Annotated in this window: 35 protein-coding genes and 3 CRISPR repeat arrays; of the genes, 7 read left to right on the forward strand and 28 right to left on the reverse strand. The window is 68.2% G+C overall.

The window, feature by feature from the left end:
* Positions 1–125 precede the first annotated feature (125 nt).
* A CRISPR array of direct repeats spans positions 126–4,154; the repeat unit is 36 nt; unit sequence GCTTCAATGAGGCCGGGGCTTTTGGGCCCCGGGGAG.
* Between the two features lie 233 nt (positions 4,155–4,387).
* The 6 genes from cas2 (BLR95_RS13940) to cas3g are packed head-to-tail and all read right to left on the reverse strand — an operon-like array spanning position 4,388 to position 13,796.
* The gene (gene cas2, locus BLR95_RS13940) at positions 4,388–4,684 is read right to left on the reverse strand and encodes a CRISPR-associated endonuclease Cas2 (protein ID WP_092621467.1); all 297 of its coding nucleotides are present in this window, start codon (positions 4,682–4,684) and stop codon (positions 4,388–4,390) included.
* Positions 4,685–4,692: 8 nt separating this feature from the next.
* Positions 4,693–6,429, reverse strand: a complete 1,737-nt coding sequence (locus BLR95_RS13945; RefSeq protein ID WP_092621470.1) for a CRISPR-associated endonuclease Cas4/Cas1 — start codon at positions 6,427–6,429, stop codon at positions 4,693–4,695.
* On the reverse strand, positions 6,426–8,024 hold the full coding sequence (gene csb2, locus BLR95_RS13950) for a type I-G CRISPR-associated protein Csb2 (protein ID WP_092621473.1): 1,599 nt from the start codon (positions 8,022–8,024) through the stop codon (positions 6,426–6,428). Before csb2 ends, BLR95_RS13945 begins: the two co-directional genes overlap by 4 nt.
* Positions 8,025–8,028: 4 nt before the next feature.
* Positions 8,029–8,991, reverse strand: coding sequence for a type I-G CRISPR-associated RAMP protein Csb1/Cas7g (gene cas7g / locus BLR95_RS13955; protein ID WP_092621476.1), 963 nt, complete (start codon positions 8,989–8,991; stop codon positions 8,029–8,031).
* Positions 8,981–11,401, reverse strand: coding sequence for a type I-G CRISPR-associated protein Cas8g1/Csx17 (gene cas8g1, locus BLR95_RS13960; protein WP_092621479.1), 2,421 nt, complete (start codon positions 11,399–11,401; stop codon positions 8,981–8,983). Before cas8g1 ends, cas7g begins: the two co-directional genes overlap by 11 nt.
* Positions 11,394–13,796 carry a type I-G CRISPR-associated helicase/endonuclease Cas3g gene (gene cas3g / locus BLR95_RS13965; protein ID WP_092621482.1) on the reverse strand — a complete coding sequence of 801 codons (2,403 nt, stop codon included), beginning with the start codon at positions 13,794–13,796 and terminating at the stop codon, positions 11,394–11,396. The genes cas8g1 and cas3g overlap by 8 nt, the downstream gene beginning before the upstream one ends.
* A 1,108-nt stretch (positions 13,797–14,904) precedes the next feature.
* Between cas3g and BLR95_RS13970 the strand changes: the two genes are divergently transcribed.
* Positions 14,905–15,630 carry a helix-turn-helix transcriptional regulator gene (locus BLR95_RS13970; RefSeq protein ID WP_176787887.1) on the forward strand — a complete coding sequence of 242 codons (726 nt, stop codon included), beginning with the start codon at positions 14,905–14,907 and terminating at the stop codon, positions 15,628–15,630.
* Positions 15,631–15,649: 19 nt separating this feature from the next.
* Here BLR95_RS13970 and BLR95_RS13975 read toward each other — a convergent pair whose 3' ends face one another.
* The 5 genes from BLR95_RS13975 to BLR95_RS13995 all read right to left on the reverse strand — a co-directional run bounded on the left by BLR95_RS13975 (position 15,650) and on the right by BLR95_RS13995 (position 20,334).
* Entirely contained in the window at positions 15,650–16,234 is a 585-nt protein-coding gene (locus BLR95_RS13975; protein ID WP_092621488.1) for a DUF4402 domain-containing protein, read from the reverse strand.
* Positions 16,231–16,827, reverse strand: coding sequence for a DUF4402 domain-containing protein (locus BLR95_RS13980; protein WP_092621491.1), 597 nt, complete (start codon positions 16,825–16,827; stop codon positions 16,231–16,233). Before BLR95_RS13980 ends, BLR95_RS13975 begins: the two co-directional genes overlap by 4 nt.
* Positions 16,817–17,911, reverse strand: coding sequence for a helix-turn-helix transcriptional regulator (locus BLR95_RS13985; protein WP_143131019.1), 1,095 nt, complete (start codon positions 17,909–17,911; stop codon positions 16,817–16,819). Before BLR95_RS13985 ends, BLR95_RS13980 begins: the two co-directional genes overlap by 11 nt.
* A gap of 168 nt (positions 17,912–18,079) precedes the next feature.
* Positions 18,080–19,276: an HD domain-containing phosphohydrolase gene (locus BLR95_RS13990; protein ID WP_092621497.1), complete on the reverse strand. Its 1,197-nt coding sequence runs from the start codon at positions 19,274–19,276 to the stop codon at positions 18,080–18,082.
* Positions 19,273–20,334 (reverse strand): ANTAR domain-containing protein, encoded by a 1,062-nt coding sequence (locus tag BLR95_RS13995; protein ID WP_143131020.1) that lies wholly within the window; start codon positions 20,332–20,334, stop codon positions 19,273–19,275. The genes BLR95_RS13990 and BLR95_RS13995 overlap by 4 nt, the downstream gene beginning before the upstream one ends.
* 372 nt (positions 20,335–20,706) lie before the next feature.
* On the opposite strand from BLR95_RS13995, the gene BLR95_RS15610 reads away from it, so the two are divergent.
* Positions 20,707–21,036 carry a hypothetical protein gene (locus BLR95_RS15610; RefSeq protein ID WP_143131021.1) on the forward strand — a complete coding sequence of 110 codons (330 nt, stop codon included), beginning with the start codon at positions 20,707–20,709 and terminating at the stop codon, positions 21,034–21,036.
* 211 nt (positions 21,037–21,247) lie between these two features.
* Entirely contained in the window at positions 21,248–21,457 is a 210-nt protein-coding gene (locus BLR95_RS15855; RefSeq protein ID WP_176787888.1) for a helix-turn-helix domain-containing protein, read from the forward strand.
* A gap of 150 nt (positions 21,458–21,607) precedes the next feature.
* Here the strand turns inward: BLR95_RS15855 and BLR95_RS14005 are convergent, their stop codons facing one another.
* The 14 genes from BLR95_RS14005 to BLR95_RS14070 form a co-directional block, all read right to left on the reverse strand.
* Entirely contained in the window at positions 21,608–22,090 is a 483-nt protein-coding gene (locus BLR95_RS14005) for a helix-turn-helix transcriptional regulator (RefSeq protein ID WP_176787890.1), read from the reverse strand.
* 173 nt (positions 22,091–22,263) lie between these two features.
* Positions 22,264–24,969, reverse strand: coding sequence for a carboxypeptidase-like regulatory domain-containing protein (locus tag BLR95_RS14010; protein ID WP_143131022.1), 2,706 nt, complete (start codon positions 24,967–24,969; stop codon positions 22,264–22,266).
* Between the two features lie 43 nt (positions 24,970–25,012).
* On the reverse strand, positions 25,013–25,972 hold the full coding sequence (locus tag BLR95_RS14015; protein WP_092621512.1) for a fimbrial biogenesis chaperone: 960 nt from the start codon (positions 25,970–25,972) through the stop codon (positions 25,013–25,015).
* A gap of 203 nt (positions 25,973–26,175) precedes the next feature.
* Positions 26,176–26,619, reverse strand: coding sequence for a DUF4402 domain-containing protein (locus BLR95_RS14020; protein ID WP_092621515.1), 444 nt, complete (start codon positions 26,617–26,619; stop codon positions 26,176–26,178).
* Between the two features lie 77 nt (positions 26,620–26,696).
* Entirely contained in the window at positions 26,697–27,257 is a 561-nt protein-coding gene (locus BLR95_RS14025; protein ID WP_092621518.1) for a DUF4402 domain-containing protein, read from the reverse strand.
* A 754-nt stretch (positions 27,258–28,011) separates the two neighbouring features.
* The gene (locus BLR95_RS14030) at positions 28,012–28,677 is read right to left on the reverse strand and encodes a helix-turn-helix transcriptional regulator (RefSeq protein ID WP_245689552.1); all 666 of its coding nucleotides are present in this window, start codon (positions 28,675–28,677) and stop codon (positions 28,012–28,014) included.
* Positions 28,613–29,191, reverse strand: coding sequence for a DUF6127 family protein (locus BLR95_RS16155; RefSeq protein ID WP_245689550.1), 579 nt, complete (start codon positions 29,189–29,191; stop codon positions 28,613–28,615). The genes BLR95_RS14030 and BLR95_RS16155 overlap by 65 nt, the downstream gene beginning before the upstream one ends.
* Positions 29,192–29,364: 173 nt before the next feature.
* Positions 29,365–30,285 (reverse strand): hypothetical protein, encoded by a 921-nt coding sequence (locus BLR95_RS15615; protein WP_143131023.1) that lies wholly within the window; start codon positions 30,283–30,285, stop codon positions 29,365–29,367.
* An 89-nt stretch (positions 30,286–30,374) separates the two neighbouring features.
* Positions 30,375–33,530 carry a hypothetical protein gene (locus BLR95_RS14045; RefSeq protein ID WP_092621527.1) on the reverse strand — a complete coding sequence of 1,052 codons (3,156 nt, stop codon included), beginning with the start codon at positions 33,528–33,530 and terminating at the stop codon, positions 30,375–30,377.
* Between the two features lie 39 nt (positions 33,531–33,569).
* The gene (locus BLR95_RS14050) at positions 33,570–34,034 is read right to left on the reverse strand and encodes a hypothetical protein (RefSeq protein WP_092621530.1); all 465 of its coding nucleotides are present in this window, start codon (positions 34,032–34,034) and stop codon (positions 33,570–33,572) included.
* A gap of 267 nt (positions 34,035–34,301) precedes the next feature.
* The gene (locus tag BLR95_RS14055) at positions 34,302–36,077 is read right to left on the reverse strand and encodes an RAMP superfamily CRISPR-associated protein (RefSeq protein WP_092621533.1); all 1,776 of its coding nucleotides are present in this window, start codon (positions 36,075–36,077) and stop codon (positions 34,302–34,304) included.
* Positions 36,077–37,747 (reverse strand): RAMP superfamily CRISPR-associated protein, encoded by a 1,671-nt coding sequence (locus BLR95_RS14060; protein ID WP_092621536.1) that lies wholly within the window; start codon positions 37,745–37,747, stop codon positions 36,077–36,079. Before BLR95_RS14060 ends, BLR95_RS14055 begins: the two co-directional genes overlap by 1 nt.
* On the reverse strand, positions 37,747–39,660 hold the full coding sequence (locus BLR95_RS14065) for an RAMP superfamily CRISPR-associated protein (RefSeq protein ID WP_092621539.1): 1,914 nt from the start codon (positions 39,658–39,660) through the stop codon (positions 37,747–37,749). Before BLR95_RS14065 ends, BLR95_RS14060 begins: the two co-directional genes overlap by 1 nt.
* Complete coding sequence (locus BLR95_RS14070) at positions 39,657–41,357, reverse strand: hypothetical protein (RefSeq protein WP_092621542.1); 1,701 nt, start codon at positions 41,355–41,357, stop codon at positions 39,657–39,659. Before BLR95_RS14070 ends, BLR95_RS14065 begins: the two co-directional genes overlap by 4 nt.
* A gap of 245 nt (positions 41,358–41,602) precedes the next feature.
* On the opposite strand from BLR95_RS14070, the gene cas6 reads away from it, so the two are divergent.
* The 4 genes from cas6 (at position 41,603) to BLR95_RS14090 (ending at position 48,907) form a co-directional block, all read left to right on the forward strand.
* The gene (gene cas6 / locus BLR95_RS14075; protein WP_092621545.1) at positions 41,603–42,517 is read left to right on the forward strand and encodes a CRISPR system precrRNA processing endoribonuclease RAMP protein Cas6; all 915 of its coding nucleotides are present in this window, start codon (positions 41,603–41,605) and stop codon (positions 42,515–42,517) included.
* Between the two features lie 83 nt (positions 42,518–42,600).
* Positions 42,601–43,355: a CRISPR direct-repeat array (repeat unit 37 nt; unit sequence GTCTCAGTCCGCTCGAGAGCGCGGATGAGTGCTGATC).
* A 214-nt stretch (positions 43,356–43,569) separates the two neighbouring features.
* Positions 43,570–45,504 (forward strand): CRISPR-associated endonuclease Cas1, encoded by a 1,935-nt coding sequence (gene cas1 / locus BLR95_RS14080; RefSeq protein WP_092621548.1) that lies wholly within the window; start codon positions 43,570–43,572, stop codon positions 45,502–45,504.
* A 98-nt stretch (positions 45,505–45,602) separates the two neighbouring features.
* Positions 45,603–45,890 (forward strand): CRISPR-associated endonuclease Cas2, encoded by a 288-nt coding sequence (gene cas2 / locus BLR95_RS14085; RefSeq protein WP_092621551.1) that lies wholly within the window; start codon positions 45,603–45,605, stop codon positions 45,888–45,890.
* 150 nt (positions 45,891–46,040) lie between these two features.
* Positions 46,041–46,590: a CRISPR direct-repeat array (repeat unit 37 nt; unit sequence GTTTCAGTCCGCTCGAGAGCGCGGAATGGCGGCCATC).
* Positions 46,591–47,089: 499 nt separating this feature from the next.
* On the forward strand, positions 47,090–48,907 hold the full coding sequence (locus BLR95_RS14090) for a type IV secretory system conjugative DNA transfer family protein (RefSeq protein WP_092621554.1): 1,818 nt from the start codon (positions 47,090–47,092) through the stop codon (positions 48,905–48,907).
* Positions 48,908–48,979: 72 nt separating this feature from the next.
* Here the strand turns inward: BLR95_RS14090 and BLR95_RS14095 are convergent, their stop codons facing one another.
* From BLR95_RS14095 to BLR95_RS14105, 3 genes are all read right to left on the reverse strand, one after another.
* A complete protein-coding gene (locus BLR95_RS14095) occupies positions 48,980–50,479 on the reverse strand; it encodes a hypothetical protein (RefSeq protein ID WP_143131024.1) in 1,500 nt (499 codons plus the stop codon).
* A 112-nt stretch (positions 50,480–50,591) separates the two neighbouring features.
* Positions 50,592–50,852, reverse strand: coding sequence for a helix-turn-helix domain-containing protein (locus tag BLR95_RS14100; RefSeq protein WP_092621560.1), 261 nt, complete (start codon positions 50,850–50,852; stop codon positions 50,592–50,594).
* 138 nt (positions 50,853–50,990) lie between these two features.
* A complete protein-coding gene (locus BLR95_RS14105; RefSeq protein ID WP_143131025.1) occupies positions 50,991–51,839 on the reverse strand; it encodes a PDDEXK family nuclease in 849 nt (282 codons plus the stop codon).
* Positions 51,840–51,976: the final 137 nt, after the last annotated feature.

A 51,976-nucleotide genomic window follows, 5' to 3' on the forward strand; every position in this document is an offset into this window, starting at 1 on the left:
CCACCCGCTTCGAAAAGTCGGCACAGAACTTCTTGGCCGCTGTCATGTTGGCTTCAACACGACTCTGGATGCGGGATTATGAGTCCAGAACCTAGGCTGAGCACGGCAAGCACCGTTAGCAGCGCGCTTCAATGAGGCCGGGGCTTTTGGGCCCCGGGGAGCCTCGCCCTGCTGTCCGAGGCCGCGCCTCGGCCAGGGGCTTCAATGAGGCCGGGGCTTTTGGGCCCCGGGGAGGCCGATCCGCTCCTCACGCCAGCGCATCGATCACCCTCCGCTTCAATGAGGCCGGGGCTTTTGGGCCCCGGGGAGGCCTTCAATCGGGGGGCAGAACTTCACTATGACATTTAGCTTCAATGAGGCCGGGGCTTTTGGGCCCCGGGGAGGTGGGAGTGGGTGCGAGAGCACCAAATGTGGCACATGCTTCAATGAGGCCGGGGCTTTTGGGCCCCGGGGAGAACCCCGGCCCGAAGCGCCGTAACCACGGCCCGAAGGGCGGGCTTCAATGAGGCCGGGGCTTTTGGGCCCCGGGGAGATTTGCCCCCGAGGCCCACCACCGAGCCGATCAACCCGCTTCAATGAGGCCGGGGCTTTTGGGCCCCGGGGAGTCCCTGGACACGACCGGCTGGACGGCCGATACGACGGCTTCAATGAGGCCGGGGCTTTTGGGCCCCGGGGAGCGGCACGTATCTGGTCAAGTGCGTCGACGCGGGAGGCGTCGCTTCAATGAGGCCGGGGCTTTTGGGCCCCGGGGAGGTCCAGCAGACCACCCGGGAGATGCGCCAGAGCCTGAAGCTTCAATGAGGCCGGGGCTTTTGGGCCCCGGGGAGTCGACCAGCATGACGTCCAGGCCGGCCAGCCAGGCCCGCTTCAATGAGGCCGGGGCTTTTGGGCCCCGGGGAGCCGCGTCGGCCCCGCGACTGGCCGACGCCCCCCGATCCGCTTCAATGAGGCCGGGGCTTTTGGGCCCCGGGGAGGGCCGGCCATCTCGGCGCCGAAGGCGGCCACCTCGAAGCTTCAATGAGGCCGGGGCTTTTGGGCCCCGGGGAGCTGACGGACCCGAACACCCCGCGGCCCGACCGGGTGGACGCTTCAATGAGGCCGGGGCTTTTGGGCCCCGGGGAGCGGTGGTCCCGCGCGTCGGCCCACAGCAGCGCCAGCCCGCTTCAATGAGGCCGGGGCTTTTGGGCCCCGGGGAGGTCCGAAAAGAGCGCGTTCAGTCACAAGACTAATCAGTGCTTCAATGAGGCCGGGGCTTTTGGGCCCCGGGGAGGCCGGAACCTCCGGCGCGCCTTCCGGGCGCAGCGCCAGGGGCTTCAATGAGGCCGGGGCTTTTGGGCCCCGGGGAGGCCTGTGGCAGACCCGGCTCGGCGGGAAACCGAGCCAAAGTCCTTCAATCAGGCCGGGGCTTTTGGGCCCCGGGGAGGCTGCGCGCCCCGCGTGTCATCCTCGCCGGCATGCGCGCGCCTTCAATGAGGCCGGGGCTTTTGGGCCCCGGGGAGGCCTCTCCCAGGAGGCGCTGGCCGAGCGGGTCGGCACCTCGCTTCAATGAGGCCGGGGCTTTTGGGCCCCGGGGAGACCTCGGACTCCCGGCCGAGAGCAGCAAACTTACGGGCGCTTCAATGAGGCCGGGGCTTTTGGGCCCCGGGGAGCTCGGCGGCGGCGACGTTCACCGCAGCCGAGCTACTGGGGCTTCAATGAGGCCGGGGCTTTTGGGCCCCGGGGAGCCTCCTCCCAGGAAACAGCCCCGTCACCGACAAAGCTGAGCTTCAATGAGGCCGGGGCTTTTGGGCCCCGGGGAGCTTCTCGCGCACGGGCGATCTCCTCTCTCAGATTCCGCTTCAATGAGGCCGGGGCTTTTGGGCCCCGGGGAGCAGCCGACCCCACGCCAGCTCGGCGGCGCCAATCCCGGCTTCAATGAGGCCGGGGCTTTTGGGCCCCGGGGAGACCGTGCCCACCGCCACCCAGCCGCGCGTGTAGCCGCCGCTTCAATGAGGCCGGGGCTTTTGGGCCCCGGGGAGCGCGCCGCCCCATGTGGATGCCCACCAAGCCTCCGGGGCTTCAATGAGGCCGGGGCTTTTGGGCCCCGGGGAGGTGATACAAATCGGGTATCCTGCCAACCAACAACCCACGCTTCAATGAGGCCGGGGCTTTTGGGCCCCGGGGAGGTCAACCCGGGCGATCTGGAAAATCTGGATTGCCCACGCTTCAATGAGGCCGGGGCTTTTGGGCCCCGGGGAGCCGCCGCCCCCGCCTCGCCATGGCGCTGCTGCTGTGGGAGCTTCAATGAGGCCGGGGCTTTTGGGCCCCGGGGAGCTCGTATCAGGTCTGGAGAAGCCACGGCGGCTGAACTGCTTCAATGAGGCCGGGGCTTTTGGGCCCCGGGGAGACTGGAGCCAGCCGGCGATATCGATCCCGAACAGCCAGTGCTTCAATGAGGCCGGGGCTTTTGGGCCCCGGGGAGATACCCGGTGGCGGCGCGCAGCGATTCCAGCCGCGCACCGCTTCAATGAGGCCGGGGCTTTTGGGCCCCGGGGAGACCTGCGCCTCGCTGAGTTGGAGCGCAACGACTTGGGGCTTCAATGAGGCCGGGGCTTTTGGGCCCCGGGGAGATCTTCGGAGCATCTACCCATGCACCATTGAGGAAGTGAGGTCGCTTCAATGAGGCCGGGGCTTTTGGGCCCCGGGGAGGAGGTGAGCACCACCAACGACGACCCCGGGGGCTCGCGCTTCAATGAGGCCGGGGCTTTTGGGCCCCGGGGAGGAAGAACTGGATGATGAGGATGACTGGGAACTGTACATGCTTCAATGAGGCCGGGGCTTTTGGGCCCCGGGGAGATTGACACCGGCGACGTTATCCGCTGGCGAGGTGTGGCTTCAATGAGGCCGGGGCTTTTGGGCCCCGGGGAGGTCCGCGCTCTCGCCAAACGCAATGTCCACACCACCGGAGCTTCAATGAGGCCGGGGCTTTTGGGCCCCGGGGAGGCCGCAGGCCAGCGAGGGCGCGCGCCGGCGCGCCGCCGCTTCAATGAGGCCGGGGCTTTTGGGCCCCGGGGAGAACCGCGAGCATGAAAGGGGAGTCCCAGAGCGATGGACGCTTCAATGAGGCCGGGGCTTTTGGGCCCCGGGGAGATTTGCCGTGAGCGACTACCTGACGGCCGCGTTGACGATGCTTCAATGAGGCCGGGGCTTTTGGGCCCCGGGGAGTGCTGTTGTGCCTGAGTGGTCAAATCATCCATCTGAAGCTTCAATGAGGCCGGGGCTTTTGGGCCCCGGGGAGCCAAGCGCACCGGCAAACTGGCCCGGGCGATCGACAAGCTTCAATGAGGCCGGGGCTTTTGGGCCCCGGGGAGCCAGCACCCGGTCCCCGCGCCACGGCGGGATGATCCCGCTTCAATGAGGCCGGGGCTTTTGGGCCCCGGGGAGCGCCGATTCCTCGGTCGAGTAGACCTCCGCCGGGCGGTCGCTTCAATGAGGCCGGGGCTTTTGGGCCCCGGGGAGATGAGCGGGGTCCATCATGTCGTGTCCGTGAGTGGGGGGCTTCAATGAGGCCGGGGCTTTTGGGCCCCGGGGAGGCCTGGGCCGGGTTGATGCCGAATTCCCGGTAGATGGCTTCAATGAGGCCGGGGCTTTTGGGCCCCGGGGAGCGGCCTACACGGACGCACGGGAGACTCACGACGTCGCGCTTCAATGAGGCCGGGGCTTTTGGGCCCCGGGGAGAAGACTTACACCGATGCACGGGAAACGCACGACGTCACGCTTCAATGAGGCCGGGGCTTTTGGGCCCCGGGGAGGCGTGTCGAGCTTTTTTGCGCACGACAAAACTCCCGGGGCTTCAATGAGGCCGGGGCTTTTGGGCCCCGGGGAGCGTCGATGGGGGGAAGACGGTCACGGGGTGTACTCGCTTCAATGAGGCCGGGGCTTTTGGGCCCCGGGGAGACGTCGATGGCGGCGACCAGCGGCGCGGCGTACACCTGGCTTCAATGAGGCCGGGGCTTTTGGGCCCCGGGGAGCCACGTCGGTGTGGATGCGGCGTTCCTGGATGCGGTGCTTCAATGAGGCCGGGGCTTTTGGGCCCCGGGGAGAGCGGGGGGCGTGGCAAGGGTGGCATCTCCGCCTTGGCTTCAATGAGGCCGGGGCTTTTGGGCCCCGGGGAGAGCCCCTGTGGCAGGGGCTTGATAAGCAAGCAAATTTCCCACCATTTTCGAGCCCTGACAAGACAGGCTCGTAACGAGAGCCTCCAGGCCCCCGAACGGCGTCGTTTCTCAAGCCACAACCCTTTGATTCACTGTGTTAAAAAGCATTCGCGAGCGCTCCCCGAGTCGGCCGCGTCTCCACAGCGCTCGCGGCGGGTCGGCGGGCCGGCCCGACACCCACGGATCATTGCAGCCTATATGATGATCGGTTTGCGCTCCACCACCTCGATGGTCTTGCCCAGGCTTTCCAGGCGGGGGCGGACCCCGTCGGCCGGCCCCAGGTCGACGATCAGCACGTGGTCGGCGCCCTCCAGGATCGCCTCGTTCAGGGCGCCGCGCATCTGGACCAGTCGCTTGCGCGACAGCCGGCACTGGAACAGCGACAACTGAAGCCACTCGCCGTAGCCGTTCATCACCTTGAACACCCGGCGCCAGCGCTTCGGGTCGGCGATGTCGTAGGCGACGATGAACAGGCGTTCGTCCGTGGCCATGGCGCCACCTACCGGGGGGTGATCCAGGGGAAGGGGTCGACCTCGCCCATCAGGTGGCGGCACAGCAGCCGGGCCTGCACTTCCAGCAGGCGGCGATAGCTGACCTGATAACCGAACACCGGGTGGGTGATTTCCTGCTCCAGCCGGCGTTCGAAGGCGCCGATCAGGGCCTTGCGGGCGGGCGGAGCCATGGCGCATCCGCCGGCCGCATGGACGAAATCCGCCGGTGTCACCTCGCCGTTGTTGATGACCGTCAGCACGGCGCTGTCGGCGATCAGGGGGCGGTCGGGCTCCATCATGTCCAGGGCCAGGGCCGGGCGGCCGTGGCGGATGGTGTGATAGAACCCCCGATAGGGATCGAGGCCGACCGCCGACAAGGCGATGTGCCAGGTGCGCACCAACAGGGCATAGGCAAACGAGAGCAGGGCGTTGACCGGGTCGGCCGGGGGACGGCGGTTGCGTCGGGTGAAGTCGAAGCGGCCCGGGCCGTCGTCCTTCAGCATCCGGGGAAAGGCCCGGAAGTAGGTGGCGGCGGCGGCCCCCTCGATGCCCAGCAGGGTGGCGGTGTCGGGGGCGGAGTCGGCCTCGGTGGCCAGCCGCTTGAGGGCGCGCAGGGGCTCGGCGACGGCCTCGGCGGGGTGGCTGTCGCGGCGGTTGCGCCGCAGCAGGGTGCGGGCGTTGCGCGCCTTGGCGGCGACCAGCCGGCGGGCGAAGGCCAGCGACCAGGCGTCGTCGAAGGCGCGGCGGTACTGGGCTTCGCGCACCGAGACCGAGCGCTGGCCCAGCCCCACCGTGTGGCCCAGGAACCAGCCGCCGTGACTGTGCCAGGAAACCGGGATTTCGCGGCGCATCAGCTCGTGCAGGGCCGGCGCGCTGAGCGAGACGTTGCCGAACAGGACCAGTTGGGACACCTCTCCCAGGCGGGCCTTGACAGGCGCCTCGTCATCAACGGCGATGGTCAGCCGGTCGCCGCTCTTGCCGACCTTGCCGTGACCGGCCTGGACCAGCAGGGGCAGGGCCTCGGGCCGGCCGGCGGCCAGCGGACGGGGAGCCGGGGTGGTGCCGGCCAGTTGGCCCACCTCGTCGGGCAGGCAGATGCCGACCAGGGCGCAGCGCGGGCACTTGGGGCTGTCGATCAGCGGCGGTGGCGGGCGCTTCTGGGCGGCCGCCAGACGCAGTCCGCGCACCGCCTCCAGGGCCTGGGCGCGCAAGGCCTCGTCGAAGGGAATGCGCACCCGCTCGCGGCTGGCCCGGTAGTAGAGGAAGCCCTCCTGGCAGGTATAGCCATGCTCTTCCAGCAGCAGGCCTTGCAGGCAGACCTGGACGCGCTCCGGATCATAGGCCCCGGCGGCGACGTGGGGACGCTTGCCGCGCTTGGTGTCGACCGGGCTGACGGCGCGCCCCTCGCCGTCTACCAGATCGATCACCGCCGTGACACCCAGGGTTTCCGAGGACAGGGCGACCGAGCGGGCGTGGATGGGCGCGGTTTCCGCCTCGGGCTCTTCCCCCTCGCCGGCCTCGGGCAGGTGCCCGCCACCGGCATCCACCCGGCGGTGGACCTGCCGCCCCTCCTCGGTATCGGCGCTGTCGGCCCAGGCGCCGTCGACCCACATCAGCCAGGCCAGCCGGGGGCAGTAGACGTACTCGTTGACCATGCGCACCGGAACCAGCCCCACCCCGGCCACCGCGTCGGAGGCCTGGCCCGGTGGCGGCAGCGGTAACTCGGGCTCGGCGTCGCGGCTCATGGGGGGTGGCCGTCGGTCAGCGGCGCGAACAGGCCCAGGCCGAAGTGGCTGGCATAGCCGAGGGCCAGGGGACCGCTCAAGGGGACGGGCAAGGTGAGGTCGAGAAAGGCGCCCCGGGTGTCGGGCTGGCGTTCGCCGTGGCGTGATCGGAAGCGGTGGAAGTGGATGGGCCGCAGGTTCTTGCCGCCGTCCAGGGTGAGGGCGGGGCGCTCGGCGATCTCGACCGCCGCCGCCTGCTCGGCGGTCAGCATCCCCCGGCGGACCAGCAGGCGGCGCACCTCGGCCGGGTAGCCGCCCTTTTTCAGGTGTCCGGCGGCGAGGAAGGGGGTCAGGCCGGTGAACCGGCGGGCGGTTCCGAACAGCCGGCTGGCCGGGATGAAGTCGGCCGGGGCACCGAAGCCCTCCAGGGCGAGAGGCCACTCCCGCCCCTGGTCCAGCCACAGCTTGCGCAGGCGGCTCAGGGAGACTTGAAGCTCCGCGTTGATGCCGCCGGGCAGCCACAGGGTGACGTGGTCGATCCAGCCGTCGTTGTCGGCGTCCTCGGGCAGCCAGAAGGCGTGGGCGTGCTCGGGGGTGCGCAGGGCCGTGCGGTCGGCGTCGTGGCCGCTGAGGGCGGCCGGGGCGTTCGGGATCTTGCGCCCGGAGTCCGGGTCGATCCGCCAGCCGAAGCGGCTCATGGCGGCCAGCCGAATCACCTCGGCGATGCGGACAGTGTCCTCGACGCGGGGCCGGGGGCGGCCGGTGAGCACCCAGCGGGCGACGGTGGGGGAGCCCGCATCGTCGCGCGGGCGGGCCGACCGGGAGGGCCGCCGGCGGGCGGTGGGCGACAGGGGCGGGCGGTTGTAGACCACCTCGCGGGAGGCCGGGGGCCGGGTCCAGCCGACCTTCTGCAGGTCGCCGGTGTCCAGCGACAGGGCGTCGAGCAGGTCTTCGGGCAGGGTGCCGGCCAGTTCCTTGTCGCGCTTCTTCTCCAGGGCCCCGGGGGTGGCGGGCTTCTTGCCGGCGGCCTGTTCGGCGGCCCGCAGGCGGTCGCGTTCCTCGGCGTAGCCCGCCGCTGGCAGGGGGACCAGAAGGCGCACCGGATCGCCGCCCCGGGGTGGTGCGGAGTCGTCCAGGGGATGGCAGTTGGCCCGCTCCACCGGCCAGTCGGTCAGCACCTCGGCCTCGACCCAGCTTTCCGCGCGGCCCAGATAGCCCAGGCCATCGGCCAGGTCGCGGGCCAGGGCGAGCAACTCCCCGTCCAGGCTGACCCCGGGCCAGGCGGCGACGATCACCCCGTCCCGGGGGAGATGGGCGAAGGCGTCGAAGATCAGCGTGGTCTTCACCGGGGCCGGCATGTAGTGGCGGGTGTGGCTGTGCACCGCGTCCTCGGGGAGTTGGAACACGGGCGGGGTCTCGGCCAGGGCCTCGATCAGGCGGGCCAGGGTGTCGCGCGGCCAGCGCTCGGGGTCGCCCTTGCGCCACCAGGTGGCGATCAGGGCGCGCAGCAGGCGCCACGGCTCCGGGGGCCAGGCGACGGCGGCCTCGTTGACGTTCCGCCCCCAGGGCGTGGCGTGATAGCGCCCGGCCGGGAAGCGCAGCATGAGCGCGAACATGGGGCTACTTCTTCCGATAGGTGACGGTGAGCACCCGATCGGCCCCGAACAGGCCCTTGGCGCCGACCGCCTCGATCAGGCCGGGGAGGGCGGCTTCCAGATCGTTGAGGGACGGCAGAACATAGCCCTGCGGGCGGCTGACCTTGGGCTCGCCGGCCGGCTCCAGGTCGCAGGCGGTGCGCAGGCGCAGACCCTCGGCCAGGAAGCGGCGGACCTTGAACAGGGCCAGGGCGATCAGCAGGTCGCCGACCTCCCGGCCCAGCCCGAAGGCCCGGATCTGGCGCAGGTCCAGGTTGAAGAAGGCGGTGATGGCGGGCGAGGTGTATTCGTCCCGGGCGAAGGGCACGTTGCCGAAACCCCGATTGGCATCGCCGCTGGGGTTGACGGCGTCGTTCTTCACCCCGCCGCTGGCCGCCACCTTGGCGTCGCCGGCCTCGATGAAGGCGGACAGGGCGCGGGGCAGGCGCAGGCGGCCGCCGGCGAGGTCCTTCTTGGCCAGGAAGACCCCGTGGAGCAGGGCGTTGGCATCGAATTCCAGCAGCACCCGGGCCAACTCGCGCAGGTCGACCCGCCCCTCCTCCATCGAGGCTAGGCGCTCCTTGAGCATGTCCAGGACCGTGGTGTCCTTGCCTTCGAGGATGTAGGGGGAATTGAGCCTGTGCGCCTCCAGCAGGGAGTTGGTCAGCGGCTTGCCGTCCTTGTCCAGCACCTTGACCACGGGCAGGCCCTTCAGGGGGGGCACCCAGTCGTCGGCGGGCTCGTCCCAGCAGACGGCCTCCAGGCGGTTGGCCATGCTCTGGGCGCTTTCCACCAGGACCACCTGGCCGTCGCCGTCGGGGTGGCTGTAGACCGCCGCCCCCAGGTTGGGAAAACCGGTGGGCTGGAAGCGGGTCCCCTGGATGGGCCGCAAGGGCACCTCGACGAGCAGGCGGGGGGTGGTTTCCAGGGCAGAGAAATCAAGCGGCATGGTCGGTCTCCTGGTCGGGGTCCGGGTCGGTGGGATCGAGGTTGTCGTCCTCGTCTTCGTCCTCGTCGGGGTTGCGGGGGTCGGCGTAGGCGGCCGAGATCAGGTAGGGGAAATCCTTGGGGTCCAGCGGAATGAGCAGCGCGGCGGCCAGCCGCTCGCCCGACAGGCCGGCCCCGAAGCAGCTTGCCGCCCGGCCCAGGCGGGTCGGGTCAAACGGCGAGACCAGCCCCGACGCCCGGGCCCGGGTCAGCGCGGCGTGCACCGCCGGGTCGGTCTGGCCGGCGCGCAGGCGGGCGAGAAGGCCGGGGGGGACCGGCAGGCGGGCACCCTCGGCGAGGATTTTCCTCTCGTGGAGGGTGCCGTCGGGGGTGAACAGGGGCTTGAGCGCCGCATAGGCGAAGGGGACGACGGGCGGCGGGTCGACGCGCCGTCCGTCGAGGCCGGCCGGATGGGCCCAGACCAGCCCGCCGAGCAGCGCCGCGCAGCGGGCGTCGTCGAAGCCGGGATCGCTGAGGAAGCTCCGTATGTCGCCCTTGTCGGCCGGTGCGGCGGCGCTCAAGGGTTTTTCGTCCAGGCCCCGCCTGGCCTGCTCGATCAGGCGCCGCTCGAGAACCGCCACCATGTTGCGCGCCAGCCCCCCGGCCCCCCACACCACCAGGGGCTCGGCGTTGGGCTCGCCGTCCGGGCGATTGTCGTTCCAGCGCCGCCAGGGCTTGTCGGCGTGGCTCAGGTCGAGGGGCGCGAAATGGGCCGCCATGGGCAGCGGACGGGGTGGGTGGGTCTTGGGGTCTGGGGGCGGCTTGGCGGCGTGGTCCGGGTGGGGCCACCCCAGGCTGGCCAGGGCGGCGGCGATGCGGAACTCGGGGCTGCGGTCCTCGGCCGCCTTGACCCAGCGCCAGGAAAGGCGGGGCGGGGGCGAGAGCTTTTCCCGTGCCTCCTTGCTGGAAACCATCCAGGCGGCGACCTCGCCGAGCGCCGTCAGGGCGGCCTGGGTGGCCGATTGGCGCCGGTCCGGGGTGGTCATCAGGAACAGCGCGTCCTCCAGCCGGCGCAGGGCCGCGGTGGCCCGGGCCGGCGCCTTGTCCCCCCGGGCCAGCCGCCTGAGGTGACCGAGCCAGTCGCCGCGATCGAGGTCGGTGATCAGATCGGCGGCAGGCGTGGTCGGGACAGCGAAGCGCGCCAGCGGCGTGGCCTGATAGGGCATCTTGGCGTCCGGCTGGACCAGGGAATATCGCTCGAAGGCGGCGATTCCCCGCGAGACTCCCAGCGCGGCGACCGCGCGCGCCGCATCCAGGCCGGTGTGCGCGGGTTTCTGGCCGAGGGTGAGTCGCCCCTCCGAAAACACGACCTCGATTTCCGATTGCAGGGCCGGCTTCCCCCAGACCGGCAGCCAAAGCTCGGCGCGCGGTCGGTTCTTGTCTTGTGCGGACAAGGCGCCGCTACCCGACAGCAGGGGCTCGAAACTGAAGGGGAACGATGCCGCGCCCTGGGTGGCGATCCCCAGGCGGCGGGTCACCGCTCCCGGCAGGGTCAGGATGCCTTCCAGGGCCAGGACCAGGTCCCAGTGGTTCAGAGGGTTCTCCCCCGACCACCCTTGGGTGGTGGCATTGGGGCCGCCTTGCCCCGGCCCGAAGTGTCCCATTGTACCCCGGTCTTCCAGGCGTCCGGGGTCGGCGAAGAGGGCGGGGGAAAGATCCTGTCCTGCCTGTTCGGTTGCCAGACCCGTATCCACCGAGAACAGCGTGGACAAGGCGGCGGCAAAGTTCACACCGAAATCCCGACTGCCATCAACGCCCCCGGAAATGAGGACAGGGGCCACAATGGCCTCACGTCCGATTGCATAGGTTGAGTCCACATAGGAGACGTGGGCATCGTCCGTGGCAGCGCGAAGGCCGGGCAGGATGTCTGCCTTCAGCGCCTTGATTTCCTTGTCTATCTGTTTCTTCTCTTCACCTCTTGCCTTCTTGTGGGCGGCGCGGAGGGTGTTCAGGCGTTGCAGCAAGGGATCACGGCGCATCGCCTGGATGGTCCGGCGCAGGCCCTTGAAACGGTCGGCCTCGCTGTCCTCGAACGCGCGGGCCAGCAGGGCCCCGGTCCTTTGCGAATCCTCCCCGTCTTCACCTTCCAGGAACCCCGCGCGGCCATTCCACGGCGCCACGATGGGCGAGGGGGCGTAGGCCTCCAGGAAAAAGCGCTCCAGGGCGGCGCGGTCGAGGCGGGTTTCCAGGTGGAAGGCCTCGTCCCGCCAGAAGCCCCGGGCCTCGGGGTCGGCGGCCCCGCCCGTCACGTTGTTCTCGGGCGTGGAGATCAGACGCAGCACCCCCAGGGCCTTCAGGTAGCCGACCAGTGGGGTGGGCGTGCAGCCGCCCAGGCGGTGGGTGAACGGGCCTTGTTCGGCGGACTCAGGCATCGGGGGTCCCCCTCTGTTCGGCGTCCGAGGCTCGCCAGTCGGCCAGTCGGACCAGGGTTTCCAGCCAGGCCAGCCGGAACGGGCCGTAATGGCCCAGAAGGGCGCGGGTGCGCTCGCTCCAGCTGGCGCCGGTGGTGTCGTCGCGCCCCAGCTCCATCACCGAGAGGGTGAGCGCGCCCCCTGGCCAGCCTTCCCCGGTCCCATCGACCGCCGGCAGATGGTCGCCCTCGCGCACCCCCCGGGCGAAACGCAAACCGCCCGGGGCCGGCGGTTCCTTGGGCAGGGCGCGCAGCGACAGCCTGACCTTGCCGTGGTGGGCGGCGATCAGATAGGCCGCCAGATCGGCCTCGCGCGACCAGTCGTGATGGGCCAGGAAGGCCAGCGCCGAGGCCAGTTCGTGGCGGAAATAGGGGCGGCCGGCGGTGGGCTCGAAGTGGTCGGACTTGGCCAGCGGCGGGGCCCCCGGGGCGCCGTTGCCCAGGCGCTGCTGGAAGCTGTCGTGCGCCTTGCCCACGTCGTGCCAGCGGGCGGCGGTGACCACCGCTTGGCGCTCGGCGCCCGAGACCCCCAGCCGGTCGCACAGGGCCTTGGCCTCGGCCGCCACGTGGTCGAGATGGTCGCCGAGCGCCACCGCCCTGTCGCGCCGGGTGTCGGGATCGGCGTCGGCGCTTTCGCTATCCCCGTAAAGGGGCGCGGGAAGGGGCGTCACCGCGGCCTTGCTGCCCGGATCGAAGCCCCGCCCCGCGACGTACCCGCCGACCCCGGCATCGACCATCAGCACCAGGCCGGGCCAGGGGGCGCCGTCGAGGCGCCGCCACCGAAGGGCGCCACGGTCCTTGCCGTCGCCCCGGGCCTGGGGGTCGGCATGCCACGCCGTCTTGCCCTTCAGCCACTTGCGGGCCTGCCCGATGGGGATGGCGCACAGCTCGTCGCGGCTTGGCGAGGGCTGGGCTTCCAGGGTGCTTTCGGCGTTGGTCCGCCAGAACACCCGGACATCGGTATCCTCGGCGTCGCGGACATAGGGCGAGATGTCCACGTCAAAGCCGGTCAGGTCGGGGTCGGTGTCGAACAGCTCGATCAGGTCCTTGCGGCGCAGCACGCGGCGCACCGGGGTCGGATCGCCGGGCCCGCCCAGGTTCCCCGGAGCGGCGTCCGCGAGTACCACCAGCCGGCTGCGGGCCTGCGCCAGATCGTCCGGCGCATAGGGGGCGGCAAGGTCCCGGTTTTCACTTTCACCCAGCAGGTCGACCCAGAACACGGGGGCGCCCTCGGCGCTGTATTCGCCGCGCCGGTTGAGCCGCCCGAAGCGTTGGACCAGCGAGGCCCAGGGGGCCAACTCGGTGACCATCACCGCCGCCGAGAGGTCCACGCCGGCCTCGATCGCCTGGGTGGCGACGATGATCACATCGCGGGGGGTTCCGGGTCTGGGCAGGCGGGCCACCAGCCCGGCCCGGTCGGCCGGTCGGAAGCGGGAGTGGATGAGCAGCACTTCCGGCCCTTCGTCCCGGGAGAGGGCGCCGGCGACGGCCTGGGCCCGGGCCACCGTGTTGACGATGACCAGGGTGGGATGGCCGGACCGGTGCCGGGCCAGCGCCGCCTCGGCCAGGGCGGCCGGATAGCCCTTGGTGTCTTCGCCCGGGCTGATGTCCAGGCGATGGACCGGCTTGGCGGCGCTCAGGATGGCCCGGCTGCGCGGGGTGTCGGCATCGCCGGGGAAATCGTCCGGCACCCGCCAGGCCCGGGGCTCTTGCCGGACATCCACCGTGTCCAGCCATCTCGGGTCGAGAGTGGCCGAGACCCACAGGCTGCGGGTCGGGCGCGGGGTTCCCAGGGCGCGCCGGAAGGCCTCAAGCTGGGTCGAGGTGGGTCGGGCCGCGCCCATCGCCTGGACCTCGTCGAACACCCACAGGGCGTCGGCGTGGAGCAGGGCGAAGTCGACCGGCCAGCGGAAACGGCTCATGGCATAGCCGCGCATCAGCGCCCGGCTGAGCAACATGTCCTGGGTACCGATCAGGACCGCCGGCCGGTCCGGGTGTTCGAACCAGCGAGGTTCATCGACACCCCCCATCAGGACGTGGATGTCCTCGCCTCGTGGCAGACCGGGAAACTCGGCCAGGGCCGCCATCCAGCGCCGTGTCGAGTCCGCTGTTTGCTCGACCAGGGTGCGCATCGGCAGGCAATAGACCAGCCGGCGCGGGGCGGTCGGATCTCCTTGTGCCTGTCGCCACGCCCAGGCCAGCACCACGCCGGCGGTCTTGCCCAGCCCGGTCGGTGCGATCAGTGCTTGGGGCCAATCCACGCAGTCGGTCATGGCCAGTTCGGTCTGCCATTGGGCCGGCGTGACCCCCGAGGCGGATCCGTAAGCGGTTCCGAAAAACCCATCGTAGGTCATCATGTCCGAGCCTGTTGAAGCGGGAAGACCATGGTCTGCCGACCCTCAGCCCGCGAGCGCTTGCCTTGCGTCGGGGCACCATTGGTTGTGGCAGAGGTCGGGGGCATGGGAGGGTCCTTTGGCGAAACCGCGGAGCTCAGAGGAGTCCGAGGACAGAATGCCACCCGGGTCGGCCAGAATCGGTCACGTGTAGTCGCCTGAGTGGCTGTTGGCCGGGGCCCTGGCCCCGCGGCAGTCCCGCCGGCACGGCGCCAGTGGCATGGCAAGCCAAGCTGTTCGGCGGAGTGCAAAACGATCCCGTCCGAGGATTTCGAGTGTCAATCAAAGACAGTACTATAAAAAGAATGGCAATTCTAAGGGGATCTGGCGCAATGCCGCTCCCCGGATGACAATTCTCTGGATTGCGACTTTTCGGGTCACGACCTGGGGAGACCCGCCAGCCTCGACCTTGGCCGGGATTCGCTTTAAATCATTGATATTTATGGGTTGATTGCGGGGGCCGGGGCCGGACGGTCCCTGGCGCCAGTGTTGGCGCGGAACCCTCCGTTGCGCGTGGCGGTCGCGGCGGATGATGTTCCCGGGGGCCCCGTGGTCGGCGTGGGCCAGCTTCGCCCGCCCTCGCTGATCTCGGGCCCACCAACATCATCAGAAACATCCATGTTTTTTAGGAAAGCTGTCATCGCTGGCGGTCTCCTTCGGGCACATGGGTGTCCAAGAAAACCGGGGCCAGATCAGCTTCAATGGGACGGCGATGGAGTTTCCGGGCGCTCTCGCTCCCGAGCATCGATCAGATCAACGGCATCGCAAACCAGAGTGACCTTCCTCCTGAAGCCGATCTGCTCAGAGGGTGAGCGTCTCGGTTGATAACATGCCCTGGCCGTCGCGTGAAATTCGTCGGCGTGCCATGGTCCAGGGCGCTACGTTCGGTAACGGCGAATGGCTCTATGGGAAAAGGCGGATACCTGAGCCCCATGACAAGCAAAATGGGGCCTTGTATGCGGAAATCCGAAGGCGATACACTCCGAAGGCGATATGCTAGGAATTGCAGGTCGGGGTGGCCCACCGGGGACCCCGGTCATTCGTAGGTCACCGGATGGGCTGGGCAGGGGGTATGGACAAGCGAATCACCGACTTCATGACCCGCCTCAGGCAGACGTCGGATTTTGACCAAGCGCTGACGGTGGCCACCCAGGGGCTGGAAAACCTGGGGGCAAGCACGGTCGTCTGGTGGTTCGGCGATCCGGACAACAACAATATCTGGTCCACCTGCCCACCCTCCTGGTTTCCCTATTACTTCGACCAGGGATACTGGCTGTACGATCCGCTGGTTCGGCACTGCCAAAGCGGAGTGCGGCCCCTGGTTTACGGAACCGAACCGGCTTTCACTGGGCAACTCCATCCTCGGGCCCGCCAGGCGTTTCACGAGACCACCGAGTTCGGCATGCACTCAGGGATCCAAGTGCCGGTGCGTCTGGGGAGCGGGGTCGCCAGCGGCGGGGTGAATGTGGGCAGCCATTACTCGGCGCCTGATCTGGTCCGCAAGTTCGGAGAGGAGAGGCTGCCGGTCACCCATATTATGGCTCTGCTGGCACACGACCATCTGGCCGGCCTGCTGGGCGGAACCCGGGTCGAGACCGAGGCGACACTCTCTCCCCGCCAGAAGGAAGTGCTGCTGTGGCTGGCCAAGGGTCTGAACATCGAGCAGATCGCCGAACGGCTGGGCTTGACCCGGATCACGGCGGACATCCACATCGCCAAGGCCCGCGAGAAGCTCAATGCCGCAACCCGTGAGCAGGCCTTGGCCATCGCCCTGCGGCGAGGTCTCATCACGCCGTGAGGGGCGTCAACGTCGGGGCCTAATCATAGCCAACGGTCAACTCGATCGAGCCGACCCATACCCCGAGAAGTCCCGGCCCCTTGAGATCGAGCCGCGCCCCGACCAACAGGGTATCCTCGCCCTGGCGATCCAGGATCCCCTGCGCACCCTCCCGGGCGGCGTTCTCGCTCCAGAAGAAGAGGGTCTCCACCACCGGTTCGCGGCCGCTGGGCGCCGCCCACTGTTTTGTCTGGATGGGGCCCGCGTCGACCCGGTAGCCGGCCCCCGGCTGGCCGACAATGCGATAGCGTGCCGGTCGGAACACGCTGCGACCGGCCAGGGGCCACGCCGCACCCCCGAAATCAACACCCGCGTTGGGGCGAGCCTCCACCCATCCCCCGGCGGGGCCGGTGATGACCTGACCGAGAAAGAGAGGATGCCGCTCCTGGGTCTGTAGCGGAGCGGGCAGGACGGTGGCACTGGCCCGCCCGCTGGCCGAGGCACTCCCCGGCTCGCCCGCCAACGCCGGCGCACCAAGAAAGACCCCCAGTGCCAACCACAAGGCGACGAGCCTCCCCAAGGGGGTGCGTGAGGCCTCGGCATCATGCTTGGCAAGACTCCTCATTCGTACTGCACCGAAATGGGAATGCGCCCCCGATAATGGCCGCTGCTCTGCCCCGGTTTCATGTGCAGGGTCGCCCCCACCCCGATGCGGCCCAGGCCGATCCGGTTCAAGCGCAGGGTTTCCGGGGAATCGGTGGTGAAATCGCGGATGGTCAGGGTGCCGTTACGCCCGCGCAATTCGATCTCCTCGGGCAGGAGGACGGAGAATTGCCGTCCGGGCATGCCGACAATGGCGAATTCGGCGGCGTTGTAACGCCCCCCCATGTCCGTGGCCCCGCCCTCCAGGCGCCGTTCCCCGCTCGGCAGGATGACCACCCGACCGGGTCGCCTGGGATCGGTGATCACGTTGCCAAAGCGCAGAGGCAGGCGTTCGCGGACCCGGATCCGGGTCAGGTGTTCGATCAGTTCGCACGTCCAGCGCCGCCGGTCATGGTCGCACCGGGCGCCGTCCTCGGTGTCGTCGCAGATCCACTCGCGCTCGCCGTCTCGGCAGGCCCAGCGCCCCGGCCCGTCGTCCCCCGTCCGGGCCGCGGCGGCGGACGGTCCCAGCAGGGCCAGCAGGAGCAATAACAGCAGGAAGTTCTTAGCCGGCATGGCGACTGATCCCGGGCTGGCCGGCGCAGACGGACAGGCACAGGCGTACCAACTCGGCCTGGCGACCGGTTTCGGTCTTGGCGAAGACCCGTTTGAGATGGGAGCGGGCGGTCTCGTAGGAGATCCCCATTTCCTTGGCGGCGGCCGTCAGGGAAAGGCCTGAGGTCAGGTTCTCGACCAGCCGGTTTTCAGTCGGGGTCAGACCGAAATGCCGGGCCAGTTGCGCCGGGTGGGTCGGTTGGCCGGTCAACTCTCCCTGGTAGACCAGGATGGTCGCCGCTCTCTGGCGTCGGCTGTCCACCCCATGGCCGAGGATCGGCGCCGGCAAAAGGGTGAGCGGACCGCCGCGTCGGGCATGGCCGCCGATGGTGAACGGGGTCCGCCGCCCCGGCTCGCGGAACAACTCCTGCAGCCAGCCGCGCAAGACCGGGCGCTGTCCATTGACCAGGTTTTCCAGCTTGGGTTTGCGGGGCCCATGCCAATCGGCCTGCGGGCCGAGCAGCGAGGCGGCGGAATCGTTGATCTGGCGGATCGCCCCGCAATCCTGGACAACCATCGCCCCGATGGCCAGGGCATCAAGCACCCCCAGATCGGGTGTTTCCTCTTCCCCGACCTCCTGAAACAGACGCATGTACCGCCTGAGGTGGGGCATCAGGGCATCGATCATCACCACCTGGCGGGCCTCGAAGTCGCCGGCGCTGACCGGGCGGGCAAAGGTGATCCAGCGCTGGCGCGCCGGGTCGCCGTCGATCAGTCGGGTCAGGCTGAAGTGAGCCTGGCAGGCCAGACCATTCACCCCCAGACAGCCGGGGGGACAGGGCCTGCGACGGCTGCCCTCGGCCACCTGCTGGCGCAGGTTTTCCACTCGGGCCTCAAGCGGCAACTCGCTGCCGCACCCGGCGCTGGCCAATGCCATTGCCCGCCCGTCCGGCGTCGTCTCGAAAAGCACCGCGCCCCGGGCACCCATGCGCACCCGGATATCCTCAAGCAGGGTCGAGCGGGGGACGCGGTCGCGGATGGCCTCGTAGAGTCGATCCAGTGCGGTGTCGAACTCTTCCTGATCGGTCAATCGTCTGGAACGCACTTTGTCTCCCCCTATTACACGCCTTCATGACGGTATTCCCGTCGCCCCTCCACACACCTCGTCTGCTTGGTACCAACGTCTTCTCTTTTTCTAACCTGCTCCCAGTGTGGGGTCGGGTCCCTGTCCGGCGGGCGGCGAGGGACGAAGAGCCCGACCTGTCCCTTTTTGTCAGGTAAGCGCCCCGGCCGGGAGCGGACGTGTCACGGGATCGGCGGGCCCGGCCCATGACGCCGCGCCCGAAGCGGTCGGAGGCACTGCGGAGTGAAGGTCCATGTCGAGCAGCCTTTCCCGGAAGGCGCCGAGCAGACCGGTATCGAGGTGGGTTCCGGCCATCTGTCGGCGCATCAGGTCCAGGGCATCCTCGGCCGGCATCGCCGCCTTGTAGGGGCGGCGGTCGGTCAGCGCCCCGAAGACATCGACAATGGCGGCCATCCGCGACAGATCATCTAGTTGGGCCCCCTTGAGACCTCGGGGATAGCCGCTGCCGTCCAGCTTTTCGTGGTGGTTGGCGGCGATGATGCGGGCGGCCCGGGGCGTCGGACTCCGGGCCAGGGCGGCTTCGGCCTGCGCGACATGACCCTGGACGAGTTGGTATTCTTCCGCGGTCAGACGATCGGGTTTGTTCAGAACATGGTGGGGAATCCCGACCTTGCCGGCGTCGTGGAGCAGCCCGCCCCCAGCCAGACCCAACATCTCGTGCTCGCTGGCGCCCATGCCCGCGCCCAGCATGGCAAGGAAGGTGGCCACCCTCAGGGAATGGACATAGGTGTAGCTGTCGTGCTGGCGCACGCCCTCCAGGATGGCCCGGAAGTCGTCGCGGCGGACCGCCTCGACCAGCGGGCGGCAACTGTTCTCGACCACGCCGTAGGGAAGGCTTTCCCTGTTGGCGATGGCATCGGAAATGCCGTGGAAGACCTCGACCGTCCCTGTCAAGGCGGCCCGTTGGGTGGCCGGCAGGGCCTGCCAGTCGGCCTCGATCCGGGCGTTGATCCGCGCCGACACCAGGTTGACCAGATGGCCGCGTCGAAAAGGGAGGGGCATGACATCGTCGGCGCCCGCCGCCAGAACCTCCGAGATGAATCCCTCGTCCGTGGCCGGGGCGAGGGCGATGATGCCCAGATCGCCCCCGATGGGATCGCGCCGCAACCGGCCGATCAGGTCCACCGCCCCGGCCGGCGGGCAGTCGGCGCTGATCACCGCCACCGAGGGTTTGTCCCGCCCCATGGCGGGGATCGCGCGGTCGCCGTCGCCCCAGGCTTGGACCCGATGGAAACTGCTCAAAGCCCCTTTCATCTCGGCGCGCAGACGATGCGAGCCGCCGATCAGATGGACCAGATGGCAGTGGGCCGGCCGCAGGTCGGTCATGGCCTTTCGGCCTCTTTCAGGGCATTCCGGCCCACCCGCTTGAGGGCCTCCAGCAGGGTCAGGGCGCCATCCTGGTCCTCGCCCGCCACCCGCAACTGGCAGGCCAGAGCCTGGGCGGCATCCGCCAATGCGTCGGGACCGCGTCCCTTGGCCATGTCCGCCAGCCTCTCGGCCGAGCGACGAAGGCGGTTGACGGTCTCGGCATAGACCTGGTTGGCCGTCGGCGTGGCCAGATCGCTCTCATGGCGCCGGGCCACATCCAGACACAGCCCGCCGAGAATCTGCGACCAGTTCTCCCGGGGCCACAGGCCCTTGCCACGAACCCGGTCCAGAAGATTGATCTGGGCCTCCTGGGCTTCGGTCCACTCCTGTGCGCTCAGGGCCTTTGTGGTCAGTCCCGGTTCCGCCGGCAGCAGAGCAACCAGATGTCCCTCTCCTTCGCTGGCGATGCCCGGATGGCGGGACGAGGGGTGCGCTTGGGGTCCGGGGTCCGGCCTGTCCCGTCGGTCCGGTCCGGTATAGGTGTGGGTGAAGACCCACAGCCGGCGCCGGTCCAGTTCCACCTCGACATGCCGCATCAGGTCGACCTCGGCGATCCCGGTGGGCAGCACCGCGTTGACCCCGGCACGACGCAGGCGTCTGGCCAAGGGAGCATCCAAGGCGGGCAGGGTGGCCAGCACCCTGGCGAAGCGGTTGGGCGAGTCCTCGTGACGGCGCAGCCACGTCACAAAGGCGATGATCTCCAGTGGGTCCTCGTCCGCCTCGACAATCACCAGATCCGCCGCACGGCTCGCCCCATTGGAGGCGACGGGGCCTGAGGACAGCGCCTTGGTGTCCTCGACATCGTGGATATCCCGACAACCGAGCCGCCGCAGGGCCTCGATCAGAACGCGGCGGGTCGGACCTTGCTGATGGGCCACCACGCCGGCCAGTGGCCTGACCGGCGGATTTGTTGGCGGCACGACAGATCCCGCAACCCGCACGGGCCTGGCAGGGAAGGGATGCTGCGTCGCCGGATTATCGCAAAGGCTGTTCTCCAGCCGCTCTGCATACTGCATGGTGCTCCCCCCACACACGCTTCGCCTTAACGTTGATGATCGAAAGTGCGGAGGGAATTATGGCAACCGAAACTCGGCTGATGCAGTTATAGATTTTATTAGGTCAGTATCCTGGAGAGAGCAGGCACCTGCTCCGGCGAAGGCGTGCCTCGTCCCGCCGGAGGTCTCGCCAGGAAATCGGAACCTCTTCTAAATGTCTGATTTTACATAGTTATCAGGCTTGGATGGCCGCACCGGCACAAGCGGCGCGCGCAGGCGGGACGCGTTCAGGCCGGCTATCAAATTCCATATGTTGTGAGATCGATCGTGTTCTCGGTAGAGTCCTGGCGCTTCGATTAGGTTGTGTTTGCCCGTCTGTTTTGGATGGTTCTCATGAATGATCTTCGGATCGAGGGTCTCGCACAGGTAGATATTCAGCGGTTCGATCATCTACGGCAGATCGAAGAGGGTTTGAATCGCCTCGAGGAACTGGCCAACCGGCTGAATGCCGAAGAGGTGGCCTTCCTGATCGGCGTCGCCCACCAGGCGGCGCCCGCATGGCGCAGGCCCAGGCGATCGAGACCCTGTTCGGAGAGGCGCCTGGAACACGACAGTGACGTTCGGGAAGGCCAACAAAGAGTTCGTTTCTCGCGACCTGAGGCGCGTTGTCTCGCCAATGCAGATGATCGGGAAACTCGGCGCTTCGAGGAGCTGAAAGCCTGACCCTGTTTGGGCGATCAGAGCCATCCGGGCTTGGCTCGGCCAAGCGGACCATTTAACCCACGGCCCGTCACCGGGATGGGGGAAGGGCCCGTCACCGGGATGGGGGAAGGGGAGGACTCCAGACGTGGGAACTAGGAACAGGGTGGGTGATGGTCAATCCGCAACACCCGGTGAGTCCGCGCCCGCGGAGCCCGTTTCACCGCAGCCCCAAGTGCCCGCCGGTGCCGCTCTGACGCCACGGGAGGTGGAGTGTCTTGGCTGGCTGGCCAAGGGCCTGCGCAGTGACGGGATCGCTGAGCGTCTGGGTGTGGCCCGCATCACGGTGGATACACATCTATCCAATGCGCGCCGCAAGCTGGGGGCCCGTACCCGCGAACAGACCCTGGTTCTGGCCATCCGAAACGGTCTGATCGACCCCTGACCACCGCCTTTCGGCCCGGGCCTTGAGCAACCTTCTTCTCGATTTCCTGAGCCGTCTTGAGGGCTGCCATGACCAGCCGGCGTGGTGGGCTCTCTGACCCCACGACCAGGCCCCGGACCAACGCCTGATCCTGCCCTGAAGGCCGGTATTTCAGTCCTGCCGCTTGAGGTTTGGTGGCGGGGAGTCGAGGAGGTCCAGCGCCACCGCCCGGGCAATGGCCGCATCGCGGGTCGGAGCCTTCAGTTTCTTGCGGGCGTTGGTCAGATGAAGGTCGACGGTGACCCGGGCCAGCCCCAGCCGATGGGCGATGGCGTCGGGACGCAAGCCCCGGGAAAGCCAAGTCAGGCACTCCCGCTCGCGGGCGGTGAGTCGGGCCTGCTCACGCGCCTCCTCGGTGGCCAGCGCCTCGATCCGAGCCCGCGCCGAGACCACGGCCAGCCAGTTCAGGGACGCGCCGACCGGCCCCGCAGCGTTCTCGCCGAGGCAGCACCCGGCGGTGTCGTTGGGCGGCAGGGCCGCGCGATCCGCAAAGGGGCAGGTGGACGCGTCGGGACCGGGATGGAAGGGGGCGCAGGTCACCTCAAGGCCGATCTCGGCGAACAGGGCCAGGGCCAGCCGCCGAGCCTCGTCCACCGAGCATGCCCTGTCCAGGTCAGCCAGGAAACTGTCTAGCCGAGCGTATTCCAGAATCCCCTCTCGCCCACAGAGCACCGAATGACGGGTGCAATAGTGTTCCCGCCTCAACTATGAGCGTTTTGATGGGTGGCTGGCAAGCTATCTAATTCCATATGGCATTGTCGGCCCCCTTACCGGGGCCGCAGGGTCACCGTGAGGCCAAGCAGGGTATCCGAGGCGGCCAGGTCCATCTCCGGCAACGGGTCCATGCTCAGGCCCAGGCGGTCGAGCTGGTCGGGCTCGACGCGCAGCCGGTAGGTGCCGGGCGGCACCAGGTCGAACAGGAAGAAGCCGTCGTATTCGCTGCGCGTGGTGGCGACCACCCGGCCCTCGGCGTCGACCAGCTCCAGGCGGGTGTTGGAAACCTCGGTCCTCTCGCCGTCGGGCTTGACGAGGTAGGTGGTGCCGTCGATCTCGCCGGTCGGCACCACCGGGAAGTCCACCTCGGCCACCGCGCCGGGCCGCCCGACCACCGAGACGCCGGGACGGGGGGCGACCCAGAAGGGGTCCTCCAGGGTCGCCTCATCCAGCACCACGTCGGTCGGTCGCCCGGCCGAGACGCCGCCAAGCAGGGCCACCCCTTCGGCGTTGGTTCGCTCGCCCGGTTCGCCGAAGCCCTCGAAGCCGACCTCTTCCAGCGGCTCGTCGCCTTCGGTGAAGCTGCCGTCGCCGTCGTTGTCGAGGAAGGCACGGGCGGCCACGGCGCCGGAGTTGGCAGCCCGTTCAGAGCGCATCACCGGCATGCCGGAGTGTGGCTCGCGGGCCAGGGAGAAGGACATGTTCAGCCCGAAGCCGTAGTCGCCGCCCTCGCCATAGGTGCCGTTCACGTTCATGGCGGCAAACGAAAAGGTATGCGACAGCCCGGCGTTGACCGTGGCCCGCCTGTTCTGGCCCAGGGTGTAGCTCAGCCCGGCGTTGACGTTGGTATCCTCGTCAAGGTCGTGGTCGGCGGACACCGAGATGCTGTCCACCCGCCGCAAGGGCAGCCACGAATAGCCCACCGAGCCGCGCACCTGGGTGTCCTCGAAGCGGTAGTTCATGTCGAAGGTGCCGCCGACCGAGGTGCTGCTCTCGGTGCCGTCGCCACTGGTGCGCACCGCGCTGAGCTGGTTGGAGGCGATCAGGCCGCCCGAGGAATAGGAGGTGCGGGTGGACACATCGAACACCGTATACCCGGCCTCGGTGCGGTCCAGGCCGATGTCCACGTTGACCGGTACCCGGAAGGTTTCGCTGAAGCGGATGTCGCTGCCCAGGCGCAGCTGGCTCTGTCGGGTCAGCGGGTCGGCCGAGGGGCGGACCTTTTCGCTTTCAAAGCCGAAGTACTGGGCGTGCTCGGCGTAGACGTCGATGCCGAACAGGTCGGTGAAGGCCGAGACCTGATGCGCCCGCCCGCCGTCCATGTCCTTGACCCCGCGCAGTTCCACCGAGACGTCGCCCAGGGTGGTCCGCAGGTGGCCGGAGAGGTAGCGGTGGCGCCGGCTGTCCTCGCCGTCCTCCAGGAAAATGTTGGAGAAGCTGCCGCCCAGGCTGAGGCGTTCGGTGATCCCCACCTCGGCGGTGCCGACCACCCGGCGCCTGCCCTCCATGGGATCGTCCTCGGCGGGCTGGCGGTTGGCCTCGCCCCAGGGGATGAAGTCGCGGTCCTGCTCGTTGACCGCCAGTTCCCAGTAGACGTCGCCGGGCGGCACCATCTCGCCGCCCACCGGGATCTGGATGGTTTCCTCCTGCTTCTGGCCCTGGGGGCCGTAGAACATCAGGGTGAACAGGTTGCGGCCATAGACCACCGGCACGTCGATGAACTCGTAGCGCCCGTCGCCGCGCGACTCCTGGGCGTCGATCAGGATGTTGTTGCGGTACAGCTCCACTTCCCAGCCCTGCTTCAGCTCGCCGCGCAGGGTGACCTGCCCGAAGTCGCTGCGCCGGGCCAGGGGATAGGCCGAGACGGCCACCCCGCGCCCCTCGCGGCCGCTGGCCACCAGGGTGGTCTGCGGGGTGTAGACGTCGCCGATCTCAAGCTCGGAGAGGCCGATGCCGAGCAGGTTGCCGTCCACGTCCTGGCGGCTCAGGGTGGCGCGGATGTCGGTCAGGGTGTCCTTGTCGCGCCCGGTGGCATAGATGTCGGCGGAAAAGCCGGCCATGTCGCCGGCCAGATGGACGGCGTGGCTGGTCGCCACCCGGTCCTGGTCGTTGTCCCAGTCGGCCGACAGGCTGACGTCGGCCACCGGCCAGGAGAACACCCGATAGGGGTTGTCGATGCGCGGATAGCTCGGCCCCTCCGGCCCGCGTCCCTGGCCCAGGCGGGCCTGGCGCTTCTCGCGCTCCAGGCGCTGTTCGAAGGGCAGGGGCTCTTCCGATTCGACCTTCAGGACGAGGCGCGAAATGTTGGCGGTCAGGATCACCGGGAACCACGCCGACATCAGTTCCGAGTCGATGTAGATGTCGAAGTCGTGGCGGATCGCCTTGGCCGGGTCCAGGGGCTCGCGGCGCCCGTCGATGAACACGAAGCCCTGCCCCAAATCCAGCGAGAAGCGGCGGTTCTCGGCCAGATACCAGCCCTCGGCGGTGCCGGCGTCGGGGTTGACGTCGATCGGGAACTCGAGGATCGCCATCATCTCCGACAGCGGCAGCAGCACGCCGCCGCGATAGCGGTAGGCGAAAAGGCTGTCGGCCAGGATGTAGTTGCCCAGCCGGGCCTCCATCACCAGCAGGTCGTTCTCGCCGGGCGGCGGCAGGGGCGAGCTGTTGGCCGCCAACTGCTCGGCCGCCGCCACCCCCGCGCCGAGCACCAGCAGCAGAACGGCAAGCAGGGCGCCGACCGAGGTCGGGCGCCCTGGCAAGCGAAGCCGTGGCGGCGGGCCGGAAAGGGGCATGGCCGGCGGGTCAGGACAGGGGCACGGTGGTCTCGTCGAGCACCTCGCCGGTGCCGTCCTCCTCGTTGGAGCGCAACACCACCCGCAGGCTGCCGGCGGAAAGATCGGTGCCCTCCGGCGGGTTGAGGGTGAGGGTGGTGGCCCGGTGGGGGATTTCCACGTAAACCCCCAGGCCGCGCACCAGCCCCACCTGCACCTCCTCGCCGCCGCCGGGCGGCTGGTGGTAGACCTCCACATCGGCGTAGAGGGAGCGCGCGCCCTGGCGCTCGATGGTCAGGCCCAGGCGCGGGCGCGGATCGTCGGCGCGCTCGGGGTCGGGGGGCAGCAGCCCGGCCTGGGAAATGGCGCCGCCCAGCGACAGCTCGCCCTGGCGCACGATGACCGGGATGGACATGCCGAAAATGGCGGTCAGGCGGATGGTCAGGGCGCCTTCCTCGGCCCCGGTGGCCTGTTCCACCGTCTCCCCGGTGTCGGGCGGGGGGACGTTCTGGACCAGCAGGTGGCTGCGGTACTCGCCGTCTGCCATGTCGCGGCTGCGGCGCAGGGCGAGGCGGATGGTCTGGCTTTCCCCCGGGCCCAGGGTGACACTGCGCGGCGAATAGCGGATCATCGCGGCGGCGCTGTGGTCGGGCACCTCCTCGGGCGCAAGGTCGACGAGGTCGCCGTCCTCGCTCATCCGCATTTCCTTCAGCAGCACCCGGTATTCCGCCGGGGCGTCGCCCCGATTGACCACAATGGCCTCGGCGGTTCGGCTGCGTCCCTCGAAGACCAGCCGGGTCGGGCTGATCGACAGGTTGCCCTGGGCGGCGGCGGGGCGAAGGCTGGCGGCGACGAGGGCGGCCAGGACGAGCAACCCGGCGAGCAGCAGCACGGCCCCCAGGCGACGCCGGCGCGGGCGCAGCGGCGCCAGGGCGACGGCGGTGGCGACGAGGCTGCCGGCGGGTGCGGCGGGCGAACGGCGGAACGGCATGATCTCTCTCCCCTGGAAACGGCGGGCAAAGCGCAACCCCGACGGGACATTATCCCGCAAGGGCAGAGGGGGCAACCGGGTCGCCCGTTTTGTCTGCACCTTCCCCTGAACGGCAAGAAGTGGCTCCCCGGTTGGAGAGCCACTCCTGCCGGCCCGGCCCGATGGGCGCGGACCTCGGGCGCTTAGTGCCCTCGTGCGTGACCTTAGTAGTTCACGGTCACGGTATAGTCGCCTTCGTAAGTGCCGGAAGCCTGATTGGCGCCAATGGCCAAGGTAGCGCCGACGCTCACACCCACGTCGGTGTGCGAGCCGGGCGCGGTCCCGCCAATGGTCCTGGTGCCCTGATCGGCGGACTGGAAGGTCAGCGCCATCGTATCGCCGGCCGCATTTTCCAGATCGATGTCCATAACGCTCAAGGTGTAAGTAGCCTGCGCTTCGCCGCTGACGTCGAAGGAAATCGAGCCAGTCTCAGTCGCGTCAGCGGCGGGGCTGATGATGGTGCCGAAATCGAGAGCGCTCGCATTGGCCACCGAAATCGGAGCCTTGATGGTCGCGGTGGCAGTGCCGGTGGCTTCAGCGGCCATCGCCGAGCCGCCGGCGATCAGGGTCAGGGCCAGGGCGGAAACGCCAATCTTCAGAGCCTTCATAACAGTTCTCCTCTCTTCTGCTGTCAGAGGCTTTCCAGAAGCGGAAAGCCGTTGGGGTTGGGATCACGGTCCTTCGGTCAGGGGTATCGGACGGTCACGGTGTAGGTCCCGCTGTAGCTTCCGCTTGCCTGGTTCGGTGCCACCTCCAGCCGACCACCAACCCAGAGCGTGTAGCCAGACCCATCCATGGGAATGACTAAGTCCTCCGGGGGAGAACTGACGAACATGTCGACGTTCATCGACTCGTCCTCTCCAGAATTGATGGTTGCGCTGTCTGGCAGATCGATGAAGAACTGCCTCCCGGGAACGCCCGAGATGTGGAACTTCCCCGCACCGGTTCGCGTACCATCATTCACCAGCGTGACATGCTGATCCCCTGTTCGAGGGCCAATCATGCCGGGCTCGACGGTGACGAAGCCGGTCCCGGTGCCGTGCGGAATGATGGTGCCGAAGCTGAGAACCATCGAATTGGCTTCAATGGCGATCGGTTCCTCGATCAACACCGTTGCCGTACCGGTACCCGTGCTCCCTCCGGCATCCGACGCCACCGCCGAGTGGGGGGCGGCAGCAAGGAGTCCGAGGGCACAGACCACGCCCAGACCGATGGACAGGTTTTTTTTCCGGTTATGGAAGATCATGGTCCGGGTTCTCCCTCGCCGCGCCTCCGATTGCCTCGCCGGGATGGCGGGGCTTCCCTCGACGGGCGAGTTGAGTGGACCTTACCGGCGCCGACCGGCCGCCGCGCCCCCCAATTGGGTTCACCCAAATGGGGGAGAAAATCAGGCTGAAGCTAATAATAACAACTACTTAAAGTGTCCAGATCAGCCATGCCTATGAAAATCTGTACCCCGGGGAAGGCCATTTTTTCGCGCCGAACACGACTTTTCGTTGCGTGGCAGAGGGTTGTGCCGGGCCTCTCGGCACCGCAGAGGGGGCGTCGGGCGTCTGGACAGCCGGCCCGACGCCCGGCGGCGGATCGCCCTCCCCCTCGTCCGCCCGCCTGAACCGGATTCGCCGCCGCCGCGGGTCAGTCCGCAAACCACCCCGCCCCCCGATTCGCCGGCCCCGCCCGCGCCCCCGGCCCGGCCCCCCGGCCGATTCGCCCCGGGCGGCGCGACAAAACCCCGATCCTTGCGGACCGGGCGACGCGCCGTCCCCCGTCGTTGGCGGGCCGTCCCCTAGAGCCGAGAGCGAAAAACCGGAACCACTTGGTGGTTCCAGATTTTTCGCTCAAATCGGCTCTACATCTAAGGTCGAGAGCAGATCGCGCCCAATCTGAATCGCCAAGCGATTCAGATTGGGCGCGTGAATCTGCACTTGATTCAATGGTTCAGATCGCGGCCTCGCGTTTATCCGGGGTCACTTTGTGCCCCCGGATAAACGCGACGTGCTCTAAGGCTGGATCAGATTGAGGGCCAGAGCCTTGGCCAGAGCCTGTTCCCGGGTCGCCGCCTTCAGCTTGCGCCGCCCGTTGGCGAAGTGCAGGTCAACGGTGACTCGGGCGATGCCCAGCTTGTAGGCGATCTGGTCGGTGCGCAGACCCTTGCTCAGCCACAGCAACACTTCCCGCTCGCGGGGCGACAGGCGGATCTCGTCGATGGCCCGCTGCCGCTTCAGGGTCTGGATGTGCCAGTGGGTGTACAGCGCCGCGATCTGCAAGGTGGGCAGGCAGTCATCCACACCCGCCAGGAACTCCTGGCGTTTCAGGTTGCCCCCGACCACGAAGGATCCGGCCTGTTCGGTGCCGGTCACCGAGCGCAACGGGAACAGCAACGATGTGCGGATCTCCACGTCGGTGGCGGCCGCTTCCACCAGGCGCACCTGATCGGCGGTCAGATCACGGCGCTCGGCGTCGAATGCCACTCCAAACAGGTATGGCTGAAGGGAGTCGCCGTACAGGGCGTGGGAAAAGGCGTGGTCGTGCGCGGCGTAGCCTTCCTCGGTGTACTCCTCCATCCACCAGTCGGGCAGGGTGGTATGGAACACCATGCCGTCACGGTCCACGGTGCCATAGGTGATGATGTCCCCAACGAAGGAGCCAAGAAACGCCGTTGCCACCGCCCAGGCCTCTTCCGGCGTGGTGGTCGCCTGCAGGCGATGCAGGAAATCGGTCAACCTGTTGTCCACGCGCGCCCCCCGCCTCTGCGTTCTTCACGGTGACCTGGGCCCCGAGTTTCCTCCGGTCATTGGGAGAGTCCAAGGCTGCAATGCTGTCCCGTCTTGGCCGGGATGACAAGCCAGCCCGGGGCATGGCTCGGACTGGCTTTTTCGGCGATCTCGGCGGGGGGTGGCCGAGGCCCGAAGGGGGGCTGACGGTGTTGTCGTTCGTCTTCCAGGCTTCGAGGGGGGCGATGTTGTGCCCGTCTGCCTTCTGGACGGCGGTGCGCTTGGCGAGCCTGAGGCTTTGCAGCAGGGAGCTCAGATCGCGGATATCGACGGCGGCGGCTTCACCATCGAGGTCCACGTCTTCGAGGGCCTTGAGGGCCCCGCGCTCGGCGGCCAGTTCGCGCAGTTGCTCGAACTCGGCTTCGGGCATGACCATGTGCCCGTCGTCGACGGTCGGACGGTTCATGATGACTTTCTTTTGTATCGGGGCACTTCATCGCTTATGGCGATGGGGCCGGCCGGGGGCGGATCAGCGTTCCAGGCGGGCCCAGATGAAGGCGTAGCCGGACTTCAACCCGCTTTGCCCGCCGCCCCGGGGGCCGGTGACGTGGATGCGGACCGTGCGGGTGCCCGGGGGGATCATTCGATGTCCCCGGTCAAGGTCCAGGTGTCCTCCGCCACTCGCATCAGGGTCGCCACTGAGTGCTGACCGACCGTGCTGTCCATGCCGTCGCGGCTGTTCACGGTGACACCGCGGGCCCCGGCGACGGTGACCGTGCCCGCCCCACCTTGCTCGATGTGAACCACCGCCCCCGCTGGCCAGGCGACAGAGGACTGGGCAGGGACAGTCACCGTGATGGTCTCGGCGTTGGTGCAGCGGATCAACCTGCCGTCGTCGGCCAGGGCCAGCGTGTAGGTGCGCCCGGCCTGATTGTTGACCTTGGCCAGGTTCGTCGACGTGCCATCAGTCCCGGCTGTCGCGGCCGCCGCCACGAAGGCTTGGTCGGTGGCTCCGCCGGCGGGCGGCTCGGTGATTGCTGGGGGCGCGGCTGCAGCCACGACAGAGGATGAGCCGCCAGTCATGCTGGCCTCACGCACATCGGGCTGGTGTTCCGTTTGCGAACGAGGCCGCACGCGCCAGCGCCGTGCCTCCTTGGCGCCTTGAACGACCAACCCGACAATCAGTGAAAAGACGGCGATGTGGACCAAGTTCGCCCAGAACATGATAGAGTAACCATCTAATTGCCAAGCAATTTCTCTGGCCCATTCAGATCCAGCCAAGCCTATGAAATAAAGTGCGTTTTTCCCAACTATGAAAATTATAAAATAAGCGCCTAATATCTTAAAAAAAGTGGCCATGGCTGTTACGGTGGCGCGGCCCAACGTGCTCAAAATGCCCCAGGCCAGCGGTACATTCTTTTTGAGCCACCGGGTTGGGCCCAGGTCACTTTTCTTCGCCCATATGTTCAGCCTCATTGATAGATCGAAAATGACTTTAATGATTCCGACCACAATCTGGCCGACAAGAATGATTCCGAGAAGGTAGAGAATGAATTGCATGACAGTATTCCATTCGGCAGGACGGCAAATGTTCGAGCCTCAGCCACCGTGGCTGTTTTCCTGGTCGCTTGGATGCGTGCCGGTGCCGATCAAATGGCGCTGGGCGCCTCTTCGCCCCCCTCCAGCGGCCCGTCGGACATCGCCGGGCGATCAGTTGACTCGCCAAGGTCGATCAAGTCGCCCGCCTGGAAGGTGATCCCGATGATCCAGGCAAGAACAACCAGGGCCAACAGCGCCAACTGGGCCGAGGTGCGCAGGTCGGGAAACGAGAATGGCAGCGAGAAAATCCTTTTCGCGGCCTGCCATTCCCGCGCGCCATGGCCAAGCAACCCGCCGAGACCGGGCGACTTGCGCAGCAGGTCAGGCGCCACCGCCAGGCCCACCAGAACACTCCCCGCCAGCGCCACGACCGAGGCCAGCACCCAGGTCCAGGCCGCATCGAATCCCAGCGAAGTCACCGCCAGGCTCATCAGGGGCCACAGGAAGAAGTGGTCGGCCACCTCCTGGCTGCCCAGGAGCGCGAACAGCAGGGCGAACGGCAGGGCAATGGTGGCCAGGGTGCGCTCGCGGCGCTCCTCCTCGATCACCTTGTCGTTCTTGCGGGCATCCTCCTCGGCGGCCAGGAAGGCCTGCATCTGCTCGATCTCGTCGCGCACCATGCGGTATTCGGCCTGGCAGCCGGTCTGCCGGCTCATAAACTCGAACAGCTCCCGCCCCTGGACCTGGCTGCTGACCTGTTCGAACCAGATGTGGTTGGTGAAGTGCAACTGGCCCCGGTGGAGGTAGTGGTAGAAGCCGGTCAGGGCCGCTTCCTGCTCGGCCCGGGTCGGACTTTCCTTGGCCGCCTTGAGGGCGTCGTTGACCTCAAGGGCGAAGGCCCCGAGCACCGCCACGTAGCCCTGGGAGATCAGGAACATGCGCCGATACATGGTGGGCATGTGTCGGCGGTGGATCATTTCCCGGCTGGGCTCGCCGTCCGTCCCCACGAACATGAAGCTGTGGGCGGTGGCGGCATACCAGGAGCCCCACTCCCGGTAACGGGTGTAGAGGCCGCGCCGGAACTCTTTCAAGGCGAACCGGCTGTCGTAGGCATGACCGTTGCCGTAGGGCTCGACGGTGGACAGGCGGGCCAGCATCACCTCCCAGTCGGCCTTGCCGGCGGGGGTGGTGGGCTGCCCGCCAGCCACCACCACCGAGGTCAGCACCCGGGCCCGGTCGTCGAACAGGGCCCGCACCCAAGGCCCGCCGGGAGACGCCTCGGGGCCTTCGAAATCCGCCGGCTCAAGCCCCAGGGCGTGACACAGCAGCCCCAGGAACCAGCCCTCGAAGGGGGTCCGGGAGATCGCCTTGCCGTGCTCCAGGGTGTGCGTTTCCTCCTTGTTGTGAAAGGTGAGGGTGGTCCGGGCGCTCTGTTCGCCCTCCTCGCTTTCCATGGTCGAGTGGGTGAAGCGCAGCTTGCCGTTGAACTCGACCACCTGGCCCAGCGGGCGGCCGAGGATGGGATGGCCCGGATCGAGCAGATCGGGCCAGTTGACGTTCTTGAAATCCTTCTTGCCCTCCTTCGTCAACGCGGGTTCCGCCGGGGTTTGCTCCAGCGTCCATTCGACCATCACCACGTCGTTGTAGAGGAAATGGAGGCGCAGATCGCACAGCGGCAGGCTGAGCTGCTCCCTATAGCCTTGCCGATGAACGGACAACGAAAGCCCCTCTGTCGGCAGGTCGACGGAGACCATGGCATGGCCCTCCCTGAGGGCCTCCTGCGCCTCCTCCCAGGTTGTCAGCCTGGGGGCCACCAGATCCCGCAAATGGGGCAGGAAGTAGTCGCGATCCGCGTCCTCGATGGGCACCAAGCCTGGCTTGCCGCCTTCGGGTGCCTCGGCCCGTCGGTCGTTCAGGCTCTTCAACACGCGCTCTTTCAGGGCGCTCATCGGTGGTTTGGCGCACCCACCGGCGTCGGTTGTCTCGACCCGGTCGACCTCGCGGTCCAGGCGGTCGCCCAGGAACAGGGCCTGACAGAAGGTGGTGCGCCAGGCGGTGACACGCCGGTTGCCGGTCAGCAGGTCGTCGAGCAGCTTGCCGACCAGGTCCGACAGCGCCTTCGACTGCCCCCCCAGGCGGTCCTCGGCGCCGAAGTAGGCGCTGTCTCCTCCCCCGGCGTAGCAGACCAGACGACCGATCCCGTCCGGCCAGGCGGCCCGCACCTCGGGCGAGAACCACTGGGCCACCTGGTCGCGGCGGCTGCGGCCGCCGGAGAACTCCACCAGCCGCGGGGTGGGCCCGCCCTTGTCGTGCCCAGTGCCGAAGACCAGCAGCATTTCCAGGGTTTGGGAAAGGTCATGGTCTTGCTCTTCCTGGGCCAGCTTATAGACGGCGTCGGCCATCACCCAGCGGTGTTCCACGGGAACCTGGGCGAGCAGAAGGCGCGGTGAGCCCCCTGGCCAGGGCACACCGTCCAGATCCAGCCAACGGGCCTGGGGGTGCCACTTCTCGTCCCCGGATGCTTCCTTCTCCTGGGGAGGCTCGCCGGCACCGCGGTGGCTGTTGAGAGCCTGGGAAAGCACCGCGCAGGCGTCGGCGATGCTGTATTGGGTCTTCTTGCACTCTTCCTTCCAGGGTGCCTTTTCTGGATCGAAGGCCTCCAGGTCATGGGGCGCGTTCTCGGCGGCGAGGCGGGCGATGGTCAGGTCCCGGCGGCGGATGTCCCGTACACACGCCTCGACCGTCTTTCCGAGGGCCTTTGCCACGGCGGCCAGTTCGGGAATGAAGCCGCGATCATTGGCCGCGACCAGGGGAATGTCCTGGCGCAGGTCCTCCGGGAGTTGCGCCATGTCCACATCCAGCAGCAGGAGAAGCTGCTCCAGGGAAGACAGGGCATTGCGGTGGTCGAGGATGTTGCCGTTGCCGTCGGCATAGATGTGATGGTCGACCAGCATCACGGTGCGCCCGCTGGCCTCGATCCGCCGCCTGACGGCGGGCTGGGACATCTCCACCAGCACCACGGTGTCGGCCAGTTCGCTGACCTCTTCGGTGCTTAGCGCGCCCCGGGCACTCCAGCCGTGGGTCAGCACCTTCGGGGTGGGCCGGATGGTGTGGTTCCGGCGCTGCTCGCCGAGGTGCCTGACCAGGCGCACGATGGTCAGCGCCTCAAGATCATTGAGGGCGACCACCACGGTATGGGTTGCCCCCCCCGCCTTGTGGTCCGACACCTCGCCGGGCTGGCCGCTGCCGTTGCCCTCTGTCACCATGCCGTTGCTCCCTGAAGATCCGCCACCCGGCGGCGGCTTTCACGTGGCCGAATGGCCGTTGGCGGGCTCGAGAAGATGGCGGATGCCGGCCAGGGCCCGCTCGCAGGCGTCCACCTCGCGGCCGATGCGGCCCCGGTCGAGATGGTCCAGGCGGCCGTCGGCCAGGGCTTCGTGCACCGCCTTCAGGATGTCGGTGGCCTCGATCATGGTGCGCACGGCGCTGCCCCTCAGATCACCGAGGCCCTCCTGCTGGCCGAAATCCCGGCGATCGAGGACCAGCAGGTCGGTGTTCCGGGTGAAGTACCGAAGCAGGTCCCCGTCGGGGAGCATCGCCACCAGGGATCGTATCTCGTCGGCGCTGAAGGGGGTGCGCCCGCTGATTCGGGCGTGCAGGGCATGGTAGCTCAGGCTCAGCCCGTCGGCTGCCGCCTGCACTTCCACCAGTTTCCTGACCACCAGAAGATTGTGAACCAGTTCGGCGAACTCGCGCCCCCGATCCCCCATGCGTCCCTCTCCCGAACATCGCGCGCAACGGCAACTCCCAGCGCGCACCCGACCCGATCACACCCCGATCACAACCCGCTCAGAACTGGGGATCGCCGCGATGGCTCACCCGGCGCACAAGGGAAGGGCCGGCTCCCGCCTGTCGTCCCGGCGGCGGGCAGGGTAGGCCGCCACCCGGCCCCCGGCAACCCGCAAGGGTGGGGGCGTTTCTGTTTCGGCGTGCTACCTGGCGGGAGAAAGTCAAGCAGTTCGCAACGGATCACGCAGTTATTTTCCTGCCCCGCCTTGATCCTTTTTCAATTTTCGAATGTGGCTCGCTGCCGGGTTCTTTCCATGGAAGCCCCCGAGGATAACGGCGACCCGCGTATCGTCTATCAAATCACGCATGCCACACCCCTCAACAACCTCCTTGGATATGTAGATGTCCATTTTGCAGTCCGGACTTTTGACATACCCGAATCCTTTATATTGCCTGTAAAACTTGACCTTTCCGAAAATTTCGTTTTCCTCGGCCAAGCGGGGCATCGGCTTCCGTGACGACGGTGTCTGCCGCGGCTGCTGGGCGTCCGGGGTGTGGCCCTCGGTCAAGAGGGGGGGCAGTTGGATGCCGGCCGTGGGGTCCTCGCCGCCGGCGGTGCCTCCACTGATGTCGCGCAGGTATTGGTGCTGCCAAGGTTTTGTTCTGTCATAGTTTGCGGCGCACCATTTGAAGGTTTCCTCTTCGGCTGCGGGCTGTCTTCTTTGAAACGCATTATGCTGCGTTTGGTTGAGCGGCGGGTGGACCAGCCGTTCGCCGATGTGGCGCGGCTCGCCGATGCCCATCAAGTGAGCCCGCACCCAGGGGGGCATGGCCTCCACCACCCAGGCGGCCGCGTCGGTTGCGTCAAGTTCCTTGCAGTCGCGTTTTTCGGGCGTCCACACCATGTGCTCACGCCCGCATGCGAACGGGTCTTCCTCGCGATAACGTTTGCGGCGATCAACGGCGACAACCTTGTCCACCTGGATTTGCACCCGGCCCAGGCCGATGGACTTGCCCAGTCCCAGGCGGTGGCGGAAGTGCTCGCTGGGCCGACAGGCGAACAGCAACAGATCCAGCGCCTCCTGGGGCAGGTCGTCGAAGTCGATGCAGAAGGTGAACCGGGTGCCCGGCTTCAGCGGGCGGGCAAGAACCCGCTGGTTGTTGTTGCCGTCATTCTGGGGCGTCCAGGATTTGGCGCGGGTCTCGATGGCCGCTTCTCCCAGAGGCTCGGCAGAGGGGTGAAGGTACATCTTGCGCCCGCGCGCGCGGTGTTCCTCCGAATTGAGCCTCGACTTTTCAATGAATCGATCGCGCTCTTTCGGGGTAAAGTAGAGCGCTGGCGAGGGCGGCTTGGGCGAGGCCAGGATCTTCAGCCTGACCTCTTCCATGAAGGGATCGTAACTGGCGCAGCGGCCGGGATGGCAGCGCACCCGTCCCTTGAGGGCCACGGTATCGTCTTTCCGGTCGGCCTTGCCGCCCTCGTGGACCTCCACCACGCCGAACATCAACTCGGCCGGGGTCAGGAAATCCCGCTTAGGACTGAGCGGCTGCGCGCCCCTGGGGAAGTAATCGTGTACAGATCCTTTTGGCCTCTTCTTGACCTTGAAATCTTTTTCAAGCACCCGCATGGCCGAGTTGCTGGCCGCCTCGACCAGGGCCGAGAGCATCCCCTTCAGGGTGGTCGCCGGAATCGCCGGCTGGCCATCGATCATGTAGGGCTCGACCCGGGTGCACCGGGTGTCGGGGTCTTCTGCCTGCCCGGCCCCGATGACCAGGGGGTCCTCGGCGGTCAGGGTGCAGGTGATGCGCCCCGACAGGTGGCCTTCGTGCCAGCGGGCGTGGCTGAAGTTGCCCCATCCGCCGGCGGGGATTTGCTCCTCCTCCGAGGCGCGACCTTGCCCCCCCTGCAAGGCATCGCGGACCTGTCGCAGGTGATGGGTCGGCCCAAGACAGGCGTTTTGCTCCCCGTTCTCGCCCCCTTCGACCACCGGGACGAAGTGGTAGGTGTTCAGGAATTCGGGCATCAGGCCGCCTCCCCGTTGGCCAGGTGTTTCTCGCGCAACGCATCGACTGCCGCGCGCAGGGGTTGGGCGAGCGTCGAGGCGCCGAGCCTAGCCCAGGGAATCCAGTCCTTCGGGGACTCACCCTCCAAGTCAAGCACCCCGCCGTCTCCCGTCACTTTCAGCGAGAGGGTCGCCTCCGCCCCTCCGTAGCCCTTGGTGGACCCGTAGCCGAAGGTCAGGTCGCCTTCCGCCAGATCACGCAGGACCAGAACCAGCAGCCCCACGTCCTCCAGACTGGTTCTCTTGGGGTCCAGGTCCAGGCGCAGGCAGCCCGTGAAGGTGGGCCGGTCGAAGGCCTCGATGTCGAACTTGGACGAGCCGCTGGCCCCGCCGGTGAAACGGTCGATGGCGACCAGTTCCTGGTGCGCCGTTACCGCTTCCCCCTCCAGCGTGAAGGGATCGATGCCCAGGCTGGCCCGCCAACTGGCGGCCCCGAACAGCCGCTGGCTGGGCAGCCCCTGGGCCCGGATGTTGGTGTCGGCGGTCTGCTTTCCCCGTCCCGGGCGATGGCCGAAAGGTTCCTCGTCGTCCGTCAGGGTGGCCAGGATGCGCTCCGCCCGGGCCCGCAGCACTCCCTTGATGGAGGACGCCGGCAGCACCGGCTTGCCCGCGTGGTCGACCCGGGGCATCAGGCTTGCCGTGCGCTCCCCGCCTTGGGCCTTGTTGGCCTCTTTGTCGCTTATCACCCGGCTTGGCTCGGAGAGCAGGAAATGGTGGTCGAACTGGAGCCTCAGTTGGCAGATCAACTCGGGGTGGACCTGGGCCTGTTGGCGCCAGCCGGTGGCCTTATTATGGATTGCCGTTGCCTCGCCTTCGGGCACATCCACCAGAGCCGCCTCCCAGGTCCTCGGGGCGCCCTGGCCGATCCACTCGGCAAGGTCGTCGTCACTCAGTCTTTTCAGCGCGCTGCGCGCCCACGTGAAGCGCCCGTGGCCGCGCCCGGTCATCGCCCCCAGGGCGAGCCGCGGCACCTCATCGCCGGTACCGGGATTGAATCCCTCCAGCAGGGCCAGGGCGAGGGTCACCAAGTCGCGCCCCCCGTCCTTGGCATCGGGCGGCACATCCAGATCCAGCGTCACCTTGAAGGTGGCGCCGGGGTCGACCACCTCCTTGAAGAACAGATGCCGGTCAAGCGCCGCCCCGGAGGCCCGGTCAATGCGCACCCCCGTGTCGACCTGGCTGTTGCGATGGGTGTTGCGCAGCTTCACCGGGCTTTTCGCGCGATCCGTGGGTTCTTCCATCGGGGCGTAGTGGAATTCCAGACGGCCGCCCAGGAATTCCAGACGGCTGCCCACGGCCTCGCCGTTGGGATCGGCGGCGGCGCCGAACAGGGTGTCACGGGCTTTCAAGGGGGCCTTCTCGTCTTCCGCCCCCCAGAGACAGTCGGGCAGATGGGCCCTGGCCCAAGCCTGCATCGCCCCTTTCAGGCCGCTGGGGGTCAGGCAGGGGCGGCCGGTGGCGTCCACCACCACGGCCTTCACCTTGGGAGGTTTCGCCTCCTCGCCTTTCTCGCGTCCTTTCAGTTCTTTCCAGCTCTCGACCCCTCCGGTTCCCAGATGAAGGGGGGTGTCGGTGGTCAGGGTGCCCTCGATGCGCCAGCGGCGGATGCGGGGGGATTGGGTGTCGGTCATCAGGCGGCACTCCCCTGGCTGGCGATCACGACCGGATGGTCCTCGTCAGGCTTGGGCGTGGCAATCCCCGCCTGGCCCAGGTCGAGATCGACGCGCACCGCGCCGTAGCCGTTTTCCGGCACCAGGGGAGTCTTGCGCCACCATTGGATCGGGTCATCGCCCAGCCCGTAGTGCTTGGCCAGCTTGTCGGTAAGGGGCAGCCCGTTGGCCCGCCAGCGGGCGATGCATTGCTCGGCCTCTCCGGACTTCGCCTCCAGGCGAAACACCGCCCCCGGTTGGGTCAGCAGGAAGGGCCGGTATTGGCCACCGCCTTGATAGGCTTTCCAGATGTACGCCCCACCCCACAGGCGGTGGCGGGACCACTGCTCTTCAAGCTTCAGGCTGTTGTTCGAGGCATCGGCGAAAAAGCTCTGGTAGGCCGTGAACAAATCCGCCTCGCCGGAGGTTTCCGACAACTCCGGCCCCAGCATCAGGGCCGGGGTTTGCAGAACCAGGGTCCACGGGCCCGCCCCGTTGCGGCTCCCTTCCGGGATGTGGTCGGCCAGGCCCTGGGCCTCGAGCCAGACCACGTCGGCCGCCGCCTTGGTCTTGCCGACCCACCACAGGCCCGGCTCGGCGATCAGGCTTTTCAGTTGTTCCAGCACCTGGTCGGCGGTGTCCTTGTCCATCTCGGTATCGAGGCCGATCTCGCCGGCCCACAGGAAGCCGTCGGGCGTCACCATCTCGTAGGCGAACAGCTCGGTGTTGCGGACCCGGCGCTTGTCGTGGTCGATGCTGGTGCGCACCCTGAGGTCCCGGCCCGGCGCCACCCAGCCCCGCGCCCGATCGGCCTTGGCGTCGATGGCCGGCTTCCAGTCGGGGGCGAAGGTCGGGGCCTGGAGCCCCTCGTCATCCGAAAACAGGGTGTCGTCCGGGGTGCCGACCATGTCCCACAGGCTCTTGTCCGGCCCGCTGGCCAGGCTGACCGGCAGGCTGACCGGGCGACGCCGCTTGAGGGGCGGAGGCCCCTCCCCGGGCGGAGTGGTGGACACCGGCACGAAATGGCTGACCCGCAGGCGGTGGAAGTTGGCCGCGAGGTCGGGCCGGTCGCGATCAAGGTTTTCATCGATCCCGGCCCCCCCGCCCTTGCCCAGGGCGGCCAGCCACTGGGCGGCGATGGCCCCCTTGATGGTCGCGCCGGGAATGATTGCGGCTGATTCGAACAGGTTGTTGGACAGCCGGTGCTCGGGCACGCAGAACGGCTGGCGGAAGCGCAGCAGAACCGTGACTTTGCGGGGATCCTTGGAGGGCCGCAGATCGAGCGTGGCCATCTCCGCCGGCACCGAGGTTTGTGTCGGCTCGCTGATCTCGGCCTTCACCAGGCGGCCGAAGCCCAGGGTGCGCAGGGCACCCATCTGGGTGTTCCAGCGCAGCGCCGTCTCGACCGCCTGCCTGATGCGGCCAAGTTCCTCCTGATTGGCGACCACTCGGACGGCGCCGCAGAAGGTCACCAGGGTGCCCGGGGGGAAGGGGGCCTCCACCACCTGGAGCATGCCCTTGGCGACCGACCCCTTGTCGGGGTCCATCTTGATGCGCACGATTTCCTCACCGCCCGCCTGGGCGGTTTCCGGCTCGCCCAGGCAGACCAGATCGTCGAACACCACCCGCTTGCCGGGCTCGTGGCGGGTGGCCTCCTCCTTGCCGAACCAGGCGTTGAGGTCTTCGGCTTTCACACCGGCCAGATCGCCCAGCTCGCCCAGTGCGGCCCGCACCCGGCCCAGAACCAGGGTTCCGGGCAGGACGATGTTGCCCTGGTGGTCGCGCAGGGTGGGGCTGTCCAGGCCCAGGCGGCCCATGCCGGTGGCGTGCACCAGGACCGGGGCGCGGACCACCAGACGCAGGGTCAGGTGGTGCTTGCGGATGGGATCGGTCATGCCGCGTCTCCCTGGGTGCTGGCTTGCTCGGCCTCGGCTTCCGGGGCGACGTAGGCCCACAACTGGTCGAGGTGGTAGAGCCCCTGGAACCACGCCGCCGACCCCGTCTTGGCCTTGTCGGAGAGGGTGTGGAGCAGACCTTCCAGGGTGGCCTTTCCGTCGAACTCCAGGTCCTTCCAGGTCTGGCCGGCCTGGGCAAGGTCGCGTGCGATGAAGCAGGCCCGCACCATCCGCTTGAGCTGGCGCTGGGGCAGGCCGTCGGGCGCCTTCAGGCCCGGCAGGTGTTTGCTCAGCGCCTCCACCCCATCCACATCCAGGATCAGGTGGCGGGTCTCGGCGCCGGGGAGGGTCAGCGCCGTGAGGTGGTCCTCCGCCCCGTTGCCCAGGTGGTCGAAGGACTCAAGCACCTGGTAGGCCAGGCTGGAGCACTTGCGCCCGCGCATGCCGTCCTCCTTGGCCAGGTCGGCCAGCTCGCGGGCCAGGGCCACGACGCGATGGATCGGCGCCTTGTAGCCGCAGAAGACCAGGCCCAGGGCGTGGTGCAAAGGGTCGTTCCCGATCTTCCATTTGGCGCTTTGGGTCAGGAACTGGTGGGCCACCGCCCAGCCCTCCCAGGCGGGCAGGACCAGCATGAACTCGTCGCCGCCCCACATCAGGGTTTCCAGACGCAGCCGGCCGGTCGGGGCCCGCTCGTCCTCGTCCTCGTCCTGTTCCTTGGCCTGACGGGCATCATGGGGCGAGACCCGCCAGCGGCGCTTGTTGGCCTCCTCGACAGCCTCTTCCAGGAGCCATTTCAGGAACTCGGCCCGGGTGCGTTTGACCTCGGCGTCGAAGTCCTTCTGGGCCTTGATGGCGGCTTGGTCCTTGTCCTGCCCCTTCTTGATGGCGGTCTTGATGGCGGCGCTGATCTGCTTCCGCTGGATGCCGGTAAAGCCGTTGCCGTCCAGGTAGAGCACCGCCATCTTGTCGTTCAGGGGGCCAAAGGAGGCGCTTCCGGCGATGTCCTGAAAATGCCGGGCAAAGCGTTCGTCGTTGATGCGTTCGGAAAGCGGCGGCTTATCCTGATCGGCGCCATTGTTCCCCTGGCCCTCAAGGTCGCGGCGCAACAGGTTCTGGTAGAAGTTGACCCGCCTCTCGTCGATGCCTTTCTGGTCCACCCCGTGCCCGCGCCGCACTTCGGTGGCGCGGCTCAGCACCCGTTGTTCCCCCTTGATCTTGCGCGGCTTGCCCTGGGCCGGGCGGATGCCGTCGATCTGGCAGACGGCGGGAGTGTCACCGTTGGTGCCGGCGTCGACCAGAGTGGGCACGGCCAGGCCCGGGCTGGCCAACTGGCGGCGGCGAATGCGGGCCATCAGCCGCTCGCGGTCGGCGACGAAGCCCTCCGCGCTGGCCGGCACGCTGTCGACCAGAATGGTGGCGTGCTGGAAGTACGCGTGCCCGTTCAGCCATTCGCGGATCTCTTCCACCAGCGTCTTGGCAGCGTCGGTATCGCCGGTGAAGCGGAACAGACCGGCCGAAGCCCCGGTGGAGATGGGCTCCAGGTAGGGGCGACTCTGGCCGTTGTACTTGTCACACAGGTCCTGGATGGCCTCCAACAGCAGCAGGCCGCCGCCCCGGATGGTGCTGAGGTCCTGGGTGTCGAGAATGAAGGGGTCCATGTTGACCCCCTCCACGCGGATGTAATGCGTCGCGCTCACCGCTGGCGTTCCTCCCTTCCGTCCGAGGGCGGCTGGTGGCCGGGGCGGCACCGCTTTTGGCGCACAGGGCGCCGAGGCCGCCGGCAAGAGGGTAACCACGTTAAGTGCCTGTCCGGCCACAAATCCACCCCAAAGAGCAATCCCGTTTTGATTGACTTCTCCGCGCCGCGTGTTCTTAAAGCGCTGGTGGTGCCGCCGCTTCGGCCCGGCCTTTGCGTGAACGTGGCAAAACCTTGGAGTCCGCCATGCCGGACAACGTCCTCGACCAGGCCCTGGAGAGCCCCTCGGAGACCGTCGAGTCGGCCCGATTGCCCGAGGTCTGGCGCCAGCTCGACATCCGTTTTGAGTGCGGCTGGCCGGGTTGGCTGGATCATCCCTGGCGCCTGCCGTCCCGACTCCGGGGGGCGATCGGCCAGCAGATGCACCGCTCGGCCTCGCCGCAGGCGCGGGATGGATTGCCCTGTCCGTGGCGTCCGCCCTCGTCCTGGGATGTCTTTTTCCGGGACCGCCGGGTGAGCGGACTGCGCCAGCCGTTGGCCAAGCCGTGGGTGATCTCGGCCGAGGGCGATGCCGGGCGGGCACGGCTTGCGATCACCATCCGGCTGTTCGGCTGGGCCGGCGAGTGGGCCGGCGAGGTGGCCGAGGCGGCGACCCAGGCGCTGTCCGGGGCGGCCCCCGGGGGCGAGGCACAACGGCGGCTGGCGTTGGACATCCGGGGGCGGGAGATGGGGGTCTGGGAGGGCGCGCCCGACCTCGACTGGCCGCCCGGGGTGCCGGCGCTGGTGGTCTTTCAGACCCCGGTGGTGTTCCGCGCCGGCCAGCGGGCCCACCCCACCCTGGCCGGTCTGCCCCTGCGGCTGGCCGATCGTCTGCAATCCCTGGCCCCGTGGATGGGGGTGCGGCTGACGGTGGAGGCCGCGGCGCTGAAGCGGCTGGAGAGCGACCTTGAGCGCGACGAGCGGGGGCTTCAGCCCTGGCGGGGTTGGCGCGGCAGCGTGCGCCAGCCCCGGCCGGTGCCGGTGGAGGGGCGGGTGGGAAGCCTGTTGCTGGGCCCGCCGCCGGCGCCGCTGCTCCCCCTGCTGGTGCTCGGCCAGTGGACCCACGTGGGCAGCCACGCCGCCCTGGGCCAGGGACGCTATCGGGTATCGCCGGTGGGCTGACGGAGCGGCCTTTCGGGAACGATTTCCCTGGCGGACACAAAAAAAGGGAGCCGATGGCTCCCTTTTTTTGTGTCCGCGATCAACCCGGCGTCCGCTCGAGAGCACGGATGAGTGCTGATCACGAGTGCCAGGAGAACGAGTTTGACGTCCGGTCTCAGTCCGCTCGAGAGCGCGGATGAGTGCTGATCTAACCCTTTTTCCACCCCCCTCTTTCTGGAGGCGCGGTCTCAGTCCGCTCGAGAGCGCGGATGAGTGCTGATCCTGGGTTCTCCAGACATCGGAGGTGCCGGTGTACCACCGTCTCAGTCCGCTCGAGAGCGCGGATGAGTGCTGATCACAAGAATACGGAGGAGATCATCTCCATCGCCGTCTCAGTCCGCTCGAGAGCGCGGATGAGTGCTGATCGGAAGCCCGGATTACCGGGCAGGTTCGGATGCCGAAGTCTCAGTCCGCTCGAGAGCGCGGATGAGTGCTGATCTTGCGGCTGCTGACTACCCCAAGATGGAGAACGGTGTCTCAGTCCGCTCGAGAGCGCGGATGAGTGCTGATCTCGGCCCGCTCTGGAGAAGGAGATCGCGATGAAGTCTCAGTCCGCTCGAGAGCGCGGATGAGTGCTGATCTCTTTTCTTTCCTCTTCCCCTTGTTTTAGGAGGAGTCTCAGTCCGCTCGAGAGCGCGGATGAGTGCTGATCTTTGTTACTCTAACCGCCCGCCACAAGAGGTGGTGGTCTCAGTCCGCTCGAGAGCGCGGATGAGTGCTGATCCCCGGACCCCATCCCCATCCCGGACCCCGTCCCGTTCCGTCTCAGTCCGCTCGAGAGCGCGGATGAGTGCTGATCTTACTCTCTGGAACACCTTGGTCAAGCTGAAAATTTTGGCGCTCATTCCAGATGGAGGCACCCTCTTGGCGACAGGGCGGATCGAATTATGGCAAAAGCATGGCGGAAAGGGAATTTTTCATTTATTATCAATACTCCTTGAATTCCAGACGGTTCGCACAGGCCGATCTTTGAGTGTATGACATAGATAAAACCCTCCTCTCGGGAGCCCGCCATGTCGGTCTTTCAACGCCTGACCGAGGTACCCGTTCTGGCCACGGCCTGGGACAAGGTCAAGGCCAACGGCGGCGGTCCGGGGGGCGACGGGCAGACCCTGGGGCAGTTCGAAAGCGGCCTTCAAGGGCGCCTGGCCAGCCTGTCCGACGAGATCAGGCGGGGGCGCTACCGTCCGGGGCCGGTGCGCCATGTGGATATCGCCAAGCCCTCGGGCGGAATTCGGCGGCTCAGCGTGCCCTGTGTGCGCGACCGGGTGGCCCAGACGGCGGTCGCCCAGTGGCTGACCCGCCACCTGGACCCCGAATTCGAGGACGCCAGCTATGCCTATCGCCCGGGGCGGTCGGTGCAGCGGGCGGTGGCCCGGGTGGCCAGCCTGAGGCGGCGGGGCTACACCTGGACCCTGGAGGGAGACATCGCGCGCTTTTTCGACGAGGTGCCGCATGATCCCCTGCTCGCCAAGCTGGAGCGGCATGTGGGCGATGCCCGGCTGATCGACCTGATCGGCCTGTGGCTGGAGGCGCTGGCCCCGGGCGGGGTGGGGCTGCCGCAAGGGGCGCCGATCTCGCCGGTGCTGAGCAACCTTTACCTGGACGAGTTGGACGAGCGCCTGGACGGCCACGGGGTGCGGCTGGTCCGCTTCGCCGATGATTTCGTGGTGCTGTGCCGCAGCGAGAAGGACGCCGAGCAGACCCTGGTCCGGGTGGCCGGTCTGCTGCAGCCCCTGGGCCTTCGGCTGAACATGGAGAAGACCCGGGTGGTGCCCTTCGAGAAGGGCTTTCGCTTTCTCGGCCGGCTGTTCGTGCGCTCGCTGGTGGTCGAGGAATTGTGGGACGACGCGGAAGGTCTGCCGGCCGCCGCCGAGGCCATCGTCGGGCGGGTCGACGCGGCGGCGGCCGAGGAAGCGGCGGCCCGCCGGGGGGCGCCGCCGGCCGGGGTTCTGCGCCCGCTCTATGTGGTCGAACCGGGGGCTTCGCTGCGGGCGACCCGGGGTGGGCTGGCGGTGTGGGTGGAGGGGCGGCCGGTGCTGGGGGTCAATCTGCGCGACGTGGACCGTGTGGAACTGCACCCCGGCACCCATGCCCGCGACGATGCCTTGCGGTTGTGCGCCAGCCAGGGGGTGCCGGTGTCCCTGATCGGTGGCGGCGGGGCGCTGGCGGCGACCGTGGAGGGGCCTCTGTCGGCCCGGGGTGCGTTGCATCTGGCCCAGGCCCGGCTGATCCTTGACCCCGAGCGGCGGCTGGCCACCGCCCGGGCGATCGCCCACGGGCGGCTGTTCAATCAGCGCTCGCTGTTGCGGCGGCTCAACCGGGGGCGCGACGAGCCCTTCGTCGCCCAGGCCTGTCAGGCCCTGGGGCGGGCCCTGCGCCGTCTGCCCGAGGCCCAGGACGTGGCCGCCGTGATGGGGGTGGAGGGCGAGGCCGGGGCGCGCTATCACCCCGCCCTGGGGGCCCTGCTGCGGGCTCCGTGGGTGTACCGATGGCGCCGTCGCCGGCCGCCGCCCGACCCCTTCAACGCGGTGCTGTCGTATCTGGCGGCGTTGCTTTATCGCGATGTCTCGGCGCTGATCGCCCGGCGCGGCCTGCATCCCGGGTTCGGGGTGCTGCATGCCTGTCGGGATCACACCCTGGGGCTGGCCTCGGACCTGGTGGAGGAGTTCCGGGCTCCGCTGGTCGAGGGGTTGGCGGTGTATCTGGTCAACAACCGCATCCTCGGCCTGGAGGGGTTCGGCCCGGGCGAGGACGACGCCTGCGCCATGACCCAGGGCGCCCGGCGCACCCTGATCGGGCGCTACGAGGCCTGGCTGGACCGCCCGGTGGTCAGTCCGGCGAGCGGCCACAAGGTTTCCTGGCGGGGTCTGATCCGCGACCAGGTCAACCTGTTCGCCGGCCATCTGGAGGGCGGGGCCTATGTGCCCTACGCCCTGAAGAACTAGGGCAGATCGCGCGAAATGTGACTCGCAGGGCGCTTCAGATTTCGCGCGATCTGCTGTCGATTCAAGGTTTAGAGCGCGTCGCCCCGGGAGTGCCCGCCATGGCCGAAAGCCGCATGCTGACCGTGTTCTGCTACGACGTGAGCGACGATGGGGTGCGCCGGCGGGTCGCCTCGGTGCTGGAGGACGCGGCGGTCCGGGTCCAGGGAAGCGTTTTCGAGGCCTGGATGAGCGCCCCCGAGGCGGCCCGCGTGGCCCGGGTGGTGGCCCGCCATCTGGAGGACGGCGACAGCCTCAGGGTCTATGCGGTGGGGGCGGAAGGATTGCGCCGCAGCCGGGCCTACGGCCCGCCGCCGCTGCTGCCCCGGGACGGCCACCTGATGGTCTGAACGGCGCCGCGCCGGGGGGGGGGCGTTAAGGGAAATCAAGCAGACCCGCAAAGGGGGCCTCGCGGCCCCCTTTTCTCGTGTTCTGGAAGGCCGTGCACGACGGTGTTTGCCGGCCCGGGCGGCGTTGACCCCGGCCCTGGCCACCGACGCGCCCCAGCCCGCTCGAGAGCGCGGAATGGCGGCCATCTCGCCCAGATGGAGATCCCCTCCGCTGAGGAGCAGTTTCAGTCCGCTCGAGAGCGCGGAATGGCGGCCATCCCTGGATCCCTCCGGGGAGGGGTCCCTTTTCGTTTCAGTCCGCTCGAGAGCGCGGAATGGCGGCCATCGCCTTCGAAAACGCCTCCCTGACGGGAGGAGAAGGGTTTCAGTCCGCTCGAGAGCGCGGAATGGCGGCCATCCGAATTCAAGCGTCTTCCTGAGGGGAAGTTGAAAGTTTCAGTCCGCTCGAGAGCGCGGAATGGCGGCCATCTTCGGGGGCGGTCGAGGAGGAAAGGTTCGAAAGGACCGGCGTTTCAGTCCGCTCGAGAGCGCGGAATGGCGGCCATCCTGGAACGAAAATCCAACCCTGACCCCACCGTAATCCTGGGTTTCAGTCCGCTCGAGAGCGCGGAATGGCGGCCATCCAGGGCGCGCCGCCCTTCCTGAAAGAGCTCGCCAGGCATCGTTTCAGTCCGCTCGAGAGCGCGGAATGGCGGCCATCTTACTCTCTGGAAGTGCTTGGTCAAGAAGAAAAATTTCCGCGCCATTCCAGATGGTTGCGCAATCAAAGCGCGAGTTGGGTTCAGAATGTGGCAGAAACATGGCGGAGTCCATGATTCCCTTTTATATTCAAGGGTGACGAAATTCCACACGGTTCGCACATGTGCCCTTATGCGCGTGCTTAATGGCCGATGAATACACTTTTACGTGTGTCTGCCGCCCGGAACAACGGGCGACGGACAGCGCCCGTACGCATGCCCCCAAAGGCATCGGGCCGGGGCCGTTCGGGCCCCGCCCAACGGCAGACGGAGGAGTCGAGATGGCCTCGGCGGGGCGCCCCGTCAAGGCGCGCCCCGGGGACGCAGACCCGCACCTCCGGGGGGGGCGCGACGCCCTGCCGCCTTCCTCGGGCGGTGGCGTCACCCCCCGGCTCTCGACGGTTGCAGGGGCGGGGGCCGGGGGCCTATGGTCGATCACGGTTCGTCGAACGGGAGGTCCCGATGTCCACCGACCCCACCCCCGCCACCCCCTGGAGCGCCGACGGCCTGCTGGTCGGCTGGTCGCTGGAGGCGGAACGGCGGCGCCTGCCGATCGGCTTCGCCCGCCAGCCGGAACCGCCCGCCGTGCCCCGGGCGATGGGGCGCGACGACGAGGCGCTGATCGTCGACGGCCCCGATCCCGAGGGCCTGGACGCCATCCTTTATCAGGGCAACGGCCATCTGATGACGGTGGCCTCGACCGGCGCCGGCAAGGGGGTGGGCTGCATCATTCCGGCCCTGTTGAGCTATCCTGGCTCGGTGATCGTGATCGACCCCAAGGGCGAGAATTACGCCGTCACCGCCCGTCGGCGGGCCGAGATGGGGCAACAGGTCCATGTGCTCGACCCCTTCGGGGTGACCGGGGCGGCGGACCCGGCGGCGCTCAACCCGCTGGACCTGCTGCCCCGGGGCGCGGAGCTGGCCGAGGGCGTGGACGACGCCACCATGATGGCCGAATTGATCATCCAGGGCGCCGCCTCCACCCGCGAGCCCTTCTGGGACATGACCGCCCAGGCGGCGTTGACCGGGATCATCCTGTATGTGGCCGGGCACGCCCCGCCCAACCTGCGCACCCCCTCCGAGGTGCGCTACCTGCTCAGCCAGGGGCGGCGCCAGATGACCAGCCTGCTGGGGGAGATGGCCAACAGCCCGATCGCCCATGTGCGCGAGGCGGCGGGCATCGTCTCGGGCATGGAACCCAAGATGGTCGCCTCGGTGATGAGCATCGCCCAGACCCACAGCGACTTCCTGAAAAGCCCCGCCGTGCGGGCCAGCACCGGGCGCACCACCATCCCCCTGGGCGAGCTGACCGAGGGGCGGCCGATGACCATCTATCTGGTCCTGCCGCCGGACCGTCTGGAAAGCCATGGCAAGCTGCTGCGCCTGTGGATCGGCGTGCTGATGCGCGCCGTGGTGCGGCGCAGCCGGCCGCCCGAGACCTCGACCCTGTTCCTGATCGACGAGGCGGCCCAGCTCGGATCGCTGAACCAGTTGCGCCAGGCGATCACCCTGCTGCGCGGCTACGGCCTGCAAACCTGGACCTTCTGGCAGGACCTTTCGCAGCTCAAGCGGCTTTATCCCGATGATTGGGAGACCATGCTCAACAACTGCCGGGTGCTTCAGTTCTTCGGCATCAACAACCTTCAGAACGCCCGCCAGGTGGGCGCGGTGAGCGGCTTCGAGGACGACCGCGAACTGGTCGAGCTGGACGGCGACGAGATGCTGCTCTGTCTGGCCGGCGACGACCCGGTGATCGCCCAGAAGCCCAACTACCTGCGCGACTCCCCGTTCGGGGGCCAGTTCGACCCCAACCCCTTCCACATGCGGGGGGACGAGGACCGGGTGACGGCCCGCCGGCCGCGCCGGGTCTTCCAGTTGCCGGTGTCGTCGCGGCAGCGGCGCCGGGCCGAGGCCGGGCAGGCCTTCTGGGCCCTGGCCCGGATGCTGGCTCCGGAGCCGGGCGGAACGGTCAGCGAAAACCTGCTGGCCAGCCTCGACCTTCTGGGCGAGCAGTTGTTGGGGACCAGCCAGGGGGCCAAGGTGCGTCGGCTGTGGACGGCGATGGCCGAAGGCGGCGCCGACGCCCCGCCTGACGGTCCCCTGGCCCGGGAGCTGCGGGCGGCGATGCCCGACGAGGGGCCCTACTCGCGGGATTATCTGGAGCTTCTGTTCAATCAGCCGATCGATGAAATCCTGAAAGGGATCGCCCCGCTGGTGCGCGCGCGCAACCGCGCCGCCGACCCGCCGCCGCGGGAGGACTCCCCGCGCCGGGCCGGATAAGGGGCCTTCTGGGCGATCCGGAACGGGGGTGCGGCGACCGTTCGCGCCAATATTGGAGGCTCTGGGGCGGGATCAGGGGCGTGGCGTCGAGGTCGGGCCTGGCGCGCGGTGGTGCAGGGCCCGGGCGGTGAGCAGGATGACCCCGGAAAGGCGGCGCAAGGCGCGGATCAGGTGCAGGGAGCGCGGCGGGTCGGTCCACAGGCGGTCGGCGGCGACCACCGCCGGCCAGTCGATCCCGGCCCCCGGGGGCGCCTGGCCCTGGGTTCGCATGGCCTGAAGGAAGAGGTCGGCGAGCAGGCCGTGGCCGATCACCGTGGGATGCAGGCCGTCCAGACTGACCAGGCCGCCACGGGCCACGCGGCGGCCGTTCCGGCGCGCCGGCGCGGCATGGAAGAAGCGGCCATCCAAAGGGCCGGTGCGGGCGCGCAGGGCCCGGGGCAGGGCGACCCGGGGGCGGCCGCCGGTGCGGGTCCAGGCGGCCCCGTCGAGGGCGGCCCCGGTCTCGACCACGATCCAGCGCGGCCGGGCCAGCCCCGCGTTCAAGACCCGGGCGGTGTGGCGGATGGTGGCGTTGTAGGCGTCGATGGTGGCGTCCAGGAACAGGCCCTGATCGCGGCAAAGGTGGGGACCGCCATCGGCGACGAAGGACTCGCCGAAGGGAAACCAGGTCCAGGCCTCCGGATGGTGGACCCCCTCGACAACCCGCCGTCCGCCCACCCCGCGTAGCAGGGCGGCGCTGGTCAGATGGGGCAGGGTGCCCAGATAGACCCGCCAATGGGGATCACGGTTGCGCCGCATGGCGGCCTCCAGGTGGTCGGCCAGGGTGGCGTAGTCGGCCGCGAAGTCGGCCGGGCTCCAGACCGTCCACCCGCGGGCGGCGCGCGCCAGGTGGTCGAGGCCGGCCAGATCGCGCCCCGCCTCCCCCGGGGTGGGCCGAATGGAGAGGTGGCTGGCGGCGGCAATGGCGTTGTTGGCGCCCAACCAGCAGACCACCCGGCGTATCCCCCGTTCCTCGGCGTGGCGGGCCAGCCAGACGACTTGCGAATGGTCGTCCAGGGCGGCGTCCAGGCGCGGGTTGAGCATGCGCAGGGCGGAGCGATGAAAAGGACGTGAAGGGCCGCTCAGAAAGCCGTCGGAGAGCAGGCCGCGGTCCGCTCCGATGAGCTGTTGGCAGAGCCCCGGGGTGACCTGCCAGGCATCGGCGACCATGAAGCCGAAGCTGGCCACGTTGGGCCACCAGGGGGGATCGTCGGCCCACTGCCCGGGGCGGTCGCGCCGGGTGCTGCCGGGGCCGCGCTCGTAGTGGGTTTCGGCCTGATCGAGAACGTCGTTGACCTGGGCGGTGGCGGCCAGCCAGACATCGGGCCGGCGCGCCCGGGCGAGGCTCTCAAGGCGGTGGAAAACAGCCTCGAGATCGACCGGCAGGCCGCCCGCCGGCCAGAGCGGCGTGGGCCAGCCGGGGTCTTGCGGGTCGGGCGCCGCCAGGGCCTTGGCCAGCCACACCGGCCAGCCCCGGTCCGCGCCGCTGACCGTGCCCGAGATCAGCCCCTGGGACAGGCTGTCTCCGATCACGAAAAGCGGCAATGTGCGGCAGTCGCCCATATCCAACCACGCGGTGTCCCCGGATCGCCTGAGAGTGCGTCAGCCTGGAGGGCATGGCAACCTTTGGCCGTGTGGACAACGTTCAGGGCACCTCGATCAGATCCAGGCGCAGCGCCTTGACCAGGGCCTGCTCCCGGGTCCGGGCGCCCAGCCGGCGACGGGCACTGGCGATATGCACATCGACCGTGACCCGGGCAATGCCCAACTCGTGGGCGATGGCCTTGTTGAGCAGTCCCTGGCCCAGCAGGCTGAGGCATTGGCGCTCGCGCGGGGTCAGCCGGGGCGGTGGCGGCGGGGCAACGGGGCCGGAGGGCGAGGCTGCAACGGCGGCGTTCTGGTGCATCGGCGTGTCTCCCTCGGTTGTCCTGAGGGGAGCAGATAAGCCGACCTCGCAGGCCGTCTCAATCAAACCGAGAGCTGTGATTTGACATGTCTCGGGCCGAGTTGCCCGGGCGCCGACCGCGAGCCCGGCCCGAGGCGCCTACCAATGGCGGCGATAGGCTTCGGCGACGGCCTCGAAGCCCGGCAGATCGCTGCCCAGGAAATCGACCTCCACGACCCGGGCTACATCGAACAGGCCGGGGCAGCGGGGGCGGTTCTGACGCACCTCGTCGATCAGGTCGGTGGCAACCAGCAAAACGGCCCGCCCGTCGCCGCCCAGGAAGTGGCTGCGCCAATAGTCCGCCTCCAGCATGCTGTCGCGGATGTGCTGGCGGTCGGCGCCGTCATAGATCGGCGTCAATGCCTTGCAGGAGGTGAAGGACAGAACACCACCCCGCCGGGCGATCACATCGATCTCGTTGATCCGTTTGCGCGGTCCGCCGTCCGCCGGCCGCGAACTCGCCCACCAGGCAACCCGCTGACTGAAGAAAACCTCATCGGCGCCTCCGGCGCGGGCGGCCAGGGCGGCGAACTCCTCAAGCCAGGCCCCGGTCAGGTAGGCCCGCGCCCAGGGTTGGGGGCAGGAAACAAGGTTGCGGGCGCGATCCCACTGAATTGCCTCCGCCCTTGCCAGTTGCCCCAGAAGCTCCCGGTCGGCGGGGTCGGGGGCCGGGTAGCGAAAGGTCTTGCCACCGGCGGCATTGGCCAGGGCCTTCTTGAAGGCGTGCAGGCGGGGATAGGCGCGCCAAAGGTACTTGGTCAGCGGTGCCCGCGTCGCCGCACCGGCCACGGGCCGGACCGGAGTCTCAAGCTGGATGCCGCGCCGGGTGAGGAGATGGCCGATGCTGCCCATTGTCTTGTCGCAAGTTGACCGAAGTGTAAGTTGACCGAAGCGTAAGTTGACCGAAGCGCAAGTTGACCGAAAAGAAAATCGAGCGAAACGAGGCATGGGCGCCTGCCGGGTCGGCCGGTCATCCAGCCCCACCGTCTTAGAGTCTGATTCGAAACTCCGTGAAGGATATCAGGGCCTTGCGAGAAGGCGGGTGACCCGCCGAATGTGGGCGAGAAGGAGCCATGTTTCGGCGC

Origin of the sequence: Roseospirillum parvum, assembly GCF_900100455.1 — a bacterium.
GTDB lineage: Bacteria > Pseudomonadota > Alphaproteobacteria > Rhodospirillales > Rhodospirillaceae > Roseospirillum > Roseospirillum parvum.

What these genes read in the sequence shown, in the direction of transcription:
- cas7g (WP_092621476.1), bottom strand. Translation starts at nt 8,991, where the DNA reads ATGCCGCTTGATTTCTCTGCCCTGGAAACCACCCCCCGCCTGCTCGTC.
- BLR95_RS13945 (WP_092621470.1), bottom strand. Translation starts at nt 6,429, where the DNA reads ATGAGCCGCGACGCCGAGCCCGAGTTACCGCTGCCGCCACCGGGCCAG.
- BLR95_RS14105 (WP_143131025.1), bottom strand. Translation starts at nt 51,839, where the DNA reads ATGCCTCGTTTCGCTCGATTTTCTTTTCGGTCAACTTGCGCTTCGGTC.
- BLR95_RS14050 (WP_092621530.1), bottom strand. Translation starts at nt 34,034, where the DNA reads ATGGGGGATCGGGGGCGCGAGTTCGCCGAACTGGTTCACAATCTTCTG.
- BLR95_RS14060 (WP_092621536.1), bottom strand. Translation starts at nt 37,747, where the DNA reads ATGACCGACACCCAATCCCCCCGCATCCGCCGCTGGCGCATCGAGGGC.
- cas2 (WP_092621467.1), bottom strand. Translation starts at nt 4,684, where the DNA reads ATGGCCACGGACGAACGCCTGTTCATCGTCGCCTACGACATCGCCGAC.
- csb2 (WP_092621473.1), bottom strand. Translation starts at nt 8,024, where the DNA reads ATGTTCGCGCTCATGCTGCGCTTCCCGGCCGGGCGCTATCACGCCACG.
- cas3g (WP_092621482.1), bottom strand. Translation starts at nt 13,796, where the DNA reads ATGATGACCTACGATGGGTTTTTCGGAACCGCTTACGGATCCGCCTCG.
- BLR95_RS13990 (WP_092621497.1), bottom strand. Translation starts at nt 19,276, where the DNA reads ATGACCGACCTGCGGCCGGCCCACTGCCATCTGGTCCATCTGATCGGC.
- cas6 (WP_092621545.1), top strand. Translation starts at nt 41,603, where the DNA reads ATGCCGGACAACGTCCTCGACCAGGCCCTGGAGAGCCCCTCGGAGACC.
- BLR95_RS13975 (WP_092621488.1), bottom strand. Translation starts at nt 16,234, where the DNA reads ATGAGGAGTCTTGCCAAGCATGATGCCGAGGCCTCACGCACCCCCTTG.
- BLR95_RS14100 (WP_092621560.1), bottom strand. Translation starts at nt 50,852, where the DNA reads ATGCACCAGAACGCCGCCGTTGCAGCCTCGCCCTCCGGCCCCGTTGCC.
- BLR95_RS14015 (WP_092621512.1), bottom strand. Translation starts at nt 25,972, where the DNA reads ATGCCGTTCCGCCGTTCGCCCGCCGCACCCGCCGGCAGCCTCGTCGCC.
- BLR95_RS14045 (WP_092621527.1), bottom strand. Translation starts at nt 33,530, where the DNA reads ATGGTGACAGAGGGCAACGGCAGCGGCCAGCCCGGCGAGGTGTCGGAC.
- BLR95_RS15615 (WP_143131023.1), bottom strand. Translation starts at nt 30,285, where the DNA reads ATGCAATTCATTCTCTACCTTCTCGGAATCATTCTTGTCGGCCAGATT.
- BLR95_RS14065 (WP_092621539.1), bottom strand. Translation starts at nt 39,660, where the DNA reads ATGACCGATCCCATCCGCAAGCACCACCTGACCCTGCGTCTGGTGGTC.
- BLR95_RS14090 (WP_092621554.1), top strand. Translation starts at nt 47,090, where the DNA reads ATGTCCACCGACCCCACCCCCGCCACCCCCTGGAGCGCCGACGGCCTG.
- BLR95_RS13995 (WP_143131020.1), bottom strand. Translation starts at nt 20,334, where the DNA reads ATGCAGTATGCAGAGCGGCTGGAGAACAGCCTTTGCGATAATCCGGCG.
- cas1 (WP_092621548.1), top strand. Translation starts at nt 43,570, where the DNA reads ATGTCGGTCTTTCAACGCCTGACCGAGGTACCCGTTCTGGCCACGGCC.
- BLR95_RS16155 (WP_245689550.1), bottom strand. Translation starts at nt 29,191, where the DNA reads ATGAACCGTCCGACCGTCGACGACGGGCACATGGTCATGCCCGAAGCC.
- BLR95_RS14020 (WP_092621515.1), bottom strand. Translation starts at nt 26,619, where the DNA reads ATGAAGGCTCTGAAGATTGGCGTTTCCGCCCTGGCCCTGACCCTGATC.
- cas8g1 (WP_092621479.1), bottom strand. Translation starts at nt 11,401, where the DNA reads ATGCCTGAGTCCGCCGAACAAGGCCCGTTCACCCACCGCCTGGGCGGC.
- BLR95_RS14055 (WP_092621533.1), bottom strand. Translation starts at nt 36,077, where the DNA reads ATGCCCGAATTCCTGAACACCTACCACTTCGTCCCGGTGGTCGAAGGG.
- BLR95_RS15610 (WP_143131021.1), top strand. Translation starts at nt 20,707, where the DNA reads ATGAATGATCTTCGGATCGAGGGTCTCGCACAGGTAGATATTCAGCGG.
- BLR95_RS13980 (WP_092621491.1), bottom strand. Translation starts at nt 16,827, where the DNA reads ATGCCGGCTAAGAACTTCCTGCTGTTATTGCTCCTGCTGGCCCTGCTG.
- BLR95_RS13970 (WP_176787887.1), top strand. Translation starts at nt 14,905, where the DNA reads ATGGACAAGCGAATCACCGACTTCATGACCCGCCTCAGGCAGACGTCG.
- cas2 (WP_092621551.1), top strand. Translation starts at nt 45,603, where the DNA reads ATGGCCGAAAGCCGCATGCTGACCGTGTTCTGCTACGACGTGAGCGAC.
- BLR95_RS14025 (WP_092621518.1), bottom strand. Translation starts at nt 27,257, where the DNA reads ATGATCTTCCATAACCGGAAAAAAAACCTGTCCATCGGTCTGGGCGTG.